The sequence below is a fragment of the Haloarcula sp. CGMCC 1.2071 genome (genome assembly GCF_037078445.1).
GTDB lineage: Archaea > Halobacteriota > Halobacteria > Halobacteriales > Haloarculaceae > Haloarcula > Haloarcula amylolytica.
The window spans coordinates 224,569-266,330 of record NZ_JAYMGY010000004.1 but is presented as its reverse complement, the minus strand read 5'-3'; the positions used below and the strand labels follow the sequence as shown (position 1 = coordinate 266,330).

Below are 41,762 nucleotides of genomic sequence, written 5' to 3'. Positions count from 1 at the left end.
TGATGTTTCGACCGACACGATTGAGCAGTATATCGAGCGAACGGAACACGTTTAACGGGGCTTACGGCCTTCACCCTCGGGGTCAAGCCCCGAGGCACTCGGCCTGCTCCGCCAGTAGATTGGTTCCGGGTAGCCCCCGGCGTCGGAACAGACCGGGAGATCGCGCAAACAATCCGTATGCGTCGAAGCCGTCCCACCGGCCGCTACTCGTACCTCGAATCGATGAGAAATCCGAGCGAGATGAGTCCACAGACCATCGACAGGAACCCGATCATAGCGAGGCCAAACGGCGGGTCGTCGCCGGGATAGGTTACGAGTCCGCCGAAGGAGCCGATACTGATGCCCCACAGGCCGACCGTTAGCACGAGGTCCGCATACGTGTTCCAGGCGTCTTCGAGCGCGGGTTCGACGCGAGCGAGCCACCATTCTGATGTCTCCGCTGGAGGTGACGACCCGCGACCCAGAACCTGGCGAACTGCAGGCCGGCCGCCGGCGACGGCGAGTGCAGCAGTAGCGAGTACCGCAATTCCCGTCAGCACTGACACTGGGGCCGCCCGGACCTGCAACAACAGAAACAGGCTGACGTAGCCCAGAACCGCGATGCCTGCCGTGAGTCCCCGGAGTGTGTTCCCGATGCTCATTTCCCGTTGCTGGTTCCCTTCGAACTGGTCGGTATAGTGTTGCCCGTCTTACTGCGACGCTATCGCTTTGTACTGCGGTCAACGTGACCGCTACAGGGGTATCGCAGTTAGTAAATAGGTCCGCGAGGGAGTACACGTCGATGGAAGGGAAGGCAGCAGCGCCCGCAGCAGGGACGGTCCTCAACGCGCTCGCGACCGGCCGCGGTGCGGCGTTTGCTATCGACGAGTACACGACAGCGACCGTCACGCTCTCGACTGAGACCGACGGCGTCACCGGCGAAGTCGCTGGCGCGCCGGACGCCGACACGCGGCTCATCGAACGCTGTGTCGAGTACGTCATCGACGCCCACGGCGGCCCACAGAACGTGGGCGTCCCGGCGGTCTCCGGCGGCACCGTCCGCACCGAGAGTGAGGTCCCGATGGCCTCGGGACTCAAGAGCTCCAGTGCGGCCGCAAACGCGACCGTCATGGCGACGCTCGACGCGCTCGATGCGACCGAGCGGATGAGCCGCGAGGACATGGCCCGCCTCGGCGTCATGGCCGCCCGCGACGTGGGCGTCACCGTCACCGGGGCCTTCGACGACGCGTCGGCGTCGATGCTCGGCGGCGTCACCGTGACCGACAACGAGGACGACGCGCTCCTTGCCCGCGAGGAAATCGACTGGGACGTCCTCGTCTGGACGCCGCCGGAACAGTCGTTCAGTGCCGACGCGGATGTCGAGCGATGCCGCCAGATCGCACCGATGGCCCGTCTCGTCGAGGACCTCGCGCTCGACGGCGACTATCAGCGGGCCATGACGGTCAACGGCCTCGCGTTCTCGGCCGCGCTGGACTTCGAGACGGACCCGGTACTCGACGCGCTCGGGCACGTCGAGGGTGTCTCGCTGTCCGGGACGGGCCCGTCGTTCACTGCCGTTGGCGAGCGGGCCGCACTCGAAGCCGTACAGGACGCCTGGGACGAGCGACCCGGAGCGACCTGGCTGACGACGACACAGACCAAGGGAACACACACAGTATGAGCACAAATCCGAACCCAGAAGACATGTCGCTGGACGAACTGCGCGACGAAATCCGGACTATCGACCAGGAGATTGTCGAGAAGATCGCACAGCGAACCTACGTGGCCGACACCATCGCACAGGTCAAAGACGAGAAGGGGCTGCCGACGACCGACGAGCAACAGGAGCAAGCCGTCATGGACCGTGCCGGCGACAACGCGGAGCAGTTCGACGTCGACGAGAACCTCGTGAAAGCGATTTTCCGACTCCTGATCGAACTGAACAAGGTCGAACAAAGAGAGAGTCGGTAGCGGGACTAGTACTCCCAGAGGCGGTTAATCCGCGAGTCGATATCGGGATGGGCCGCTCGGAGTGCGTCGACATCGGTTTCACCGTCGACGTTGATGACGTGGACTTCGCCCCGTCGGCCGCCGTACACGTCCTGAAAGTCGTAGACGACGCCGAACACGTCCACAGCGTCGGGAACGTCGTCGCTGCTGCGGAGGAACTCGACTTGCCTGTCGACGTTGTACTCGACGAGTCGGTTGACAGCCGCCGCTCGCTCGATGTCTTCGGGAAGGTGTGCCAGCGCGGGCTCGAGATGCGGTTTGAGAACGCCGAGACAGTGCTCGATACCGGCCGGCTCATCGAGGCCGTCCGTCAGGTCGTCGTAGGTCGCCGTCACCGCTCCACAGCCGGTGTGGCCGACGACGATGGCGGTTTCGGTCATCGTGTGCTCGATAGGGTACAACACGTCACCCGAGACCGCCTCGCCGGACGCGGTCCGCTGGATGACTCGGTTTCCGATATTGCTACAGGTGAAGAGATGCCCCGGCTCGCTGTTGCCCCACATATGGTCCTGGAGCACCCGCGAATCGGAGCAACAGACCGTGACAGCGTCGGGCGTTTGCGAGTTCTGGACCTGGTCGAACCGGTCCCGGAACTCCGCCGCGTGGTCGGCGTTTCCGGCAAGTAAATCGCGTAATAACTGGCTCATGCGTGGGCAGATAGCCGCCATGAAGTAAACTCATTGGACTGGGGCAGTGTTGCCCTCCCAAACCTGACGCCGACTCGGAGCCGTGTTCGGAACGCTCTGGCTGCGTCGAGAGTGTGAAAACCGGGACTGAAGGGCCTTAGACGCACGACTACGGCGAAAACAAACGAACAGACTGATCTGGAAGAGTAACAGTATGAGGTCGGAGGGATTAGTCACCCGGCTGCGAGACTCACTTCGTTCGTCTCGCGTGGCTCAAATCCACCTCTCAACAGTTCTGCCGCTCGCGTTGTAGCTCGCGGCAGGAAATGGGGTCGGAGGGATTTGAACCCCCGATCGGCTGATATCTCCGTCCTGCGCCTCGGAACTCCAGAGGGTCATCGTCGCGAACCGGTGATCAGCCGGCCGCTCAGTATATCAGCCCTCGAAGTGTCGTCCCAGGCGCGTGGCCTCTGGAGTCAGCCGCCTTCCCGGACTAGGCCACGACCCCGCACTCCGGCGTAAGCCGACTCGCATTAAAGGGATTTCGATTGGCAGACGGCGCTCAGTCGCGGTCGGTGTCGGACCAGTCGCACTCCTGGCACTTGTATCCAGTAACAAACTCCAGCGCAGAGGGCATATACCCCACTGAAATGACGTTCTCACCACATTCCGGGCAGTCGTCGGCGGCGTCTTCGATGGGTTCTGCGTCCATGACGTCCTCGCCTTCGATGAGTTCGGCCAGGCTCTCGGGGGTCTGCATCCGGCCCTGGACCACGCGATTGTCGCTCATACCGGACAGCCGGGCCTGATGGGCCTAAAAGTTCTCCCTCGTCACAGCCACGGGGCGCGTTCCTGGTCGGGTTCGTACTCGACCGCGGCCCCTTCGTCGGTCTGTTCGTCGGCGGCGACCCCCTGGGACGCGCCGCCGTCGGCGAAGGCGGCGGTGAGGTCCACAGCGTCGGGGCGGTATTCCGTGTGGCGCGTGCGGGCGTTCTCCGGGTCGAAGGAGAGCAGCGCCGTGACAGCGAGCACGGCCAGCGCGACTGGTGCGTCGGTCGGCATCACGCCGAGGACGGAGAGGGCGAGCACGCCGAGCGCGACAGCGCTGCCGAAGCGGAACCGGTCTATGTCGACGGCGTTGCGGAGCCACGGACTCGCCAGCGCGACGGCGAGGGCGAAGCCGATACCGACGCCGGTGGTGGCGGCCGCGCGGAGCAGGACGCCGGGTTCGATGGCGGTGACCAGCGTCGCGCCGGCGGGGTCCAGACTCGCCAGCAGGCCGAGCACGACGATGACGGCTGGACGCGGCAGGTACTCGCCGATCCGGGCGCTTGCGGTCTGTGCGGCGATGGCGAGGATGACGAGGCCGGCGAATCGTTCGAGGGTGCCCAGTTTGACAACCCCCGCAATCGTCGGTGCGAGCGCCGCTTCGATGAGGGCAATCGGCATCAACACGGCTCCGATGATGAGTACCGAGCGCGCCTGCTGGCGGGGACCGCCTTCGAGTTCGGCCAGCACGACAGCGACGGTAGCCGACCCACCGAAGACCAGCAAGCCTACTTCGAGGACGCCCATCCAGGTCGAAAGTGCTCCTGCGAGGACGAGCACCGGGAAGATGCCGTCGACGAGCGGGAGGCCCATGACGGTCGCTAAGAGCCGGCCGCCACGGCCGACCTGCTGCTCGATGTCGAGCGCAATCGGGTGTCTGGAGATACTCATGTCGCGTTACGGTCGAGCGTAACCCAACTCTCGTCGGGAGGTTCTCACTCGGTCCTGACAAACACGACAGAACTGCCAGAACTTGGTACCGAACCACGCGAACGCTGTGTTGCCCGACGCTGTAGGCGTCATCTGGCGGGCAGTACCGTTCCGTGCGGGTTCGGTGAGTCGCATGTTTTTAATTATCCTTCATTCCCACATAACCGTTGCGTGAGAACTGCGCACATACGCCACCGATTCTCCGAAATACCTCGATGTTTGTGGACGAATGTCTCACCTTCGAGAGCAGGGAATGACAAGTGCGGTATCACGGGCGTATTTCTGGAACGGGCTTCCCGAGACAAGTGTGGCATCGAACCCCACGTAGCGCCGAGTCTCGCAACGTTTTTGCCGGGCCGTCGTGGACGATTTACATGGCGAACGATTCCGAGCCTTTCTCAGAGAAGCTCCGAGTGCCGGAGGCGCTGACGTTCGACGACGTACTCCTCAGACCCAAGGAGTCCCGGGTCGAACCAGACGAGGCAGACACGACGACACGGGTCTCGAAATCCGTCGAGCTGACCGTTCCCGTCCTCTCCGCGGCGATGGACACCGTCACCGAGAGCGACATGGCGATCGCAATGGCGCGACAGGGCGGTATCGGCGTCCTCCACCGTAACATGAACGCCGACGAGATGGCGACCGAGATCGAGCGAGTCAAACGCGCCGACGAGCTCATCATCCGCGACGTCGTGACGGCCAGCCCGAACCAGACCGTCAGTGAGGTCGACGAGATGATGGAACACGAGGGTGTCTCCGGCGCGCCGGTCGTCGACGACGACAACGGCGAAGTGCTGGGCATCATCTCCGGGACGGACATCCGGCCGTATCTGGAGGTCGGCGAGGACGACGCCGTCACGGACGCGATGACCGACGAAGTCGTCACCGCCCCCGAGGACGTGACGCCGCGGGAAGCGCTGGAACTGATGTACGACCACAAGATCGAGCGCGTCCCCATCGTCGACGACGAGAACCGCCTCGTCGGGCTGGTCACGATGCAGGGCATCCTCCAGCGCCGCGAGTACGACCAGGCCGCCCGCGCGGACGACGGCTCGCTCCGCTGTGGTGCCGCCGTCGGTCCCTTCGAGATGGACCGCGCGCAGGTCGCAGACGAGGCCGGCGTCGACATCTTATTCATCGACTGCGCGCACGCCCACAACGCGAACGTCATCGAGAGCGCCCGCGAGATCAAGGCCGAAGTAGACGCCGACGTGGTCGTCGGGAACATCGGCACCCGGGAAGCCGCCGAAGCCGTCGTCGACTTCGCCGACGGCGTCAAGGTGGGTATCGGTCCCGGTTCCATCTGTACGACCCGTGTAGTCACCGGCGCCGGAATGCCTCAGATAACCGCCGTCTCGCAGGTCGCCGACGTAGCGAGCCAGCACGACGTCCCGGTCATCGCCGACGGTGGCATCCGATACTCCGGGGACGCCATCAAGGCCATCGCCGCGGGTGCGGACGCGGTGATGCTCGGCTCGTACTTCGCCGGGACCGACGAGGCTCCGGGCCGCGTCATCACCATGAACGGCAAGAAGTACAAGCAGTACCGCGGGATGGGCAGCGTCGGCGCGATGAACGAGGGTGGCGGCGAGCGCTACCTCAAGGACGACGAGGAGGGCGAGGAGTTCGTCCCCGAGGGCGTCGAAGCCGCGACGCCGTACAAGGGCTCGCTGGCCTCTGAACTCCACCAACTCGTCGGCGGGATGCAGTCCGGCATGGGTTACGTCGGGGCCGAGACGATCCCCGAGTTCAAGCAACGCGCCGAGTTCGTGCGGGTCTCCGCGGCCGGACAGCAGGAGAGCCACCCACACGACGTGATGATTACGGACGAAGCGCCCAACTACAGTCCCGACAGCTAACGCTGACGACTGGAGTGAACGCAGAAAACCGCAGCCGATTATTACGCGGTTTCGCAGGCCGGACTACACGCTTCCGTCTGTGCCGCGTTCGCGTCGGGATACGCTTTGAACGACTCACCACAGCTCGAACACTCGAACGTGTCGAAGTCGGACATAGCGGACGGCCATACTCGCGCCGCGGAAAAAATTATTGTGGATACGCCGGTCAGTCGTAGTAGTCTTCGTCCAGCGGGAGTTCAGTCCCGGACGACGTGACTTTGTCGACGGTTGTTTCCAAACAAAGTGTCTCGCTGCATTCGGGACAGATGACGGCCACGTCGACCTGTAGAGAGTCATCAGAGTCGTAGATTCCCAGAACCTCCGCGTCAGAGGCGTACAGGTACTCCGCCGACAGTTCGTGCTCGTGGTCGCGAGCGTAGTCGTACGTCATGCATGCCCGCTACACCCGGGTCTGTGTTGATGGTTTCGGCGATTCCCAGTAACAGCACATACAGGGGACCCGCTCGAAGTTGCGGTCATGAGCGACTTGGAAGTCAGTGTCGGCACCTGGGATGCGTTCGAAGACGCGGCAACAGCCGTCCGAACAGCGGTGTTCGTCGAGGAACAGGGCGTCTCCGAGGATGAGGAACTCGACGGGAAAGACTCGGACGCCGTCCAGTTTCTGGCCCGTGACGGCGAGTATCCCGTCGGCACCGCCCGGCTCCGGTTCCCCGAGTCAACGGTCGGCAAGGTCGAACGGGTCGCGGTCCGCGAGCCCTATCGGGGCGACGGCGTCGGCGCAGCGCTGATGCGGGCCGTCGAAGACGCCGCTCGGGACGACGGCGCGACTACGCTCATACTCCACGCACAGACCCACGTCGAGTCGTTTTACGGGCAACTCGGCTACGAGACGGTTAGCGACGAATTCGAGGAAGCCGGCATTCCACACGTCGAGATGCGAAAGCGATTGGACGGCTGAGCTAACCATACGTGGCCCTGCAGGCGCAGTACGTCGTGAGGGCTGAGGACGGTTCGCGGACGACCAGTCGTAGCTGTCCCTCGACCACAGTTATCCCAGCACAAACATGTTTCCCTGCTTCCACCCTTTTCGGGATATGGCGCGACGAGTCGAGTGGGTGGCAACTGCGAAGACAGTCGCCAGTATCGCGTACGAGAGCGATATCAGGTACATCGCGACGTCGCTAGCGTACTACGCGTTCATCTCGCTCATGCCGGTGCTGTTGCTCGTTTTCATCGTCTTCGGCCAGCAACTGGCCGGCGTGGTTTCAGTCACTGGCGCGCAGTTTCTTACCCCTGACACACAGCAACTGCTGTACGAGGGATTGACAGCGGCGACGGGCCGGACAGCGGCGACTGTCCTCTCCGTGGTCGTGCTGGCGTGGAGCGGTGCCAACGTCGCCGTCGGCGTCCTGACCGTCGTCGAGCGTATCGAGGCGGTGACAGAGCAGCCACTCGCGCGGCAGGTGTGTGACGCCGCAACTGTCCTCGGGACGCTTACGGCCGCCGTTCTCGTGATACTTGTCCAGAGCGTGTTCCTGGCTCTCTTCGCTGCCGGCCCGCTGAGCGTACTCGTCGGGTTCGCCGTCCTGTTCGTCGCGCTGACCGTCACGCTGCTGCCCCTGTATTTCGTCCCGTCACGCGTCGCGAGTTCGCCACAAGATGCCCTCCCCGGCGCGATGACGACCGCGATGGGCTGGACCGCCCTCCACGCAGTGATCCAGTTCTTTGTCGCCAACGCCGGACAGTACGCCATCTACGGCGTCCTCAGCGGGCTCATCCTCATCCTCACGAGCACGTACGTGGCCGCGATCGTCCTGATGGTCGGCGTCGTCGTCAACGCAGTGCTCGCCACCGACACTGACGACCTGTACGACGTGAGTGGCTGAGTCTGTAAACGTCGCCACTTTCCACCGCTCGTTCCATCGTTCACTCCGTCCGGTAGCTGCTTCGCTCCCACAGAGAGGGCGTCGCAAAAGCGGGCCGGAAGGGATTTGAACCACGGTCGGACGTGCTCGCTTCGCTGTGCACGCCCTCCCTGGTTCAAAACCGCTTCGTAGCCGCTTTGCTCCTCGCGAAGTGTTCGTCGCAAAAGCGGGCCGGAAGGGATTTGAACCCTCGACCGACGGCTTAAGAGGCCGTCGCTCTGCCAGACTGAGCTACCGGCCCAGTGCACTCAATGCTCTGGACGGCCCGGTAAAATAGGTTTTCATTCGGACGCCTCGTGTCGGTCGGTCTCACGTTTCTTGTACACACCAGTCAGCTAGCGGCGGTGAACTGATACTGCCGGCTGTAAGTCTGTGAAGGATCTCGCCACCTCGGGGTGGCGAATCTCTTGAAATAGTTACAGCCGGCAGTATGAGAGAAGAATCGCACAGGGTACGACTATGCCTGCGCTTGACGGCGTTTGACGCCCTCTCGAACCGATCTTTCAGGAGAGCGTTCCCAGTTGTTGGAGAAATAGCTGGCATTAAAGAGGCTTGACGCCAAGCGATACAGACACTAATGAGTACAGCCAGCGGCATCACGATGGCCTCTATGTCGACCTACGCCATCCTCGGGTGTGGGAGTGTTGGCCACGCCGTGGCGGAAGAACTCGTCGAGGAGGGGAAAGACGTACTCATCCTCGACGCGGACGAGGGGCGAGTCGAGGCCCTCCGCGATCAGGACCTCAACGCACAGCAGGCAGACATCTGTGAGACTGACGTCGCCCAGACGGTCGCCGACCGCGACGTGGTGCTCATCATGTCCCCGGACGTGAACGCCAACGCCGAAGCGGTACAGAACATCCGCGAGTCCGGTGGCGAGCAGTTCATCGTCGCCCGCGCCGACGACCCGGTGTCGGCCGACGACCTCACTGAGCTCGGTGCGGACGTGGTCATCAACCCTTCCGCAGTCATCGCGGACTCGGCGCTTCGAGCGCTGGAAACCGGGGAGCTGGAGTACAAGGCCTCACAGCTCGGGGACGTCATCGACGGGACCGAAGAGCGCATGGCAATACTTATCCACCGGTCGCCGGACCCCGATTCCATCGCTTCAGCCGCCGCGTTGCGGGCCATCGCCGCGAGCCGCGACGTGGAGGCCGACATCATCTACGAGGGCGAGATCGGGCACCAGGAGAACCGCGCGTTCGTCAATCTCCTGGGTATCGAACTGACCTCGAACGAGGACGTCGACCTCGACGACTACGACACGTTCGCGCTGGTGGACGTCGCCAAGGGTGGGGAACCGGCTATCGAGTCCGTCGATATCGTCGTCGATCACTACGAGCACGAACACGAACTGGAACACGACGCCGCCTTCTCCGATATCCGGCCGAACATCTCGGCCACGTCGACGATTCTCACGAAATACATTCAGGAACTGGACCTCAATCTCGACCAGAGCGTCGCCACGGCGCTGCTGTACGGCATCCGCGCCGAGACGCTGGATTTCAAGCGGGACACGACGCCGGCGGACCTGACCGCCGCGGCGTACCTGTATCCCTTCGCCGACCACGACACACTCGAACAGGTCGAATCGCCGTCGATGAGTCCGGAGACGCTCGACGTGCTCGCCGAAGCGATCCGGAACCGCGAGGTTCAGGGGAGCCATCTCGTCTCCAACGCCGGATTCATTCGGGACCGCGACGCGCTGGCGCAGGCGGCCCAGCACCTCCTCAATCTGGAGGGCATCACGACCACAGCCGTGTTTGCCATCGCCGACGACACCATCTACCTCGCCGCGCGCTCGAAGGACATCCGGATGAACATCGGCAAGGTGCTGTCGGACGCGTTCGGCGGGATGGGCGAGACGGCGGGTCACTCCACTGACGCCAGCGTCGAGATACCGCTCGGCATCTTCACCGGTTTAGATACGAGCGACGACAACAGAGACACCCTGCTAGAACTCACTGAAGAAGCAGTCAAGCGGAAACTGTTCGAAGCGATGGGTGTCGACAGCAGTAGCGAGAGTTCGAACGGAAACTAGGCGGGGACTTCCTCTTCCTCGTCGCCGGCTTCGGGCTGGCGGAGCCGTTCGACGATATCGCTGACGATGACGACATCGCCGACAGCCTGAACCCACCGGTACGGAATGATGACGCCCCGGGCTGTGTTCACTTCTTCGTCGAACAGCTCCGTGTTGAGCTGGGTGAGTGCCAGCCCCGTCACTTCCTTGCGGTCGAGTTCCAGCCGAAGGTCTTCGACTTCGCCGACGAACACGCCGTTTTTCGAATACACCTCGCGACCCACGAGGGCTGTAATCTCCTGTGGTAGATTCTCCATTCCCATACGACGGTGGTTGGTCGGACGGCTTATAAAGCTTCTTTGCGACTGAAACGTCTATGGCTCGGGGGAGCAAATGCTACGAGATGCCCCCGGACAACGACTGCTGGCCGCACTCTGATGCCGCTGCCAGCGTCCTCGCACAGGGAGCAGTCGCCTGTCTATAGTAACAATTGAAACGAATTACACACTGATCGCACTGCCATCGTGCGATCAGGTGTGCATTGATTTTCAATGGCTACTATAGGTCGCGGGACTTTTGTCCCGCTTCCCCGTTCGCTCGGTATGCTCAGCCCTGGCGACCCGGCCCCGGACTTTGACCTGCAGGGGACCGCTGATGGAGGTGTTGGTGCCTATCGCCTGTCGGCTGCGACGAACCGCGCGCCGGCGGTCGTCGCCTTTCTCCCCGACGACGACCCCGATTCGCGGAGCCTCCTCACCGAGTTAGCCCAGACAGACTGGGCGAGCGTCTCTGACGCTGTAGCAGTCTTTGGCGTTCTCCCGGCAGGTATCGACGACTGTCAGTCGCTCGCGGCGGCGCTGTCGCTCCCCTACCCGCTGCTGGCCGACACCCACGGCGTCGCTGCGCAGTTCGGCGTCCGAAAACAGGACGGGAGCATGCAGCGAGCGGCGTTCGTCGTTGACAAGCGATGTCGTGTTCGGGCGGCGACAGCATTCGATGATTTGGACGGGACCGTACCGGACCTCGACACGGTTCTGCGTGGCCTCGCCGAGTTGTAGCTACTCACCGCGGTCCAGTTCACCCTCTAGCAGTCCATAGAGATACACGTCCTCGTAGCGGCCGTCACGGAACCAGTGGTCCCGCATCGTCCCCTCCCGCTTGAACCCCGCCTTTTCGAGCACGCGTTGGGACCCCTCGTTGCCGGCGAAGACCTTCGCGTACACCCGGTGGAACCGCCGCTCCTGAAAGGCGTACTCGGTGAGCGTCCGGACGGCGTCGGTCGCGTAGCCGTTGCCCCACGCGTCCGGCGTGAGCCAGTAGCCGACCTCGGCCATCCCCATTCGGTCCGTGACGTCGTTCAGCCCAATGATACCGACCGCCTCGCTGTCGACACAGACGAGCAAATGGACGTCATCGGTCTCGCCGCTGGCAACGGATTCGACCCACTCGCGTTCAGCCCGCTCGGATATCGGCTCCGTGGCTGAGAGGCCGTGTCTGACATCCGGGTCGTTGATGGTCTCTTGCAGGAACTCGACATCTTCGTCTTCGACCGTTCGGAGCGTGATTGTCTCGCCCCGGAGGAATGTTGGTCCGGGCATACACAAGCCGACGAAGGGGTAGTGAAAGAAGCTTCGGTAGGCGTGTGAGTGACTATCAATCTCCCCACTCGTCAGCGAGCAGGCCATACTCCAGCAGGTCGACGTACTCGCCGTCGACGAAGGCGTGGTCGCGGCGTCGGCCCTCCAGCTGGAATCCCACTTTCTCCAGCACACGCGCGGAGGCCGGGTTGGTGGCGTAGCAGTCCGCTCCGAGTTTGTTCAATCGCAGTTCCCGAAACGCGTACTGTGCGAGACAGTCGACAGCGTCGGTCGCGTAGCCGTTGCCCCAGTGGTCCGGGCACATCGAGTACCCGAGCAAACCAAACCCCCACGGGTGGTGGTCTTCGTGAAGCATACACGTCCCCACCGGCTCGTCGCCCACACAGACGACGAAGTGCGTGTCGGCATCGCGGCTGTCGAGGGCTTCGGCGGCTGGCTCGGAGAGTGGGTCGGTGAACCCGATGTTTTGCCGAATCTGGGGCTCGTTTAACAGCCGCTGTAGCAGGTCGCTATCGGCTGCTTGCTGTGGGCGGAGTGTCACCTGCTCGCCGTGGATGAACACTGGTCCTGGCACGCACAAGAGTGCTCATAGTTGACACAAGGGTGTTGCCGTGGTATGTGTAATGATACCAGTTGTAGACCAGACGGCGAAGAACGACACGTCAAAGGGACCTCAGCACTGCTCTGCGGTATGGGAACGCCGCTGGAGTCACACGAAGAACAGGCAACAGAGGTCGTCGACCGCCTCCACGAGGAATACCCCGATTCGGCTATCTCACTGAACTACAGCAACCGCCTGGAACTGCTGATCGCCGTCGTCCTCTCCGCACAGTGTACAGACGAGCGAGTCAACGAGGTCACGGCTGACCTGTTCGAAAAGTACCAGAGCGCCGAGGACTACGCCGCGGCCACCGAGGAGGAACTCGCCGAGGACATCTACGGCATCACCTTCCACAACAACAAGGGCGGCTACCTTCAGGGAATCGGTGAGATTCTGACCGAGGAACACGACGGCGAGGTGCCTGACACGATGTCGGCGCTGACCGACCTCCCGGGCGTGGGCCGCAAGACGGCGAACGTCGTCCTCCAGCACGGCCACGACATCGTCGAAGGTATCGTCGTCGACACGCACGTCCAGCGGCTCTCTCGGCGACTGGGACTCACCGAGGAAGAACGGCCGGAAGCCATCGAGCAGGACCTGCTCGACGTGGTGCCCAGCGGCGAGTGGCAGCAGTTCACGCACCTGCTCATCGACCACGGGCGAGCGGTGTGTGGCGCGCGCTCCGCGGACTGTGAGGCGTGCGTACTTGCGGATATCTGTCCCTCCGAGAAAGGAGACAGCGACGTCGACCTCGCTAGCGGCGAGGCGTGGTAGCCCCGCGCGAGGGCTTCAGCTGTCGTCCTCTCCGAGTCGAACCGTGAGAACAGGGACATCGGACGTTCTGACGACTTTTTCCGCGACGCTACCGAGGAGATATCGCTCGACGCCCGTTCGGCCGTGGGTCCCCATGACGATGAGGTCGATGTCGTTCTCGTCGACGTAGTCGAGGATCGCGCTGTGCGGTGGGCCGCGTTCGACGGCAGTGACGGTGTCGACTCCGTCGACCTCGTCTGCCGCCGCGTCGACGATGGCCTGTGACCGCTCCCGCAGCGACGATTCGATGTTGTGTTCTTCGTTGACCATCCCCGACTCCGACTCGTCGTGCTCCTCCGCAGTCATGCCGGTCGTTGCCCCTTCCGGGCCTGGGGCAGTCATCCCGATATGCGGCGACGACGTATCGAGGACGGTCATGATGTGTAACGTCGCGTTGTGCGTTTCGGCGAGAGTGCGTGCGTGTGCCAGCGCGGCTTCTGCTCCGGAACTACCGTCCGTCGGAAAGAGGATGTGTTCGTACATTGGAACCACAGCTAGCGATGGACATGCAATGCTAATGAAACATCTAGTCCGTTCGCAGATTCCGAGAATCAGATCCGCTATCGACGGCGCTCACGCCACGTAGCGGAGGGCGTACCGAGCGATACCGACCAGATACGCCAGCAGCCAGAAGATGACGTATCCGAACACGCCGATACGGAGCCGCGAGCGCCAGTGGCTGAACGTCTCGTCCCCGATTTCGTCCAGCAACAGGTCTTCGTCGTACTCGTTGTAGAGGTCGTGCTCCCGTTTTGCACGAAAGATCCGAACGATTCCCGTTCCGCCGAAGGCGAGTAGCGCGTAGGCCTGCAGGCCGAGCATCGCGTGGACGGCGGACAGGCCGCCGAGCTGGTCCGGCAGGCGAGGGATCATCCAGAACACCATCGGGACAGTGGTCAACACCAGCCCCGTCGTGACGAACTTCAGATGGTGCACGAGCACGTCCCAGGTGACCGGCTCCGTCTCGATGATGTAATACGCGCCGTACAGGAAACAGGGGAGGCTGAGGCTCACCGACAGTAACACGACTGTGGCCACGAGGCCGTCCGACACCATAGGCCGACCTAGGGACAGTGCTCGCTAAAGACTGCCGGATGCAGAAGGTCAGAACTTGTAAGCCGTCGCGGTCCGTACACCCGAGCAATGGCCGACCCGGACTCGACGTCTCCCACGGAGGACGAGCGCGGGAACACCCCTGCGGACGCGGTAGCTGCCGAAACCGAGCCCGGCGAACACGGGGCCGAGGATGACGGCGGCGAGACGGACGACGACGGCGAGTCAGGCGACGAACTCGATACGGAGGCGCTCCGGAAGCAGGTCGAAGAGAAGTACGACTTCGACAACTTCGGCCCGGCGGACATGGCCGAGATGACTGCTGAGGAATGGGACGTTGCCTTCGACGAGGACTCTTGGATCACTGGCGACGACCTGCTCGACCGGGTCACGCGGGACCTGCGGAACCGCGTTGCAAACCGCGACGTGTTCGCCCGCATCGAACGTCATCGGGACCCGCCGCGGGTACTCGCGTACTCCGACGAAGGCTATGCGGTCGTCTACCCCGACGGAAGCCTCGAAGGGGAGGGGACCGTCATGCGTGACGTGAAGCCCACGGTCGCGCTGTGTTCGATGGACTCCTACGACGTGCCCGAGAACGTCCCCGATAGACCCCTTCCCGAACCGGAGTCAGTTCCCGAGGGTGGCGGCGAACTCGGTAACTGGATGTTACAGGCGATTGCCGGGGCGCAGCTCCTGGCCGGGATTGCCCTGCTCGGGGGCGCAGTACTCGCGACCGCTGGCGTCATCGGCAACAGGGGAACCAGCATTGCGCTCCTGGTCGTGGCTGGCGCTGCCTTCATCGGTGTGTCGCTCGTCCTCTTTTTCACCGTCGCAAACGCGAGGCTCTCGGACACGTTCCGCGCCGAAGAATACCGGGACAGACTCCGGGCTATCGGACTCGAGGACGGCGAACGACCGGAGTTCGTTCCGGAGCTCGACCCACAGAATTCGGGGTCTGAAGACGGGGCGACCGAGACTGACGAAGCCGGGTAATGACGGTTCCTGCGGGTGGTATTCGGTGGGTTTATACAAACTCAGTCCTGATTCCAGAGTGTATATGAACAGACGGGAGTTCGTCCGGACAGCAGGGGGGGCCGCCGGTGCTGCGGCGACCCTCAGTGCCACCGGCTCTGCCGCCGCACAGGAGGAAGGCGGCGACGGTGGCGAAACCGTCCCGGACTACGGCGGTTTCCTGGATTCGGTCGGGAATTTCGACGGGACGACCGTCGACGCGACCGGGCAGGACACAGTAACTGTCGAGGTCGGCGTGCAGGCCAACGGCGGCGCGTACGGGTTCGGTCCGCCAGCCGTCCACGTTGACAACGGCGCGACCGTCCAGTTCGAATGGACGGGCAACGGCGGCGGCCACAACGTCGTCTCGGACGGCGACGGCCCGCTGGACTCCGGCAGTACGACTTCCAGTGCCGGCGTCAACTACGAGCACACCTTCGAGGAGGACGGCATCTACCCGTACCTCTGTGTCCCCCACGAGGGACTCAACATGAAGGGCGCTATCGTCGTCGGCGAGGAGTACCCGACAATGACAGTCGGCGGCGGCGGCCCGGTCGAAGTCGACCCACACTACGCCGGCGTCCCGATTCAACCTCACTTTGTCGGGTTCGGCGCTGGCCTCGCAGTCATCATCCCGCTGATATTCACGTTCTTCCAGCTGAAGTACGGCGAGTCGCCCCACACTAGTGGAGGGAACAACTAATGGCGTCCGAAGGCTCCACGTACGGTGATATCCACCGGTACGAACCGCCACGCGAGAGCACAGCAGCGGCCGTCGGCATCGTACTCCTGACGGTGATCCAGGTCGGCCTCGTCGGCCTCTTCACCTACGGCATGATCGCCGGATGGGCGTCCGGCATCGGCACGGTGTTGACTGTCCGCCTCATCGAGGCCAATATGTTCATGGGCGGCGTGTTGACGGCGATTTTCATCGACCTGGCCTTCATCATGCTGCTGTACCGCAAGGAGTTCCTCCCCGACGTAATGATCGTCAAAAAGCGCCGTCGCAAGTGGGAAGACCTCTACATCCGCCAAGAGGACGTCGACGGGGAAACAGTGGCGGACGGCGACAAGTTCGCAGAGACATTCAAACGCGCAGTGTACCCATACTACAAGAAATAATATGCCACTTGATGAAGACAAATACCCGGCTGAAACAGGCCGTCGTCGCTTCGTAAAGGGCGTCGTCGGGAGTGCGGCACTCTCCAGCGTCGGCGTCGGTGGCGCCGCAGCCGTCGACGCGACGACGGACGCCGCCGGCGAAGGTGGCGGGACGACGCCGTTCGTCGCTGTCGAGAATACCGCTGGACCGGCCCCGCGTGGAATGCCGATCATTCCCATCGAGATCAACGGCGGCGAAATCAGCGGTCTCTGGCCGGACTACGACGAGAACGCTGGTGCGGCCCTCGCATCGGACTTCGGCGGGAGCGGTATCGACTACTCCTCGCAGTGGTTCCAGTACTGCGGTATCCAGAGCACCGAAGCCGTCTACCCGCAGTCCGAGCGGAACAACACGTTCCTCAACGACACTGGATCCTTCTCCTGGCAAGGGGAGTACGAGTCCGGCAAGCCGATGACGGTCGATATGTTCGACGACTACCAGGAGTGGGGCAACGGCATCGGCGACCCTGGCGTCGGGAAGCCCGCAAGCGTCGTCTGGCGGACCAACAGCGAGGGCAAGAACGGCGCCCCAGTGCAGATAATCCGGTCAGTCGAAGTCGAGAAGATGGCCAACGGCGAGGGCGAGTACGCGAACCTTCCCGGAAACGTCCAGTCGTTCGTCTCCGAGGCGACCGACCAGGGCTTCATCGCTTGGCTGAACAAATGTACGCACTTCTGCTGTGTGCCCGGGTTCAAGACACAGGAGGGAAGCGCTAACTTCGCCGCAGCCAACGACATCTACTGTCAGTGCCACCAGTCCGTGTACGACCCGTTCAGTCCTGTGCAATCGACGTTCGTGGCGCTGCCACGCCCACCAAAAACGGAGTAATCAATGAGTCTCGAACGCAAAGACGAACACGACCACAAAGGCTGGATGGAATCGCGCGAGCTGACGCCGGTGGAATCGGTGTACTTGACCGTGCTCATCTGGCTCGACAGGCGACTGCGCGTCGTTGACTACCTAGAGATCCTCGAAGATCTCTACTACAAGGTCAACATGCAGATGCCAAAGAGCCACACGGAACAGTACAATCTCGACAACAAGTTCTGGTACTGGTACCCACTGTACGCACTCGGATCGTTCTCGACAGTCGCGTACGTCGTCGCCGCGATATCCGGCGCGCTGCTGGGCTTCTACTACGCACCGGCCGCCGCGGCTGCCGACGGGTCGCCGACGGTCGCGTACGATTCGGTGATGCTCATCATGGGCCAGCTCAACCTCGGCTACTTCCTGCGCTCAGTCCACCGCTGGGCCGCGCAGATCATGGTCGCCGCTGTGTTCCTCCACATGCTCCGCGTGTACTTCACCGGGGCGTACAAGGAGCCGCGCGAACTGAACTGGCTCATCGGCATCGTCCTGATTTCGCTGACGCTAGTGTTCGGGTACACCGGCTACCTGCTGCCGTGGAGCCAGCTCTCGTTCTGGGCCGGCCAGATCGGCGTCGAGATGTCCCTCTCCATCCCGCTTATCGGTGAGTGGGTCGCACAGCTGATGTTCGGCGGGTTCACGCTCTCGCAGGCCACGCTACAGCGGATGTACATCCTGCACGTGTTCTTCCTGCCGTTCATCACGACTGCCATCATCGCGGTCCACATCGGCATCGTCTGGATGCAGGGGATCGCTGAGCCACACTAATACTATGAGCGACAACGACACAGACGACGTTCGCACGGACGGTTCCGGCACCGGTATCGTCTCGCCGGACGACGAGACTCCCGCATGGTCCGAGCGAAAGGAGCGGACCCAGGGGCTCTCCCGGCTGACCTACGAGTACTTCGAGCGGGCGCGCCGCGAGGACCAGGACCTTCGCCAGCAGTCGGACTACGTCGAGCGTGACGTGCTCGCGTTCCCGGCCTGGCCCCACGAGATGATGCGCAACATCGCGCTGACGTCGTTCTTCGTGGGCATGATCCTGTTCGTCTCGGCGACGCTGCCCCCGGAAATGCCGAACCCGGCCAACTCCGGCGTGACGCCGGCGATTATCCTGCCGGACTGGTATCTTTACTGGTCCTTTGGCCTGCTGAAGCTCGGCCCGCTGAACCCCGAGCTGAGTATCCTCGGCGGCTCGAAGCTCATGGCTGACCGAACCTACGGTGTGCTGGCAAACGTCGTAGTCGTCGGCTTCGTCGCCATCGTCCCCTTCCTGAACAAGGGGTCGGCCCGCCGTCCCGTCGAGCAGCCGTTCTGGGCTGCCGTCGGGATGTCCGGCGTCATCTTCAGCCTGACCATCGCCGCCCTGTCCATCAAGAACCTCGTCCCGATGGACTCGCACCTGCTGTTCGACCTGACGTTCCTCGTCCCCATCGTTAGCGCGACCATCACCTACGCGGTGCTCAAGACGATGCGCGAGGGCTACATGTTCGACCTCAACCGTCGGTACTACCGGCTGCGGCCGCCGAAGTAATCTGACCGGTCGATTTCTCCGTCGTTTCTCACGTTCTTTGCTCGTGGCTATCGCAAGCGGTGCGACCGCATCTCGCCGCAGTAAAGTGGCTCCCGTCCCTAGTGGTACCGATGACAGGGGACCAGTCAGCGGGGACTGAAGACGGTTCGGAGCGGCGGGACGTCGTGGTGCCGCTGCGCGTGTACAAGGCCGTGACGGTGTTTTCGACGCTGTTTGCGGTCGTCAGCGTCGTCGCCGGGTTCATCCTCGTCGACGTGGCGACACAGCGGGCGTCAGCGCCCGCCTCGGAGATCGACGTTCCGGTCGGCATCGCCGGAATCGCGTGCATCCTCGCTGGCACAGTCGTCTATGCGTTCTCGACGCGCTTCCGTACCGAGGAAATGGGAAAGTCTAAAGACGACGCTACCTAACGTTCGGATAATGGCTGACGAGTTCATGAAGGGGTTCGCGTGCCTCATGGTCGGCGGACTGGGTTGGATGACCATCAAGGGCTGGTACAACACGCCGAGCTTCGAGGGCGCACAGCTCACCGGCGAACTTACCATCGAGGAACCGACCACGTTCGACCAGATTGCCCTGTTCATGGGCGACGCGTTCTTCTGGTTTGCGGTACTGGGCGCACTGACCTTCTGGGTCGTGCTCCCACTGATCAGTGAATTCCAGACGTATCTCAACGAGCGGTCGGCGTAATAGTACGCAGTAGCCTTTTCTGCGGGACCGACGCCACTCTCAGTTCGGAGTCTGGTCGACTGGCGCGCCGTCTTCGTCACGCACCTGAATGCCGCGCGAGCGAAGCGCCACAGCGAATTTTGTTGGTGACACCCCGCTGTACGTCGCCGCCTCTTCGAGTGTGAGTGTTTCCCCGCGATACAGTGTCAGCGCCGTTGTGAGGGACCTGTGTGACATCTTCGTCTACACCGAGACAAATACAGTGCGAGTATTAAACTATTTCGCCTGTTTCTAGGACAAGCAGTCGGACTGGTCGGAAAAAATAAAATATATGTTCTCTATTCTGGCAGAGAAGTGTGCAGAAGTAAGATATTGAAACAGATATTGCTTGCCGACCACACACGTAGGGCTATCAGTACGCGCGACTAGCCGATTATAGGCACTCGAAGACGACAGAACGAGAAACCGTGTTTAGATGATGGCGCTCCAGGGACCCTTGATGACCCAGAACAGGCTCTGGTAGCCCGCGTACATGAACACTACGAGGGCGGCGACGATGGCTCCCTTCGGCCGTTCGAGCGGAATGTCACGGCGCGCCTCGACCTTCCGGGATTCGAACTCGAAGAAGTCGGTGATGACTGCGCCGAGGACGAGTACCGACAGGACCATCCCGCCGTGATGGTGGAGCGTCATGTAGAAAAACGACAGCACGACCAGCGCGATGTTGGTGAACGTGTGCGCCGGGTGGCGGCTGACCGCGTCCGCGCCATCGTTTTCGTACTGTTTGACGTGGCTTCTGTGGGCGAGCTGCCGGGTCAGGAAGTTGACAATTACCACTCCGAAGATGACGTATTCGATGAGGAGCGCGCCGCCGACTGTGGGGCTCCCCAGAATGGTATCCAGTGGCCCAAAGAACGTTACGGATGGCTGCATATGCAAAGCTCTGTCCACCGTCCATTAGTGTCTTTCCAATCTCACTCGAATCTGGACTGGCTCTCGTCGACGACGGCGGTCCGAACGGGGGACCCGAGCGAGATCGTGATACTCTCCTGATAGCCCACGGGCTGCGATACGCGGTCATCGACGAGTAACTCGACGGTCGCCTCGTCGCGCTCGACCGAGGCACTGAGTCCGGCGACAGGCAACACCCAGTGATCCGGGTCGGTCGCGAACGGTGCGATCGGTGCCACCACTGCCTGGTCCGATGGCGCCAGAATCGGGCCGCCGACGCGGTGGGCGTAGCCCGGTGAGCCGGCGGCCGTTGCGATTACGACGCCGTCGGCCCGGAACTGCCCGATGCGGTCGGCTGTCGACGCAATAGTGAACTCGGAGATGCGAGCGGCGTCGGCGGTGACGAGGGTCACGTCCCAGAACGCCTGTTCGACCGTGCCGTCAGGCATCGTCACGCGGAGGACCGGATGCGTCTCAACCCGGGCGTCAGCAAGCCCCGACACAGCGGCGACAACGTCGTCTCGCGGTACTGACCGGACGCCCCGGCCAGCCGCGACTGGCAACACGAGCGGGTCACCGTCGGCCCGCGCCGCGGCAGCGACGGCGTCTTCACCGACCGCCACGACCCGGTCAGTCTTCGGAACGGTGCCGTCACTACCCCGCGCAACAGCCACGCCGGCGTCTCGAAGCACGTCTGCCAGGGCGTCGTCACCGACCACACCAACGGGGGTTCCCATCATCTGAAACTCCGGGCCGGCGGAAAAAAACCTGCCGCACTCCGCGCGGTCGCTTCAAATATCGAGGCGACGGCGCGCGTATTCGACGAGAATCGGCATATCCGAGAGGTGGGTGAGCTTCGCAATCGCCCGACGGTCGCCGCCGTTGATCTGTCTGAGGGTGTCCTGTCCAGTACTCCGGAGGTCGTCCATCAGCTGATCGTACCGGTCGTTCGGAGCGAGATACAGCAGTTCCGTCATCATCAGGCGGGCGTTGTGTTTCGGAGCCACCTCGCTGTGCCAGAGCTGATCGTAGACAGAGAGGTTCTCCGCGGAGGTGTCGGGTTCGTCGGGCTTGAGCGCCGAATCGGCTGTCGCGGCGGCGGCGCGGGCCGATTTCATCCCCTTGTGGATGCCCTCGCCCCACAGCGGGTCGACGGTCGGGACGGTGTCACCGATAGCCATGAAGTTGTCCGTGCTCATCGAGTCAGGCGGCTGGATGTGGGCCGACCCGCGGTGGGCCTGCGTACCCTCGATCTTTTCGGCCTCGTCGAATCTGGGGTCCGAATCGAGCCAGTACTCCAGATAGTCGTCGATGCCCATCCCGTCTTTCGCGTACTTCTGGTGGGAGCCGTTCTGTATGTAACAGAGGCCGACCTTCGCCGTGTCGTCGCCGGTGTGGAAAATCCAGGAGTAGCCGCCCGGGGCGAGGTCGTGATCCAGGCGGAGCATCATCGCGTCCCGGAGGTCGGCGTAGTCGTCGTGGTTGACTTCGACGCCCTCGAACTCGTACTCGACACCGATAGCCTGATGATCCCGCTTGAGGTTACACACGTCGAGTTTCTTCGCCAGTGGCGCGGCAGGGCCGGTGGCGTCGATGACGATGTCGGCGTACACCTCCTCGTCGCCGTCGTACCGGACGCCGACGATCTCCCCGTTCTCCATGATCGGTGCTGAGACACGGGCGTCGAAGCGGTAGGTCGCACCCTTGCTCCGACCCTCCGAGACGAGCCACTGTTTGAACTCCGCGAACTCCAGGACGGCCCCGGTCTGATTGCGGACGTAGTGGTCGTTGGGGGATTCGAGCACGACGTCGTCCGTGTAGTTCATCACCACGTCATCGGGAATCGCAAAGCCCGTCATCGCCGACATGAACGTCCCGGCGGTGGACTTGTTGCTCTGACGCGGGAACTCGTCTTCGGACTCGGTTTCGAGAACGAGCACCTCGTAGTTTCGCTCCGCTAGATCACGGGCACACTGCGCCCCAGCGGGCCCGGCTCCGGCTATCACCACGTCAAAGCGCTCGCGCATGGTTGTGGGTATTCCCTGTCGGTAATCAGTCTTTCCGAATACACCGAGGGCGGTCTCGAAAGGGTAAAGACGGCCCCACTACCATGACGGGAACACCCGGGGCGACATACAATGTTCAAGACAGGCGCGGGCGTGCTCGCGGACAGGCGGCGGCTTCCCACGGCCGTACGGGCGGTACTGGGATACTACGCGGACACCGGCGTGTTCGACGCCGGCAGCCTCTCGCTGAAATCCGAGATCGACGACCGCACCGAGGCGATGGTCGACGACGTGACCGACCGCATCGAGGACGCCCTCGAAGACGAGTTCGGCCGTCCGGTCGAGTTCTCCTATGACACGAAGCTCATCCTGCCCGCGCAGCTGACGCTCGGCTACGTCTACCGCAACGCCCGTCAGCAGGCACCCGGCGACCCCGTTATCGACGCTATCGCCGACGGCGTGCCGACTGTCGACGAGACGGCACTGGAAAAGGGGCCGGCACAGGACCTCGCGCCCCGCGAGATGGTCGTCCGCGCCGAGCAGATGACCCGCCTCTCCATCGAGGCGCTCATCGACGGCGACATGCGCGACGCCATCAACGACGACGAGTTCGAAGATTTCGAGGTTGACTTTGACGCGAGTGAAGCCGACCGCCGCCGCGTCGCCGAGGTCGCCCAATCCGCGCTACAGTCCCACCTCGACGGCCTGTTGGAGGATATGCCGCCTGTCGTCGAGAACGCCTACCAGTGGGCCGTCGACTACAGCGAGGCCCATCAGGACCGCGACGGCTACTTCCGGGAGCTGATGGCCGCGGCCGAGGACGGTGACGAGGACTCTCTGACCGATATCCGCGAGGAGTACAAGTTCGCCGAGTACGACGAGGAGCCGGCGACACTCACCGAGACCGAAAAGGAACTCCCCTACAGCAAGACCCAGTACGCCCGCGTCGGCGTCCTCTACGACGGGATGCTGGACCTCTACCGACTCGCCGGCCTCGATATCGACGACGAGTTCGCGAAGGCCATCGTCCTCGCCATCATCGGTGCGCAGGTGTGGCTCGACGATGTCGACGACTACGAGGACGACCGCGCGGAGGGGCAACTGACGCCAGTCACCGCCGAGTACCTGCTTGCGCCCGACGACGAAGCCGCCTATCGGCGCGTCGTCGACGTGACCGAACAGTATCTCGACCTCGCGAAGTCGTACGCGACGGCCGCCGACTCGCCGCTGACCGGCGTCGCTGTCGAGTACATCTACCGCTCCGGCGACCCGGACGTCCTACCCGGCAAGCCCGAGTAGGCGCACGAACGACAGCGACTCGACCCAAGCGCCAGAGTTTATATCCCGCCGCCCGCACCGGAATTTGAATGCTTCACTCGTGGGTGGGCAGGGTCGTCGCTATCTGTGGACTGTTGGCCGTGCTGTTCGCGCTCATGGTCGGATTCGGTGCGGCCACGCCCGCTCCGGCGCTGGGTGACTACCCAGCCGAGGACGCACTGGCCGAGGACTACGACAGCCACGTCGGCGAGTACGTTCAGGTGACCGGCACGGTCAGTGGGACCAGCCCCGTCGAAATCGCCGTCGAGTACGAGTACGCTACTGGCGGCGAGCGCCACAGCGGGACGCTCACAGTCACGGTCCGGAACGTCGGCACAGCCGTCGCCGAAGGCGAATCGCTGCAGGTGTATGGCACGCTCGGCTCGGACCGGACTATCACCGCGGAGAACAGCGTGAGCGTCCCGGCGATGAACTACGCTGCGATGTACCTCGTGTCCGCCCTCGCTGGCCTGTGGACCCTCGGGCGACTGATCTGTGGCTGGCGGCTTGACTGGCAAACGGGGGCACTGTGCCGGCGTGAAGAGCCGCTCAGGCCGATACGAGCGCTCCTTACGATGATGCGGGAGGTGCGTGCCTGATGCCGGATCTACTCTCGCACGCTTTCATCGCGTTCACCATCTGTACCCTCCTGTCACTGCGGTACGACTGGCTCTCTGGGGAGTACGTCACCGTTGGGATGGCCGGCGCGTTCATCCCGGACATGGCGAAGATCAAGCTTCTCGTGGATGCTGCAACCGTCGAGGCAGCACTGGATATCCCGTTCGACTGGCTGGGCGTCCATACGCTCGGCGGCGCTCTCGTCGCCGTCCTCGTCGGCGTGGTCGTAGTGAACCGCTCCGACCGACGCCGCGTGTTCGGTCTGCTGTCGCTCGGAGCGGCCAGTCACCTGTTTGCCGATGCGCTCCTGCTGAAAGCCTCTGGGCGGTCCTACGAAGTGCTGTGGCCGCTGACGCAGTACCACCCGCCGACGCCGGGACTGTATCTGAGTACGGATATCTGGCTTACTGGGGTCACCGGTTCCGTTGCAGTGGCGGCCTATCTCCTCGTACAGTACAGAGCGTAGCGCCACTTCCCTCGCCCCTCCCTCAGCGCTTCCCCAACGCCGTCTGGAACACGCGCTGGGCTCGCTCGTAGGCGGCGTTCCGGTCGACGATTGGATGTGGGTACTCCGGTGCCAGTTCCTCGCGCTCGCCGTCCGAGAGCGTCGGCCAGTCGACGATTTTGTTCGCCGGAACGTCGCGAAGCTCTGGCACATACTCCGTGACGTAGTCCGCCCCGCTGTCGTACTTGCTCATCTGTGCGACCGGGTCGAAGATACGTACGTCCACGGAGTCGGTCCCGGTCGATGCTGTCCACTGCCAGTTCGCGGCGTTGCTGGCGGGATCGTGGTCGACGAGCTTCCGGCGGAAATGACGGGCCCCCTCGCGCCAGTCCACGAGGAGATGCTTCGTGAGGAAGGAAGCGACGTTCTGACGCGGTCGGTTGTGGATGTATCCCTCCCGTTCGAGCTGGCGCATGCCAGCGTCGACGAACGGATACCCCGTTTCGCCACGCTTCCAGGCCCCGACGTTGTCCTTGTCGTTTTCCCATTCGATGGGGTTCGGGAACGCCTTGTAGTTCTCCGACAGCAATGTGGGGTTGTAGTACAGTAGATGGTAGTTCTGCTCGCGCCAGGAGAGTTCGTAGCGGTACTTCTGGATGTTCCGCTGGGCGTCGCCGGTGGCTTCGGCGTGGCGGTCGGACGCGTCGCGCCACATCTCGCGGATGCCAATCATTCCGGCCGCGAGGTACGACGACATGCGCGAGACGGCGCTGGTCGGCCGCTCGACGGCGGCCTGCATGTCGTCGCGGGTATCGTTGTACGTCTCGATGCCGCCGGCGAGAAAATCGTCGAACCGCTCTCGTGCGCCCTCGTAGCCGGGCGTCGGCAGGTCGATATCCGTATCGATGGCCGGAGCCGTCGTCGGCTCCGAGACGTCGACGAGCGAATCCGCCTCCGGCCGGTCCACCGGCGGTAGCTTGTGGTGGGCCTGCCAGTCGTCGTAGAACCGGCTGTGGTTCTCGTATTGGCTATCGAGCCCCGCCGGGTCGACGAGTACGAGGTCGGTCAGCGACTTCGTCGGGAGCGCCTCGTCGACCCGCTGCTGACGGTTCCGCCGCGCGGGCCGGTAGTGCTCGTTGTAGTACACCTTGCTAGCGTCGTACTCCTTGACGATATCCGAGAGCACATCGACGGCAGAGCCCTCCCTGACGAGCAAGTCCCCGCCGTGGTCCCGGTAGGCCTGTTTCAGCGCTCGAACGCCGGCCAGGAGGAACGCCCGCTGTCGCTTCCCGGCGCTTGACAGCAGGTCCGTGTCGAGAACGTACACCGGCAACACCTCGTCGTCTGCGGCGGCGGCAGTCAACCCCCGGTTGTCCGGTATCCGGAGATCACGCTGGTGCCAGAAGACGTACATACCTCACATTGGGGATACCGGCATATGGGTCCGAACCCGATACTATTGTGTGTGTGAGTCAAGGCCACAGCACAGTCTGTGGTCGGGACACTGAGACCGCTACGCGGGCTTGTGAACGAGGTAGCAGTACTGCGTGAAACTGAAAAAGGTCTCCCCGTGGGCCGCCTGTTCTCGGAGGTCATCGGCCCAGGCCTGTGCCGCTGTTGGCCCGATAGCTTCGTGGTCGGCCGCGTAGTCCTCGATGAACGCCATGAGGTGGGCCGCGAAGGTGTCGTCGAGGCTGGTGTTGACGATGGCGTTCGGTTCGACCCGGTCAATCGTCAGTCCGGCCCCGCGGAGGTGCGGGGCGAGGCGGGAGCCCAGCCGCGGGTGCGGGCAGTGGTCGTCGAAGGCATCGAGAACGCGTGCCATTCGCTCGGGATTGGGGCTGCGCCACACCAGCGAAGAAAAGTCGGCGTCACAGACGACGGCAGACCCGCCGGGTCGGAGGACGCGGGCCAGTTCCGAAAGCGCTGAATCAACCGATTCGAGGTACTCAAACACCTGTACTGCGACGGCCGCGTCAACCGATCCATCGGCCACTGGGAGGTCATCGGCGTTTCCCTGTGCTAGAGTCACCTGCGGTAGCGGGGCACAGCGCGCTCGGGCGAGTTCGAGCATCGCCTTGCTCCGGTCGATACCGTGAACGTGTCCCGCATTGCCGACCGCCCAGCCGATCTCCGCCGGCTCAAAGCCCGGCCCACAGCCGATAGAGAGAACCTTGTCGCCTGGTTCGGGCGCGAACAGGTCCCGTACTCGCTCCCGTCGCGCCACGGCCGCCGGCGTGCTGTATATCGCTTCCTCTTGCCGGGCTTCCGCCTCGTCGTAGTCGAGTGTGCCGCCCATTTCCGTACACTGCCCATTCAGCTGTCATAAATAAAACCATTCGGTAGCGTTGCACTCGACTCAACTCGGCCCTGGGATTTACTACTGAGAAACCGTCACTGTTACCGGTTCAAATAGAACCACCAGTATACGGCGGCCGCAGGCCGCCGTTTCACGACTTCGCGGCGCGCCGCGAAGTCGCCTTTTTAGCGTAGATTTTTGGGCGGGGGTTGAGCGCTCGCCAGTGGCGAGCGCGAACCCCCCGTCGAAAAAGGTGGTCTAGTAGAACTCGCGGACGAGATCCATCGCGCCCTCGGGCGCGCCGTCGGGGATCTCGGCCATCGAGCCTTCGACGCCTTCGCGTTCCTCGAAGGGGACGGAGTCCTCGTCCTGGTAGAGGACGCCCATGTACTCCTTGTCGCTTTCGAGGATCTTGTCCTTGGCCTGGTCGCGGTCCGCGGGGTCGTGGTCGGTGTCGTCGAGGTCCACGATGGCGTCGCGGAAGTAGTCGTAGGTGTCGACGTCGTTGAACGTCACACACGGCGAGTAGACGTTGACGAAGCCGAAGCCGTCGTGCTCGACGGCCTGCTTGACGATCTCGGCGTGACGCTGTGCGTTCGAGGAGAACGACTGCGCGATGAACGTGGCACCAGAGGCCAGCGCCAGCGCCTTCGGGTTGACCGGCGGCTGGTTTGGACCGTCGGGCGAGGTGGATGTCTCGAAGTCCTCTCGCGAGGTCGGCGAGGCCTGCCCCTTGGTCAGCCCGTAGATTCGGTTGTCCATCACGACGTAGCTCATGTCGACGTTCCGGCGGACGGCGTGGATGAAGTGGCCGGCACCGATGGAGTACCCGTCACCGTCGCCGCCCGAGACCATCACTTCGAGGTCCGGGTTGGCCATCTTCACGCCGATGCCCACCGGCAGGGCGCGGCCGTGGACGCCGTGGAGCGCGTAGCTGTGCATGTACGTCCCGATTTTGCCGGAACAACCGATACCGGCGACGATGAAGGTGTTGTCGGGGTCGTTGCCCGTCTCCGCCAGCGCCTTCATCATGCCGTTCATCGTCCCGAAGTCACCGCAGCCGGGACACCAGGTCGGTTGCTTGTCGGATTTGAAGTCTGTGAAGCGAACGTCGGAACTCATTGTGTTGCCTCCGCGGGTGTGTCAAGCGTTTGCTTGATCTCTGTCGCCAGTTCGTCTGCCTTGAACCGCACGCCGTTGTACTTGTTGATGCGCTGAACCCGTTCGAGAACGTCGTGTTCGATGACGTCCGCGAACTGGCCGGTGGCGTTACACTCGACGACGATGACGTCCTCTGCGGCTTCGATCTCTTCGGAGAGGTCCGGCCGCGGGAAGATGTACGGCACCGAGAGGAACCGCACGTCGTAGCCGTCCTCCTCCAGCAGTGTCAGCCCCTCGCGCAGGGCCCCCTCGTTGGAGCCCCAGGAGATGACGAGGGTGTCGGCGTCGGGGTCGCCGAACTCGCGGTAGTCGAAGTCTTCCTGCTCGCGGGCGGTCTCGACTTTCCGCTGGCGCTTGTCGACCTGTTCGATGCGCACGTCCGTGTCCTCGGTCCGGCGACCGAGTTCGTCGTGTTCGAGGCCGGTCGTCATGTGCGCGCCGTCGGTCGTGCCGGGGAACGCACGCGGCGAAACCCCGTCGGCGGCCGCGAAGTGGGCCTGGAAACGGCCCTTCTCGTCCAGCCAGGTGTCGATCTCGTCCTCGTCGACGACCTTCCCGCGGTCGATCTCGACCTCGTCCATGTCGAAGGTGTCGGGCGAGAACGTCTGTTCCGTCACGGCCATCGCGAGGTCCGAAACGAGGAACACCGGTGTCTGGTACTTCTCGGCGAGGTTGAACGCCTCGACGGTCTTCCAGAAGCACTCCGAGACGGTCGTCGGCGCGACGACGAAGCGCGGAATCTCGCCGTGGCCGCCGTACAGCGTCATGTTGAGGTCGCCCTGTTCCTGCTTGGTCGGCATCCCGGTCGAGGGACCGGAACGCATCACGTCACAGATGACCAGCGGCGTCTCGCTGGTGGCGACAAGCCCGAACGTCTCGGTCATCAGGTCGATACCCGGACCGGACGTAGCGGTCATGGCTCGGGCACCGGCGCGGGCCGCACCGAGGGCCATGTTGATGGCGGAGAGTTCGTCCTCGGCCTGGACGACCTTGCCGCCGAACTGGTCGACGCGGCCGGTCATGTACTCCATCACGTCCGTCGCCGGTGTGATGGGGTAGCCGGAGTAGAAGCGACAGCCGGCGGCGATAGCGCCCATGCCGATGGCCTCGTCGCCGTTGAGGAGCACGTAGTCCTCGTCGGTGGTCTCCATGTCGTAGTCGAACTCGCCGTACTCCTCCTGGACGTAGTGTTGTCCCTTCCGGGCGGCTTCCTTGTTGTTCTCGACGATGGCCTCGCCCTTGTCGCCGAAGCGCTTTTCGAGGCTTTCGTCGAGGTTCTCGATGGGGAAGCCGGTGACCTCACACGCCGCACCGAGGGCGACGACGTTGAGCATGATGGCCCCACCCGCGTCCTCGGCGAGTCGTTTCAGCGGTACTTCGAGTGCCGTCGCGTCGCCGGGCACTTCCACGTCCTGCATCGTCGAGCGCTCGCCGTCGTAGATGATGACGGAATCCTCGTGGAGTTCGTCCTCGTTCTCGTGGATGGTGCGCTCGGTGAGTGCGATCAGGATGTCCAGGCGGTCGACGACACTTTCAACCCGGTCGACTGACGTCCGTACCTTGTAGGCAGTGTACCCGCCGCGGATGCGGGAGGCGAAGTCCTTTGAGGTGAAGACGTGTCGACCAGCCCGGGAGAGTGCCTGCGCGAAAATCTTCCCGGTGGAGTCGATTCCATCGCCGGCTTCGCCGCCGATGGCCCAGTTCAGGTCCTCTGGCATTATATCCCTCGGGTAGCCAGCGTGGCAGGAAAAGCCTTCCGTAACCGCCCGCGCGCGCACTACTCGGTTTCGAGTGAATTCCGCCGTAGTTTCGAGTGAAAACCGGCATAATAACCCGTCTGTGGGAAAGAACCGGCAATTAACACCGAATAACGTGACACTCCGCGACCGTAACCCCCTTGCCCAGTCACGGTCACTTGCCGGTATGGATGAACGAGTCCTCGACGTGGTTGCCGTCCGAGACATCGGACCAGACACCGTGGCGATTGACTTCGAGACGCCGGACGCCTTCGACGCACAGCCGGGTCAGTTCGTCAAGCTGACGCTGACCGTTGACGGGGAAGACATCTCGCGGTTCTACACCATCTCCTCACCGACGGTCGAGGAGGCGTTCGAGATTACTGTCGGTATCGACCCCGACGGCGAGTTGGCACCACAACTCGGCGCGCTCGAAGCGGGCGACGGCGTCCGCATCGCCGGCCCGTTCGGTTCGGATTACTACGAGGGCGAGAGCCGCGTCGTCGTGCTCGCCGGCGGTCCCGGGGTCGGCCCGGCGGTCGGGATCGCCGAGCGTGCGCTGGACGACGGCAACGAGGCCGCAGTCGTGTACCAGGACGACGCGCCGATCCACGAGGACCGACTGGACGCGCTCGCCAAGGCCGGGGCGCTCGTCTCGGTCATCGACGACGACGAGCCCCTGACTGAGCCGGTCGCCGAGGCCGTCGAGGACGGCGGTCAAGTGTTCATCTACGGCTTCGCGGACTTCCTCGAGGCCGCCGCGGAAGCGCTCGAGGCCGCCGGCGTCAGCACTGACGACGCGAAGGTCGAGAACTTCGGATAGGTCGGTCGAGGGCCGTGTCGCCGGGCGGTCCTGACTTCACCGATGGATAACCGAGAGCGATGTTAGCTTTCATCACCAGCGTCCGGCGCTCGAACAGTCATCACCGGCACCGGCGAGGTTCGGACCAGTTTCTCCGCGACGCTGCCCAGCAGGTAGCGGTCGATACCAGTGCGACCGTGAGTCCCGATGACCACGAGGTCGGCACCAGCCTCCTCGATGGCGTCGAGGATGGCCCGATACGGGACACCGTGCGTGATAGCTGTCTCGACGGTCTCGACTCCCATCCCGGAGAGCCGATCAGATGCATCCCCGACGGCATCCGTCGCGACAGACTCCAGTTCGTCGATGATAACGCTCGATCCGACATCGATGCCGAGTGATCGCGTATCCACGACCGAGACGAGATGGACGGTGGTATCGGTCGCGCTTGCGAGCGTGCCCGTCGGTTCGATAGCTGCCTCCGCACCGCTACTGCCGTCGGTTGGGAGCAGAATGTCGTCGAACGAGACGGTTCCCGGCTCCGCGTCGGCTTTGACCGAGAGGACCGGTACGTCGGCGAGGCGGACGACCTTTTCGGTAACGCTGCCGAGGAGGAAGCGCCGGACACCGGTGCGGCCGTGAGTCCCCATGACGATGAGGTCGATATCGTTCTCGTCGCCGTAGTCGAGAACCGCGTCGTGGACGACTCCCTCGCGGACCGCGGCGGTGACGGACAGGCCTTCGGTGTCGACGTGGTCGGCCTGGGACTCGACGAAGGCTTCTGCTGGGGAGTCGCCGTCGTAGTCCCAGTCGTCCGTGGGGCCGTGTTCGTCGACGACCGAGAGGACGTGGACGGCTGCATCGTGAGTGCTGGCGAGCGTCGCGGCGACCTCGAACGCGCGCTCGGAACCGGGGCTTCCGTCGGTCGGAACGAGGATTCTGTCGAACATTGGGTGTCGCTATTCACCGCCGTCGGTGATAAAGTATCGTGGCTGGGACAGGAACGTGGGAGAGCACCACTGCGTCGCAGTGAGTCCAGAACAAAACCTATAACAATCGGATGCCAACATCCCCCATGCGCGAGGCAAGTCGGACGACGCGCCAGCGCATCGCTGACCAACTACGCGACGAAGCGATGGCCGCCGGGACAATCGCGAACGAGTTCGAAATACAGACCAGCGACGCGCTCACGCACGTAGAGCATATTTCGAAATCCCTGGAATCGACCGACGAACAGCTCCTCGTCGCGCCGCCGGAGTGCGAGGAGTGCGGCTTCACGGACTTCGACGACCTGACAAACCGACCGAGCCGGTGTCCGGAGTGTAAATGCGAAGCGGTCTCGGAGCCGGCGTACCGGATCAGCTAACCGGTACGGAGTCCCGGAGAAGCCGATTCCAGCCGCTCAGTTCCCCGAGAAGCCGATGCGACCGCGCGAAGAGAGGTCGTGGTCGCCGGACGGCCCCTGGTTTTCGAACTCGTAGCGCTCGTCGGTCAGGTAGACGACGCCGTCCTCGGTGGTAATCGAAACTTCCTCCAGAACCGCTCCCTCGCAAGGGCCGTAGTTGCACAACCCCGAATCGGATTCGAACGTCGCCCCGTGTTTCTCACACACCAGTTCCCCATTCCGAACAGTCGCCCCACTGCCTTTGTCGAGTCGGACGTCTGTCCAGTGTGGACAGTAGTTCTCGAACGCGACGACCGCGTCGGACAACTCGACGATAATCGCCTCCTTCGTGTCGAAGCCGTCGCGAACAGTGAACAGAAAGGTTCCGTCAGCGGGCACCTCGTCCAGCGCGACGATACGGCTGTCCTCGTCCATACTACGCATCCGTACGGACGTAAGCCGTTTCAAACCGCCGATCCCGGCGAGTAACCGCGTGAAGCGCCACGGGCTACTCAGACGGAAACGGCACCGAGCAGTAAGAAGCGAGGCCAGAGGGCGGCCAAAGCTCTCGTGAAGTGAGCGGCCAGCGGTCACCGGCCAGGCTGTCGATTCAGTGTCAACTGTTATCGGGGGACGCTGCGAACGCGACGCCATGGGAGATGTCGTCATTTACGGCTCGTACGGCTACACCGGCAACCTCATCGCACAGGCGGCCATCGACCGGGGGTTAGAGCCCGTACTGGCCGGCCGGAACCGGGACGAACTCTCGACGCAGGCGATCAAACTCGGCTGTGAGTCCGAAGTCGTCGGGCTGGATGAACCCAAAGTGCTCGACATGCTGCTCGACGACGCCGACGCCGTCGTCCACTGCGCCGGCCCGTTCAGCCGGACGTGGGAGCCGATGGTCGAGGCCTGCCTGCGAACCGGGACGCACTACCTGGACATCACCGGGGAGCTCGACGTGTTTGAGGCCATCCACGAGCGGGACAGCGAAGCACGGGAGGCCGGGATCATGCTCCTGCCTGGTGTCGGTTTCGACGTGGTCCCGACGGACTGCCTCGCTGCACACCTCGCCGACCGGCTGCCCGACGCCGACACGCTGGCGCTGGCGTTTCACGCGGAGATGGGCGTCTCGAAGGGAACCGCGAAGACGATGGTCGAACACATCGACGCAGGCGGGGCGGTGCGCCGCGACGGCCGCATAGAGCGAGTGACCGTCGGGAGCGAATCGCGCGAGATAGACTTCGGCTGGGGACACGATGGTATGAACACCGTCTCGATCCCGTGGGGCGACGTGTCGACGGCGTACCACACCACCGGCATACCGAACGTGACCGTGTACATGTCGATGCCGCCGTCGGCGGCCCGACAGCAGCGGTTTGCGGGGCTGTTCGCGCCCGTACTCGGTCTCCCGCCGGTGAAAGCCGCGCTCAAGTGGGTCATCGAGCAGACGACCGAGGGACCCGACGCTGAAGAGCGCGCAAGTGTGCCCAGTTTCGTCTGGGGCGAAGCCAGAACTGACGACGGCGACCGCGTCGAGTCCCGACTGCGAGGGCCACACACCTACGACCTCACGGCGGCGACGGCGGTCGAAATCACCGAGCGGGTCTTGAGCGGTGACGCACCCGCCGGGTTCCAGACGCCCGCCGGCGCGTACGGTCCCGACCTGATTCTCGCTGTCGACGGTGTCGAACGCGAAGACGTGGTGTGAACGGACTACTTCGAGGTTGGTGAGAAAGTCGGGTATCTATCACAAATAAAATAGGAACGTAGAAGTGTGTCTTTCGTGAGCCGGAAACGCGGTAGAAATAGTGTCTCAGTCCCCGTATAATCTCCGTATTACTGTTCAAGTATGATGTTTTTCTGACACATAATAAATCCTACATGCCAACATTTTATTATGATGTAGAATCTCATCATCTTTTGCGGAAAAGCATGGTAGATAACATGAAACATACTTTCGAGAGCAGATGAACCGAACCCGAATTACCGGCAGTAAGCAGGCGTCTCGGCGAACCGTTCTGAAAGGACTCGGAGCGCTCGGTGCCGCAGTATTCGGCACCGCCACATCGGTCGGCAGTAGCGCGGCTGTCGGCGATAGCGCGGTGTACCAGTACTACCACACAGACTGGACAGAAATCACAGCGACGCTGGAAACAGTCGCACAACAGGGCTACGACACGATTCAGGTCCCACCGGCCCAGCGGAGCCGCCTCGACCGGAGCCACCAAAACGGCGTCACCGACCCGCCACTGGGCTATCAGCCCGTCGACCTGACGGATTTCAACAGCGTGTTCGGCACAGAGGCCGAGTACGAGGCGATGGTTCAGGAGGCCCACAATCAGGGCCTCGACGTCGTCGCCGACGCGGTCATCAACCACATGGCCGCAAACGACGACTTCCGGGGCGCACCGGGCATTACGTTCGAGGATCTCCCTCGATTCAGCGAACGCGATTTCCACCCGCAAGACGGCATTAACTACGACGACCCCGAGTCGGTCGAGGACGATTGGCTCGTCGGGCTGAAGGACCTGAAACAGGAGTCCGAGTACGTCCGCGGCGAGTTACAGACCTACGTCCAGAAGTACGCGGACCTCGGCGTCGACGGCATTCGCTGGGACGCCGCCAAACACGTCCCCGAGTCGTTTTTCGCTGACTACGCGAACCAGTGGGCCGACGACCTCGATCTCTGGACAGTGGGTGAGGTGCTCGACGGCGATATCGGCGTCTGCCAGGGGTACGCCGATACGGGGATGTCCGTCACCGACTACCCGCTCTATTACACGATGAAAGAGGAGGCGTTCCACAGCGACGGCGATATGCAGGCGCTCGACGGCGCCGGCATGGTGAATCAGTCGCCGTTCCAAGCGTTTACCTTCGTCTCGAACCACGACAGCGGGCCGCCGGACTACGAGAAACTCGCGTACGCCTACATCCTCACGTACGAGGGGTATCCACGCGTGTACAGCAACCGTATCAGCGTCGACGACGACGATATCCGGAACCTCCTCTGGATCCGGAACAACCTCGCGAGCGGCGGCTCACAGACCCGCCACGTCGACCAGGACCTGTACGTCTACGAACGAGAGGGGAACCTCCTCGTCGGCCTGAACCGTGCGAGCGGCCAGCGGAGCAAGTGGGTCCCCACGAGCTGGACGAACCAGACACTCAACGATTACAGCGGCAACGCGGGCAATATCTCGACCAACGGCGATAGTTGGGTCCAGATCACCGTTCCCGCGACAAGTTGGGTCTGCTACGCACCCGAGTAGACCGCGGACGCGGACACCAGTCAGCTGGCACGCCAGCGACCAGCGCTGGCTCGCTTTCCACTACCTTCAGCGCGATCAGTAGTACCGCTCCTCGATTCGCTCGTCGAACAGCCGCTGAAGGAGCTTCGTCATTGGCCCGCTCCCCACGGAGATGCCGTCGACGGTCGCGATGGGGCGGATCTCCCACGTCGAGTTGGTGAGAAACGCCTCGTCGGCGTCACGCAGGGCATCGAGCGAGTAGTGACCGGTTTCGACGGGGAACTCCTCGCCGCGAGCGATGTCCATTACCACGTCGCGGGTGACCCCCGGCAGCAGGTCGAGGTCCGTACTCGGCGTCCGGAGGCCGTTGTCCGTGACGAAAAAGAGGTTGCTCGTCGCCCCTTCTGCAAGGTTCCCGTCCGTGTCCCGGATGAGACACTCGTCGGCTGGTTCACCGCCAGCGGCGGCTTTCCGGAGTTCGAGCCGACCGAGAATCCCGTTGAGGTAGTTGTGGGTCTTCGCGTCTGCCGGGACCGCCTCGCTCGGAATCCGCCGGGTCCGGACCGTCTGCACCGACGCCGGCTCGTCCCAGACGCGCTCGCCGTCGAGCCCGCCCCGCGGAAGTCCCTTGCAGATGACGACGACCGTCGGGTCAACATCGCTCCCCGGCGTGAGCTTCCCGGGCTGGACGCCCCGCGTGACCGACAGCCGGACGTACGCCTCGTCGAGATCGTTGGCCGCGAGCGTCTCGTCGACGCGCTCACGGAGGTCCCCGGGCACGGCGTCGGCGAAGCCCAGCGTCTCGGCCGTCCGCTGGAGGCGCGCGCGGTGGGCGTCCCACTGGAACGGCTCGCCCCCGTAGGCCCGGAGCGTTTCGAACGCCGCGTCGCCGTACATGAACCCGCGGTCGCGCACCGACACCGTCGCCTCGTCTTCGGGGACGAGCGCCCCGTCTACGTGGTATTGCATAGCAGGCAGAAGTTCTCGATCATGGTCTTGCCGTGGTCGGTCAGAATACTCTCGGGATGGAACTGGACGCCGATGTGCGGGCGGTTGCTGTGGCGGACGCCCATGACGACCTGGGACTCGTCCGTGCCGTCGGCGGTGGCAGGTTCGGACGAGTCTGGCGTCGCAGCGGTGTTCGTGGAGCCGTCTTCGTTGACGGTGTACGCCGTCTCGATCAATACGTCGGGGAGGTTCTCGCGGTCGACCGCTAGCGAGTGGTAGCGGCCGACTTCGAACGGGTCCGGAATGTCTTCGAACACGCCGGTGCCGTCGTGGGTAACCGACGAGGACTTGCCGTGGACGACCGCCTCGGCGTGGCCGACGGGTGCGCCGTTGGCCGCACACAGCGCCTGATGGCCGAGACAGACCCCCAGCGTCGGATATTCCAGTTCCTCGAATATCGGTATCGAGACGCCCGCCTCCTCGGGCGTCCCCGGCCCCGGCGAGACGACGATGCCGTCGGGGTCCAGTTCGCGGATATCCTCGACGTCGATGGCGTCGTTGCGCCGGACGACCACGTCGTCCTCGGTTCCGTCGAGTCGGATGACCACTTCGCCGACGTACTGGACGAGGTTGTACGCGAACGAATCGTAGTTGTCGACGACCAGGACGGTGGGGGCGGGCGCGTCGGGGTCGCCGGTTGTCGTACCAGCTCCGCTCATTGCTGGTCCTCCATCGCCAGGTCGACGCGCCGCCCCAGGGCCTCGTCGACGGCGTTGACGAGCGCGCGGCCCTTGTCCAGCGTCTCCTGGAACTCGCTGTCCGGGTCCGAGTCGTGAACGATGCCCGCACCGACGCGGAGGTGGTACTCCTCGGCGTATCGGACCAGGGTCCTGATGACGATGTTCAGCGTCGCCCGGCCGTCGAAGCCGAACAGGCCGATAGAGCCGGTGTACGGCCCCCGTCGCGTGGCCTCCACCTCGTCGATGATCTCCATCGTCCGGGGTTTGGGCGCGCCGGTGATGGTGCCGCCGGGGAACACCGCGGCGATAGCGTCCTGCAGAGACGCGCCGTCGCGGAGTCGGCCCTCGACGACCGAGACGAGGTGCATCACCTCTGAATAGCGGTCGATGCGCCGGTAGTCCGACACCTCGACGCTCCCGAATTTGCTCACTTTCCCGAGGTCGTTTCGCTCCAGGTCGACCAGCATGGCGTGTTCGGCCCGCTCCTTCGCGTCGTCGAGCAGGTCCGCCTCCAGTCGGTCGTCGGCCTCGGGTGTTTCACCCCGCGGGCGGGTGCCGGCGATGGGTTCGGTTTCGATCCGGTCGCCGTCGCGGCGCAAGAGGAGTTCCGGGCTCGCGCTAACGAGGTCGACACCGGGGAACTCGAGCAGGGCGGAGTACGGTGCCGGGTTCACAGTTCGAAGTGCGTCGAAGGCCTCGACCGGATGGACCGCGGCGGGTGCGCGGAGGCGCTGTGAGACGTTCGCCTGGAACGTGTCGCCCTCGCGGATGTACTGCTTGACCGTCCGGACCCGCTCGGCGAACTCCTCGCGCGTGCAGTCGCTCTCGAACGTGGCTTCGTCGGCCTCGACCGGCGGGGCCTCGACGGCGGGGTCGCCCTGTTCGGCCGCCCGAGCAAGGTCCAGCGCGTGTTGCTTCCCGAACTCGTAGGCCAGTTCTGGCGTCTCGAAGTCGCCGACCCGCGGGCAGGCCGTCACGCGCAGCGTCACCGACTCACCGCGGGGCTCCTCCCAGGCGGCGAAGCGGTCGTAACGAGCCACCTGCAGGTTCGGGAGCGCGCGGTCGGCGTCGGCGCTGTCGGGCAGTGACTCCAGTTCCCGCGCCACGTCGTAGGAGAACCACCCGACGGCCCCGCAGGGATACGGCACGTCGCAGTCACCGCGGACCAGTCGCTCGCCGTCGAGGAACTCGGTCAGCGCGGCGAGGGTCCCGCCCTCCCTCGGATCGACCTCGCGGAAGTCCGCCGGGGCCGTCCCGAAGTAGCCCCACCCCGACTGGCCGCCGGTGGTCGCCAGATACACGCCGCCGGTCTCGTCGCGCGCCCGGCGATAGGCGAGAAACGGGTCATCAACGTCCACGCGAACCTCGACAGGGACGCGTGCCTCCGGGGGCGCGTCGGCTGCGAGGTCGGTGAACGCAGTCCGGTCGGTTTCGACCGATTGCATTACCGAACGAAAACAGTGCGGCGACTAATTCCCTTGCGGTTCGGCGCACAGAGATGGGGCGTAAACGCTCTCAGAACTCTTCGGCCCGCTCGACCCAGCCCGAAACGCGGCTCTCTGAGAGGTCCGTGTCCGCGGCGATGTCTGCTGCATCCCCGCTGGCCAGTTCGCCCACCGTCTCGATACCGATCTCGGCGAGTCGGTCGGCGTAGGCGGGGCCGATGCCCTTGATATCCGTAACGGGCGCAGTGCTTCCATCATCGTCGGCCTCAGCCGATTCTTCGTCGGATTCGGCTGGCTCCTCATCAGCCTCGGTCGAGTCCTCACTAGCGGTGGCCGCCGAATCGCTGTCCTCGTCGTCGCCCGCCGTTTCTGGTTCGGCCTTTGTGGTAGAGTCATCAGTCGCAGATGCCGATTCGTCGTCGGTCGCAGTCGGTGACGCCGCGGTCTCCGACTCGTCCGTCTGAACGGACGTCGTACTCCCGTCCCCTGATTCGGCACCAGCCCCGTCCGCGGTATCGGATGTGTGGGTCTCGGTAGTCGTCGCGGTGTTCGTCCCCTTCACAGCGTCTTCGTCTTCAGTAGAGGGCTCTCGCTCGACGGTCACGTCCACGTCGCGATTAGTTCCCGACGCGGATGACCCAGTCCCGTCAAGCCCGAGGGCGGATTTCAATTTCTGAAGCAGACCCATACATGAACGTATTTATCCCCCACACAAATCTCTTGCTGGTGACCGCTCCGCTACAGGTGTTCGCGCAACTGGTCGTTCATCCGGTCCACGGGCGCGTCTTCGCCAGTCCAGCGTTCAAACGCTTCGACCCCCTGATACAGGAGCATCCACGCGCCGTCGACTGTCGTCGCGCCCGCGGCCGCCGCGTCCTGTAACAGACGGGTCTCGATTGGCGTGTACACCGCATCGAGCACCGCGATGTCGCTGTGCAGCGCATCGGCGGGGACCGGCGTCTCGTCTTCCTCCATGCCCACGCTGGTGCAGTTGACGAGGATGTCGGCGTCCGCGAGCAGGTCGGGGAGCGAGTCGAGGCCGTGGCCGGTTGCGGCCGGGACCTCGTCGGCGAGCGCGTCTGCTTTCGATTCGGTGCGGTTGGCGACTCTCACCGACAGCCCCTCGTCGGCGAGGCCGAATGCGACAGCCCGGCCCGCGCCGCCGGCCCCGACGACGACAGCCGTGCCGGACAGCGACACGTCGTGGTGGGCCAGCGCCCGGACCGCCCCAACCGCGTCGGTGTTGTAGCCCGTCGGCGTGTCGCCGCTGAAATCGACGGTGTTGACCGCGCCGATGCGCTCGGCGAGCGGCGCGGGGTCGACGGCGTCTAGCACGTCCTGTTTGAACGGGATAGTGACGTTGAGGCCGTCGATCCCGAGCGTCTCCGCCGCTTCGATGGCTTCGGCACCGGCGTCGGCCGCCGGCTCGAACGTGACGTATCGCGCGTCAAGCCCCAGTGTCTCGTAGCCCGCCTCGTGCATCGGCGGCGACAGCGAGTGCCCGACCGGGTTTCCGATGAGTCCGTAAACGTCCATACCAACGCCAGCGCGCGCCGGTCGTATGAACGCCACGCTCTCACGCAAGTGGTCAGGGTACTCAGTCGACACTTTCGCAAGCTTTTCAGCCGGACCCGGTTACGTTTGAGCTAGTGAGTCGTCTTCGCCACCCGCTGGTACAGGTCGCAGTGACGGTTTCTCTGACTGTTGGCTGGATATATCTGTTCGTCACTGGTACCGAAGTCGGAAACGTGACGACCGTCGCCGTCAGCGGGATCGCGGTCCTCGGGGCGTCGTTCCTGCTGGCGTGGGGCGCTGAAACGGCCGAGAAAGACGTGCCGAGATCGTTCGCTATCGCCGTTCTCGCCGTTCTCGCAGTCGCCCCCGAATACGCCGTCGACGCGCTGTACGCCTGGAACGCCGGAGCTGGTGGAGCGACAACGGAAGCCTGTCAGCAGTTTTCCCCGGCGGAGATCGAAGCGGGCGCGACATCGCTGGCCAGGGCCTGTCACGACGCGAACCTGGCTATCGCGAACATGACCGGCGCGAACCGCATCCTCATCGGCATCGGCTGGGCGGGCATCGCCGTGTTCACCGTCTGGCGGGCCGCGAAAACCCGAGACCCCGCAGTACAGAAACGCGACGGGTTCCTGCGGGACGCCGTCCAACTGGACACCGACATCGCGACCGAGATATCCTTCCTCTTTCTGGCGACGATGTGGGCGTTTCTCGTCCCCCTTGGCGGCGGTATCGGTATCTTCGATACGCTGTTTCTGGTCGGGCTCTACGTCGCCTACATCGGGCTCGTCCTCAAGTCCGACATCGAACACAGCGAGCACACCGTCGGCGTGCCGAAGTACTTCCAGGAGTGGTCGCTGCCGTGGCGGCCGCTGGTCGTCCTGGCGCTATTTGGCTACTCCGGTGCGATGATCTTCACGGCGGTCGAGCCCTTCGCCCACGGGCTTGAGGAGATCGGCGTCGCGAACGGTATTCCCGAGTTCTTCATGATCCAGTGGGTCGCTCCACTGGCCAGTGAGTCGCCCGAACTCATCGTCGTCGCCGTGCTGGTCAACAAGGCCCGGTCGACGGCCGGGTTCAACGCCCTCATCTCCTCGAAGCTCAATCAGTGGACGCTGCTCATCGGGACCATCGCCGTCGTGTACTCCATCGCGCTCGGCGGGTACGGCGTCCTGCCGTTCGACGCCAGACAGGGCGCGGAGATCTGGATTACAGCGGCCCAGTCATTCTTCGCGCTCGCTATCCTGGTCAACTTCGAGATCAGTATCCGCGAAGCAGTCGCGCTATTCGCGCTGTTCATCTCACAGGTGATTCTGGAGTTCGCGCTCATCAGGGACCTCGTCGTCCTGCCGATATCGAGTCACGACCTCCTGCTTGCGTACACGGGGATGTACCTCGTCATCGGGATGGCGTTGTTCGTCCAGCGCCGCGAGGCGCTGAAACACCTGTTCGGGCTGGCCGGTGACGCCGTCCGGACCGCGATGGGCCGTGAACCGATCCACCCGGAGAACGCCGACTGATGCTCGGAATCGTTGTCTCACACGCTGACGCGGCGTCGACCCACATCGGCGAGCACCTGCGCTCCCTGCGGGACTGGGAAACGAGCGTCGACGAGACACGACCCGATGCCGAGGGCGGCGGAACGGTCTACCG

Annotated in this window: 50 protein-coding genes and 2 tRNA genes (1 of these 52 running past the window's edge); 25 read left to right on the top strand and 27 right to left on the bottom strand. The window is 63.7% G+C overall.

Annotation, left to right across the window (positions count from 1 at the left end; all coding sequences use genetic code 11):
* Window positions 1-203: 203 nt before the first annotated feature.
* Window positions 204-641 (bottom strand): hypothetical protein, encoded by a 438-nt coding sequence (locus VI234_RS11625; RefSeq protein ID WP_336330086.1) that lies wholly within the window; start codon window positions 639-641, stop codon window positions 204-206.
* Between the two features lie 140 nt (window positions 642-781).
* Here VI234_RS11625 and VI234_RS11620 point away from each other — a divergent pair, with 140 nt between their 5' ends.
* Window positions 782-1,660, top strand: a complete 879-nt coding sequence (locus VI234_RS11620) for a shikimate kinase (protein WP_008309352.1) — start codon at window positions 782-784, stop codon at window positions 1,658-1,660.
* Window positions 1,657-1,950, top strand: coding sequence for a chorismate mutase (locus tag VI234_RS11615; RefSeq protein ID WP_008309354.1), 294 nt, complete (start codon window positions 1,657-1,659; stop codon window positions 1,948-1,950). The genes VI234_RS11620 and VI234_RS11615 overlap by 4 nt, the downstream gene beginning before the upstream one ends.
* A gap of 5 nt (window positions 1,951-1,955) precedes the next feature.
* Here VI234_RS11615 and VI234_RS11610 read toward each other — a convergent pair whose 3' ends face one another.
* The 4 genes from VI234_RS11610 to VI234_RS11595 all read right to left on the bottom strand — a co-directional run bounded on the left by VI234_RS11610 (window position 1,956) and on the right by VI234_RS11595 (window position 4,334).
* Window positions 1,956-2,636, bottom strand: coding sequence for a carbonic anhydrase (locus VI234_RS11610; protein ID WP_008309355.1), 681 nt, complete (start codon window positions 2,634-2,636; stop codon window positions 1,956-1,958).
* 306 nt (window positions 2,637-2,942) lie between these two features.
* A tRNA-Trp gene (locus VI234_RS11605) sits at window positions 2,943-3,123 on the bottom strand.
* A 54-nt stretch (window positions 3,124-3,177) separates the two neighbouring features.
* On the bottom strand, window positions 3,178-3,405 hold the full coding sequence (locus tag VI234_RS11600) for a DUF5795 family protein (RefSeq protein ID WP_008309357.1): 228 nt from the start codon (window positions 3,403-3,405) through the stop codon (window positions 3,178-3,180).
* 41 nt (window positions 3,406-3,446) lie between these two features.
* Window positions 3,447-4,334, bottom strand: coding sequence for a DUF5794 domain-containing protein (locus VI234_RS11595; protein ID WP_008309359.1), 888 nt, complete (start codon window positions 4,332-4,334; stop codon window positions 3,447-3,449).
* Window positions 4,335-4,747: 413 nt separating this feature from the next.
* On the opposite strand from VI234_RS11595, the gene guaB reads away from it, so the two are divergent.
* On the top strand, window positions 4,748-6,232 hold the full coding sequence (gene guaB, locus VI234_RS11590; protein WP_008309360.1) for an IMP dehydrogenase: 1,485 nt from the start codon (window positions 4,748-4,750) through the stop codon (window positions 6,230-6,232).
* A gap of 205 nt (window positions 6,233-6,437) precedes the next feature.
* Here guaB and VI234_RS11585 read toward each other — a convergent pair whose 3' ends face one another.
* Window positions 6,438-6,662 carry a hypothetical protein gene (locus VI234_RS11585; RefSeq protein ID WP_008309365.1) on the bottom strand — a complete coding sequence of 75 codons (225 nt, stop codon included), beginning with the start codon at window positions 6,660-6,662 and terminating at the stop codon, window positions 6,438-6,440.
* Window positions 6,663-6,749: 87 nt separating this feature from the next.
* Here VI234_RS11585 and VI234_RS11580 point away from each other — a divergent pair, with 87 nt between their 5' ends.
* Together VI234_RS11580 and VI234_RS11575 are read left to right on the top strand one after the other, a co-directional pair.
* Complete coding sequence (locus VI234_RS11580; protein WP_008309366.1) at window positions 6,750-7,190, top strand: GNAT family N-acetyltransferase; 441 nt, start codon at window positions 6,750-6,752, stop codon at window positions 7,188-7,190.
* A 136-nt stretch (window positions 7,191-7,326) separates the two neighbouring features.
* Window positions 7,327-8,118 carry a YihY/virulence factor BrkB family protein gene (locus VI234_RS11575; protein WP_336330085.1) on the top strand — a complete coding sequence of 264 codons (792 nt, stop codon included), beginning with the start codon at window positions 7,327-7,329 and terminating at the stop codon, window positions 8,116-8,118.
* Window positions 8,119-8,324: 206 nt separating this feature from the next.
* On the opposite strand, the gene VI234_RS11570 is transcribed toward VI234_RS11575, so the two are convergent.
* Window positions 8,325-8,398 (bottom strand) — tRNA-Lys (locus tag VI234_RS11570).
* Between the two features lie 336 nt (window positions 8,399-8,734).
* On the opposite strand from VI234_RS11570, the gene VI234_RS11565 reads away from it, so the two are divergent.
* Complete coding sequence (locus tag VI234_RS11565; protein ID WP_008309370.1) at window positions 8,735-10,198, top strand: DHH family phosphoesterase; 1,464 nt, start codon at window positions 8,735-8,737, stop codon at window positions 10,196-10,198.
* Here VI234_RS11565 and VI234_RS11560 read toward each other — a convergent pair.
* Window positions 10,195-10,494, bottom strand: a complete 300-nt coding sequence (locus tag VI234_RS11560) for a PRC-barrel domain-containing protein (RefSeq protein WP_008309371.1) — start codon at window positions 10,492-10,494, stop codon at window positions 10,195-10,197. The two genes, VI234_RS11565 and VI234_RS11560, sit on opposite strands and share 4 nt — an antisense overlap.
* Before the next feature lie 285 nt (window positions 10,495-10,779).
* Between VI234_RS11560 and VI234_RS11555 the strand changes: the two genes are divergently transcribed.
* The gene (locus tag VI234_RS11555; protein ID WP_336330084.1) at window positions 10,780-11,235 is read left to right on the top strand and encodes a redoxin domain-containing protein; all 456 of its coding nucleotides are present in this window, start codon (window positions 10,780-10,782) and stop codon (window positions 11,233-11,235) included.
* Here VI234_RS11555 and VI234_RS11550 read toward each other — a convergent pair whose 3' ends face one another.
* Window positions 11,236-11,775: a GNAT family N-acetyltransferase gene (locus VI234_RS11550; protein ID WP_336330083.1), complete on the bottom strand. Its 540-nt coding sequence runs from the start codon at window positions 11,773-11,775 to the stop codon at window positions 11,236-11,238.
* Between the two features lie 55 nt (window positions 11,776-11,830).
* Complete coding sequence (locus VI234_RS11545; RefSeq protein ID WP_336330082.1) at window positions 11,831-12,349, bottom strand: GNAT family N-acetyltransferase; 519 nt, start codon at window positions 12,347-12,349, stop codon at window positions 11,831-11,833.
* 117 nt (window positions 12,350-12,466) lie between these two features.
* Between VI234_RS11545 and nth the strand changes: the two genes are divergently transcribed.
* On the top strand, window positions 12,467-13,150 hold the full coding sequence (gene nth, locus VI234_RS11540; protein WP_336330081.1) for an endonuclease III: 684 nt from the start codon (window positions 12,467-12,469) through the stop codon (window positions 13,148-13,150).
* A 15-nt stretch (window positions 13,151-13,165) separates the two neighbouring features.
* Here the strand turns inward: nth and VI234_RS11535 are convergent, their stop codons facing one another.
* The gene (locus VI234_RS11535) at window positions 13,166-13,672 is read right to left on the bottom strand and encodes a universal stress protein (RefSeq protein WP_008309379.1); all 507 of its coding nucleotides are present in this window, start codon (window positions 13,670-13,672) and stop codon (window positions 13,166-13,168) included.
* Between the two features lie 90 nt (window positions 13,673-13,762).
* The gene (locus VI234_RS11530) at window positions 13,763-14,245 is read right to left on the bottom strand and encodes a DUF7321 family protein (protein WP_008309382.1); all 483 of its coding nucleotides are present in this window, start codon (window positions 14,243-14,245) and stop codon (window positions 13,763-13,765) included.
* Window positions 14,246-14,332: 87 nt separating this feature from the next.
* Here VI234_RS11530 and VI234_RS11525 point away from each other — a divergent pair, with 87 nt between their 5' ends.
* The 8 genes from VI234_RS11525 to VI234_RS11490 all read left to right on the top strand — a co-directional run bounded on the left by VI234_RS11525 (window position 14,333) and on the right by VI234_RS11490 (window position 19,512).
* On the top strand, window positions 14,333-15,238 hold the full coding sequence (locus tag VI234_RS11525) for a DUF7319 domain-containing protein (RefSeq protein WP_008309383.1): 906 nt from the start codon (window positions 14,333-14,335) through the stop codon (window positions 15,236-15,238).
* A 64-nt stretch (window positions 15,239-15,302) separates the two neighbouring features.
* The gene (locus VI234_RS11520) at window positions 15,303-15,959 is read left to right on the top strand and encodes a halocyanin domain-containing protein (RefSeq protein WP_008309384.1); all 657 of its coding nucleotides are present in this window, start codon (window positions 15,303-15,305) and stop codon (window positions 15,957-15,959) included.
* The gene (locus VI234_RS11515; protein ID WP_008309385.1) at window positions 15,959-16,378 is read left to right on the top strand and encodes a DUF7318 family protein; all 420 of its coding nucleotides are present in this window, start codon (window positions 15,959-15,961) and stop codon (window positions 16,376-16,378) included. The genes VI234_RS11520 and VI234_RS11515 overlap by 1 nt, the downstream gene beginning before the upstream one ends.
* Window position 16,379: 1 nt before the next feature.
* The gene (locus tag VI234_RS11510) at window positions 16,380-17,246 is read left to right on the top strand and encodes a ubiquinol-cytochrome c reductase iron-sulfur subunit (RefSeq protein ID WP_336330080.1); all 867 of its coding nucleotides are present in this window, start codon (window positions 16,380-16,382) and stop codon (window positions 17,244-17,246) included.
* Between the two features lie 3 nt (window positions 17,247-17,249).
* Window positions 17,250-18,053, top strand: coding sequence for a cytochrome b (locus tag VI234_RS11505; RefSeq protein ID WP_008309387.1), 804 nt, complete (start codon window positions 17,250-17,252; stop codon window positions 18,051-18,053).
* A gap of 4 nt (window positions 18,054-18,057) precedes the next feature.
* On the top strand, window positions 18,058-18,822 hold the full coding sequence (locus VI234_RS11500) for a cytochrome bc complex cytochrome b subunit (protein ID WP_008309388.1): 765 nt from the start codon (window positions 18,058-18,060) through the stop codon (window positions 18,820-18,822).
* Window positions 18,823-18,932: 110 nt separating this feature from the next.
* Window positions 18,933-19,232 (top strand): DUF7315 family membrane protein, encoded by a 300-nt coding sequence (locus VI234_RS11495; protein WP_004592916.1) that lies wholly within the window; start codon window positions 18,933-18,935, stop codon window positions 19,230-19,232.
* A gap of 10 nt (window positions 19,233-19,242) precedes the next feature.
* Window positions 19,243-19,512 carry a DUF7314 family protein gene (locus VI234_RS11490; protein ID WP_005534632.1) on the top strand — a complete coding sequence of 90 codons (270 nt, stop codon included), beginning with the start codon at window positions 19,243-19,245 and terminating at the stop codon, window positions 19,510-19,512.
* Between the two features lie 39 nt (window positions 19,513-19,551).
* Here VI234_RS11490 and VI234_RS11485 read toward each other — a convergent pair whose 3' ends face one another.
* From VI234_RS11485 to VI234_RS11470, 4 genes are all read right to left on the bottom strand, one after another.
* The gene (locus VI234_RS11485; protein WP_008309393.1) at window positions 19,552-19,728 is read right to left on the bottom strand and encodes a DUF7317 family protein; all 177 of its coding nucleotides are present in this window, start codon (window positions 19,726-19,728) and stop codon (window positions 19,552-19,554) included.
* 234 nt (window positions 19,729-19,962) lie between these two features.
* Complete coding sequence (locus VI234_RS11480) at window positions 19,963-20,424, bottom strand: DUF7313 family protein (RefSeq protein WP_008309394.1); 462 nt, start codon at window positions 20,422-20,424, stop codon at window positions 19,963-19,965.
* A 41-nt stretch (window positions 20,425-20,465) separates the two neighbouring features.
* A complete protein-coding gene (locus VI234_RS11475) occupies window positions 20,466-21,179 on the bottom strand; it encodes an ATP-NAD kinase (RefSeq protein WP_336330079.1) in 714 nt (237 codons plus the stop codon).
* A gap of 54 nt (window positions 21,180-21,233) precedes the next feature.
* Entirely contained in the window at window positions 21,234-22,469 is a 1,236-nt protein-coding gene (locus VI234_RS11470) for a digeranylgeranylglycerophospholipid reductase (RefSeq protein WP_008309398.1), read from the bottom strand.
* 111 nt (window positions 22,470-22,580) lie between these two features.
* Here VI234_RS11470 and VI234_RS11465 point away from each other — a divergent pair, with 111 nt between their 5' ends.
* From VI234_RS11465 to VI234_RS11455, 3 genes are all read left to right on the top strand, one after another.
* A complete protein-coding gene (locus VI234_RS11465; RefSeq protein WP_336330078.1) occupies window positions 22,581-23,747 on the top strand; it encodes a hypothetical protein in 1,167 nt (388 codons plus the stop codon).
* A gap of 68 nt (window positions 23,748-23,815) precedes the next feature.
* On the top strand, window positions 23,816-24,364 hold the full coding sequence (locus VI234_RS11460; protein WP_049942895.1) for a hypothetical protein: 549 nt from the start codon (window positions 23,816-23,818) through the stop codon (window positions 24,362-24,364).
* On the top strand, window positions 24,364-24,849 hold the full coding sequence (locus tag VI234_RS11455) for a metal-dependent hydrolase (RefSeq protein ID WP_008309403.1): 486 nt from the start codon (window positions 24,364-24,366) through the stop codon (window positions 24,847-24,849). The genes VI234_RS11460 and VI234_RS11455 overlap by 1 nt, the downstream gene beginning before the upstream one ends.
* A gap of 22 nt (window positions 24,850-24,871) precedes the next feature.
* Here VI234_RS11455 and VI234_RS11450 read toward each other — a convergent pair whose 3' ends face one another.
* The 4 genes from VI234_RS11450 to VI234_RS11435 all read right to left on the bottom strand — a co-directional run bounded on the left by VI234_RS11450 (window position 24,872) and on the right by VI234_RS11435 (window position 30,006).
* On the bottom strand, window positions 24,872-26,242 hold the full coding sequence (locus VI234_RS11450; RefSeq protein ID WP_336330077.1) for a cryptochrome/photolyase family protein: 1,371 nt from the start codon (window positions 26,240-26,242) through the stop codon (window positions 24,872-24,874).
* Window positions 26,243-26,341: 99 nt separating this feature from the next.
* On the bottom strand, window positions 26,342-27,127 hold the full coding sequence (locus tag VI234_RS11445; RefSeq protein ID WP_336330076.1) for a class I SAM-dependent methyltransferase: 786 nt from the start codon (window positions 27,125-27,127) through the stop codon (window positions 26,342-26,344).
* Between the two features lie 258 nt (window positions 27,128-27,385).
* The gene (locus VI234_RS11440) at window positions 27,386-28,249 is read right to left on the bottom strand and encodes a 2-oxoacid:ferredoxin oxidoreductase subunit beta (RefSeq protein ID WP_008309410.1); all 864 of its coding nucleotides are present in this window, start codon (window positions 28,247-28,249) and stop codon (window positions 27,386-27,388) included.
* Window positions 28,246-30,006 carry a 2-oxoacid:acceptor oxidoreductase subunit alpha gene (locus tag VI234_RS11435; protein WP_008309411.1) on the bottom strand — a complete coding sequence of 587 codons (1,761 nt, stop codon included), beginning with the start codon at window positions 30,004-30,006 and terminating at the stop codon, window positions 28,246-28,248. The genes VI234_RS11440 and VI234_RS11435 overlap by 4 nt, the downstream gene beginning before the upstream one ends.
* Before the next feature lie 205 nt (window positions 30,007-30,211).
* Between VI234_RS11435 and VI234_RS11430 the strand changes: the two genes are divergently transcribed.
* The gene (locus VI234_RS11430) at window positions 30,212-30,847 is read left to right on the top strand and encodes an FAD-dependent oxidoreductase (RefSeq protein WP_336330075.1); all 636 of its coding nucleotides are present in this window, start codon (window positions 30,212-30,214) and stop codon (window positions 30,845-30,847) included.
* Window positions 30,848-30,909: 62 nt separating this feature from the next.
* On the opposite strand, the gene VI234_RS11425 is transcribed toward VI234_RS11430, so the two are convergent.
* The gene (locus VI234_RS11425; protein ID WP_336330074.1) at window positions 30,910-31,776 is read right to left on the bottom strand and encodes a universal stress protein; all 867 of its coding nucleotides are present in this window, start codon (window positions 31,774-31,776) and stop codon (window positions 30,910-30,912) included.
* A 125-nt stretch (window positions 31,777-31,901) separates the two neighbouring features.
* On the opposite strand from VI234_RS11425, the gene VI234_RS11420 reads away from it, so the two are divergent.
* Entirely contained in the window at window positions 31,902-32,192 is a 291-nt protein-coding gene (locus VI234_RS11420; RefSeq protein ID WP_004592932.1) for a transcriptional regulator, read from the top strand.
* Between the two features lie 36 nt (window positions 32,193-32,228).
* Here the strand turns inward: VI234_RS11420 and VI234_RS11415 are convergent, their stop codons facing one another.
* A complete protein-coding gene (locus VI234_RS11415) occupies window positions 32,229-32,645 on the bottom strand; it encodes a Rieske (2Fe-2S) protein (RefSeq protein ID WP_008309414.1) in 417 nt (138 codons plus the stop codon).
* A gap of 217 nt (window positions 32,646-32,862) precedes the next feature.
* On the opposite strand from VI234_RS11415, the gene VI234_RS11410 reads away from it, so the two are divergent.
* Complete coding sequence (locus VI234_RS11410; protein ID WP_336330073.1) at window positions 32,863-33,921, top strand: saccharopine dehydrogenase family protein; 1,059 nt, start codon at window positions 32,863-32,865, stop codon at window positions 33,919-33,921.
* A 259-nt stretch (window positions 33,922-34,180) separates the two neighbouring features.
* Window positions 34,181-35,482: an alpha-amylase domain-containing protein gene (locus tag VI234_RS11405; protein ID WP_008309416.1), complete on the top strand. Its 1,302-nt coding sequence runs from the start codon at window positions 34,181-34,183 to the stop codon at window positions 35,480-35,482.
* Between the two features lie 75 nt (window positions 35,483-35,557).
* Here VI234_RS11405 and VI234_RS11400 read toward each other — a convergent pair whose 3' ends face one another.
* The 5 genes from VI234_RS11400 to VI234_RS11380 all read right to left on the bottom strand — a co-directional run bounded on the left by VI234_RS11400 (window position 35,558) and on the right by VI234_RS11380 (window position 40,130).
* Window positions 35,558-36,430 (bottom strand): aminotransferase class IV, encoded by an 873-nt coding sequence (locus VI234_RS11400; protein ID WP_336330072.1) that lies wholly within the window; start codon window positions 36,428-36,430, stop codon window positions 35,558-35,560.
* Window positions 36,415-37,128, bottom strand: a complete 714-nt coding sequence (locus tag VI234_RS11395; RefSeq protein ID WP_336330071.1) for an anthranilate synthase component II — start codon at window positions 37,126-37,128, stop codon at window positions 36,415-36,417. The genes VI234_RS11400 and VI234_RS11395 overlap by 16 nt, the downstream gene beginning before the upstream one ends.
* Entirely contained in the window at window positions 37,125-38,594 is a 1,470-nt protein-coding gene (gene pabB / locus VI234_RS11390; protein ID WP_336330070.1) for an aminodeoxychorismate synthase, component I, read from the bottom strand. Before pabB ends, VI234_RS11395 begins: the two co-directional genes overlap by 4 nt.
* A gap of 70 nt (window positions 38,595-38,664) precedes the next feature.
* Window positions 38,665-39,282, bottom strand: a complete 618-nt coding sequence (locus tag VI234_RS11385) for a helix-hairpin-helix domain-containing protein (protein ID WP_008309421.1) — start codon at window positions 39,280-39,282, stop codon at window positions 38,665-38,667.
* 50 nt (window positions 39,283-39,332) lie between these two features.
* Window positions 39,333-40,130: a shikimate dehydrogenase gene (locus tag VI234_RS11380; protein ID WP_336330069.1), complete on the bottom strand. Its 798-nt coding sequence runs from the start codon at window positions 40,128-40,130 to the stop codon at window positions 39,333-39,335.
* 113 nt (window positions 40,131-40,243) lie between these two features.
* Between VI234_RS11380 and VI234_RS11375 the strand changes: the two genes are divergently transcribed.
* Together VI234_RS11375 and VI234_RS11370 are read left to right on the top strand one after the other, a co-directional pair.
* The gene (locus VI234_RS11375) at window positions 40,244-41,629 is read left to right on the top strand and encodes a sodium:calcium antiporter (RefSeq protein WP_336330068.1); all 1,386 of its coding nucleotides are present in this window, start codon (window positions 40,244-40,246) and stop codon (window positions 41,627-41,629) included.
* On the top strand, window positions 41,629-41,762 hold the beginning of the coding sequence (locus VI234_RS11370) for a D-aminoacyl-tRNA deacylase (protein ID WP_336330067.1). The gene runs 1,222 nt beyond the window's last position; only the first 134 of its 1,356 coding nucleotides appear in the window; the start codon lies at window positions 41,629-41,631; its stop codon lies off the right edge, out of view. Before VI234_RS11375 ends, VI234_RS11370 begins: the two co-directional genes overlap by 1 nt.

Bases quoted from the DNA above. Each gene is read 5' to 3' on its own strand.
- VI234_RS11625 (WP_336330086.1), bottom strand. From the start codon at position 641: ATGAGCATCGGGAACACACTCCGGGGACTCACGGCAGGCATCGCGGTT.
- VI234_RS11620 (WP_008309352.1), top strand. From the start codon at position 782: ATGGAAGGGAAGGCAGCAGCGCCCGCAGCAGGGACGGTCCTCAACGCG.
- VI234_RS11615 (WP_008309354.1), top strand. From the start codon at position 1,657: ATGAGCACAAATCCGAACCCAGAAGACATGTCGCTGGACGAACTGCGC.
- VI234_RS11610 (WP_008309355.1), bottom strand. From the start codon at position 2,636: ATGAGCCAGTTATTACGCGATTTACTTGCCGGAAACGCCGACCACGCG.
- VI234_RS11600 (WP_008309357.1), bottom strand. From the start codon at position 3,405: ATGAGCGACAATCGCGTGGTCCAGGGCCGGATGCAGACCCCCGAGAGC.
- VI234_RS11595 (WP_008309359.1), bottom strand. From the start codon at position 4,334: ATGAGTATCTCCAGACACCCGATTGCGCTCGACATCGAGCAGCAGGTC.
- guaB (WP_008309360.1), top strand. From the start codon at position 4,748: ATGGCGAACGATTCCGAGCCTTTCTCAGAGAAGCTCCGAGTGCCGGAG.
- VI234_RS11585 (WP_008309365.1), bottom strand. From the start codon at position 6,662: ATGACGTACGACTACGCTCGCGACCACGAGCACGAACTGTCGGCGGAG.
- VI234_RS11580 (WP_008309366.1), top strand. From the start codon at position 6,750: ATGAGCGACTTGGAAGTCAGTGTCGGCACCTGGGATGCGTTCGAAGAC.
- VI234_RS11575 (WP_336330085.1), top strand. From the start codon at position 7,327: ATGGCGCGACGAGTCGAGTGGGTGGCAACTGCGAAGACAGTCGCCAGT.
- VI234_RS11565 (WP_008309370.1), top strand. From the start codon at position 8,735: ATGAGTACAGCCAGCGGCATCACGATGGCCTCTATGTCGACCTACGCC.
- VI234_RS11560 (WP_008309371.1), bottom strand. From the start codon at position 10,494: ATGGAGAATCTACCACAGGAGATTACAGCCCTCGTGGGTCGCGAGGTG.
- VI234_RS11555 (WP_336330084.1), top strand. From the start codon at position 10,780: ATGCTCAGCCCTGGCGACCCGGCCCCGGACTTTGACCTGCAGGGGACC.
- VI234_RS11550 (WP_336330083.1), bottom strand. From the start codon at position 11,775: ATGCCCGGACCAACATTCCTCCGGGGCGAGACAATCACGCTCCGAACG.
- nth (WP_336330081.1), top strand. From the start codon at position 12,467: ATGGGAACGCCGCTGGAGTCACACGAAGAACAGGCAACAGAGGTCGTC.
- VI234_RS11535 (WP_008309379.1), bottom strand. From the start codon at position 13,672: ATGTACGAACACATCCTCTTTCCGACGGACGGTAGTTCCGGAGCAGAA.
- VI234_RS11530 (WP_008309382.1), bottom strand. From the start codon at position 14,245: ATGGTGTCGGACGGCCTCGTGGCCACAGTCGTGTTACTGTCGGTGAGC.
- VI234_RS11525 (WP_008309383.1), top strand. From the start codon at position 14,333: ATGGCCGACCCGGACTCGACGTCTCCCACGGAGGACGAGCGCGGGAAC.
- VI234_RS11520 (WP_008309384.1), top strand. From the start codon at position 15,303: ATGAACAGACGGGAGTTCGTCCGGACAGCAGGGGGGGCCGCCGGTGCT.
- VI234_RS11515 (WP_008309385.1), top strand. From the start codon at position 15,959: ATGGCGTCCGAAGGCTCCACGTACGGTGATATCCACCGGTACGAACCG.
- VI234_RS11510 (WP_336330080.1), top strand. From the start codon at position 16,380: ATGCCACTTGATGAAGACAAATACCCGGCTGAAACAGGCCGTCGTCGC.
- VI234_RS11505 (WP_008309387.1), top strand. From the start codon at position 17,250: ATGAGTCTCGAACGCAAAGACGAACACGACCACAAAGGCTGGATGGAA.
- VI234_RS11500 (WP_008309388.1), top strand. From the start codon at position 18,058: ATGAGCGACAACGACACAGACGACGTTCGCACGGACGGTTCCGGCACC.
- VI234_RS11495 (WP_004592916.1), top strand. From the start codon at position 18,933: ATGACAGGGGACCAGTCAGCGGGGACTGAAGACGGTTCGGAGCGGCGG.
- VI234_RS11490 (WP_005534632.1), top strand. From the start codon at position 19,243: ATGGCTGACGAGTTCATGAAGGGGTTCGCGTGCCTCATGGTCGGCGGA.
- VI234_RS11485 (WP_008309393.1), bottom strand. From the start codon at position 19,728: ATGTCACACAGGTCCCTCACAACGGCGCTGACACTGTATCGCGGGGAA.
- VI234_RS11480 (WP_008309394.1), bottom strand. From the start codon at position 20,424: ATGCAGCCATCCGTAACGTTCTTTGGGCCACTGGATACCATTCTGGGG.
- VI234_RS11475 (WP_336330079.1), bottom strand. From the start codon at position 21,179: ATGGGAACCCCCGTTGGTGTGGTCGGTGACGACGCCCTGGCAGACGTG.
- VI234_RS11470 (WP_008309398.1), bottom strand. From the start codon at position 22,469: ATGCGCGAGCGCTTTGACGTGGTGATAGCCGGAGCCGGGCCCGCTGGG.
- VI234_RS11465 (WP_336330078.1), top strand. From the start codon at position 22,581: ATGTTCAAGACAGGCGCGGGCGTGCTCGCGGACAGGCGGCGGCTTCCC.
- VI234_RS11460 (WP_049942895.1), top strand. From the start codon at position 23,816: ATGCTTCACTCGTGGGTGGGCAGGGTCGTCGCTATCTGTGGACTGTTG.
- VI234_RS11455 (WP_008309403.1), top strand. From the start codon at position 24,364: ATGCCGGATCTACTCTCGCACGCTTTCATCGCGTTCACCATCTGTACC.
- VI234_RS11450 (WP_336330077.1), bottom strand. From the start codon at position 26,242: ATGTACGTCTTCTGGCACCAGCGTGATCTCCGGATACCGGACAACCGG.
- VI234_RS11445 (WP_336330076.1), bottom strand. From the start codon at position 27,127: ATGGGCGGCACACTCGACTACGACGAGGCGGAAGCCCGGCAAGAGGAA.
- VI234_RS11440 (WP_008309410.1), bottom strand. From the start codon at position 28,249: ATGAGTTCCGACGTTCGCTTCACAGACTTCAAATCCGACAAGCAACCG.
- VI234_RS11435 (WP_008309411.1), bottom strand. From the start codon at position 30,006: ATGCCAGAGGACCTGAACTGGGCCATCGGCGGCGAAGCCGGCGATGGA.
- VI234_RS11430 (WP_336330075.1), top strand. From the start codon at position 30,212: ATGGATGAACGAGTCCTCGACGTGGTTGCCGTCCGAGACATCGGACCA.
- VI234_RS11425 (WP_336330074.1), bottom strand. From the start codon at position 31,776: ATGTTCGACAGAATCCTCGTTCCGACCGACGGAAGCCCCGGTTCCGAG.
- VI234_RS11420 (WP_004592932.1), top strand. From the start codon at position 31,902: ATGCGCGAGGCAAGTCGGACGACGCGCCAGCGCATCGCTGACCAACTA.
- VI234_RS11415 (WP_008309414.1), bottom strand. From the start codon at position 32,645: ATGGACGAGGACAGCCGTATCGTCGCGCTGGACGAGGTGCCCGCTGAC.
- VI234_RS11410 (WP_336330073.1), top strand. From the start codon at position 32,863: ATGGGAGATGTCGTCATTTACGGCTCGTACGGCTACACCGGCAACCTC.
- VI234_RS11405 (WP_008309416.1), top strand. From the start codon at position 34,181: ATGAACCGAACCCGAATTACCGGCAGTAAGCAGGCGTCTCGGCGAACC.
- VI234_RS11400 (WP_336330072.1), bottom strand. From the start codon at position 36,430: ATGCAATACCACGTAGACGGGGCGCTCGTCCCCGAAGACGAGGCGACG.
- VI234_RS11395 (WP_336330071.1), bottom strand. From the start codon at position 37,128: ATGAGCGGAGCTGGTACGACAACCGGCGACCCCGACGCGCCCGCCCCC.
- pabB (WP_336330070.1), bottom strand. From the start codon at position 38,594: ATGCAATCGGTCGAAACCGACCGGACTGCGTTCACCGACCTCGCAGCC.
- VI234_RS11385 (WP_008309421.1), bottom strand. From the start codon at position 39,282: ATGGGTCTGCTTCAGAAATTGAAATCCGCCCTCGGGCTTGACGGGACT.
- VI234_RS11380 (WP_336330069.1), bottom strand. From the start codon at position 40,130: ATGGACGTTTACGGACTCATCGGAAACCCGGTCGGGCACTCGCTGTCG.